Below are 56539 nucleotides of genomic sequence, written 5' to 3' on the forward strand. Positions count from 1 at the left end.
GGTTTCGGAAAGCACCGGCATATGTTGAACTCGCCTAAGTTATTGATAAACCTGCTGTATCGGGCTGTGGCGTAGTCCAGCGAATTTCGGTGCTGGAGTCATCGTGAAATAAAAAAGGGCCGCTGTTGCGGCCCTTCTTCATCACGCACAGCGTGCTCATTCAACCGCTGTCAGCACTTTCACGCTGCCATCGACAGCGCTTTTCTCGATGTAACCGATGGCTTTGGGATCGGCGGCAACGGCCTTCTTCACAGCCCCGGAATCGGCGACTTCCTTGGGTGGCTGGGCTTTGCCCGAGAACACCAAGCGAGACCACAGGGCCTTGATCTGCGCCTGGTCACGGCCGGTGGCCTTTTTGTAGAACTCGGCCCGGATCGGGGCCGATTCCAACTGGTCGACCGGCACCGAGCTTTGGCTCTTGCCCAGGAAGACGTCGGCGACCTGATCCTTGGTCAGGGGCGCGGCCGAAGGGTTGCCAATGACGACGATGTCCGCCGCTTGGGCAGCACCCGTCAGTGCCAGAAGCATCGACAGCGTGGAGACGATTTTGCGAAGGTTCATGCGGGTCTCCTTAGAACACGAAGTCGAGGGCAACGGTGATCAGGTCGACATTGCTGCCGGTCCTGAACGTGCTGACGGGTTGCGCGACCCGGAGTCGTCCATTGGACTGGTCACCCGTCCGGACTTTGTCGTACTGCGCTTTGAGCGCCACGTTCTTCATGAAGTCCCAGCGGACGCCCACCGATGCGGTGTTTTGGGTGGCGGAGGTTGAATACAAGGCTTGGTTGAAGCCGGCATTCAGAAGAGGGTTGATGGTGTTGACCTCTTTGATGCGGGACTTGGTACCACCAACCGTCACGTAGGGCGTGACGCTGCCAAAGCGGTAGCCACCGCTGACGTACCAGGTTGTGCTGTTCGACAGGATGCTGTCGCCCTTGAACTCGATCACTTCGCTCATGACGAACCAGTTACCAGGGTCATAGCTGGCCCCCACGGCCACGGCCGACAGGTCCCAGTCGTTGGCCTTGTACTTGGCCAATTCAGGGAAAAATGCCGATGCACCACTGGCGGTGGCGAACAGCGGTTGCAGCGATGGAATGTTGGTGTCCAGCTTGACGGAGGTGTAGCCGGCCCGCAGTGTGAGGGAGCCGATGTCCACCGATTCGTTCACGCCCCAGCCTGGGTGCGCTTGGAATTTGCCGCCGCCTGGGATTTTGGACGTGCTGGTGCCGTAGTAAACCTGGAACGTGTTGTTGGCATTGCCGATCGGGCTGCGGTAAGTGGCGTCGACGCCATCATTGCTGGTGATCGCCAGCACGCTGTAGGCTTCCAGAGGGGGGCGTACCCATGGACTCGCATAGCCCACGAAGCGCGATTCCGACAGCAAGTAGGAGGGGGTGGCAATGCGACCCAGGCGCAGACTGAGTTTGTCGGTGGCCTGGTACTTCACATTGGCCCATTCGACGAAGGGGTTGTAGCTGTTGTCGTACTGGTGCTGCGACACGACTTGGAGGACGGCGGACCACTGGGGATTGAAAACCGCGCTGACCTGGCCGCCCAACTTGCTGTCTGGCGCGAACGACCAGGAGTTGGTCATGCCGGCGCCATTGGGTTGAAAGATGGTGCCAACAAAGTCGGAGGTGTCGCTGTTGGAGTGGACGGCCGACAGTGTGCCAAAGCCGCTGAACTTGAATTCTGGACCGTCGGCCATGGCGGCACTGCAAACGGCGGCGGCGGCGGCCGCGATCAGGTAGTGCTTCATAGAAGGTCCGAAAGTTTGGGGAGAGGGTTTGGGATGGTTCGATGACGCTCGAAAAATGGGCATGGTTTCTCCATTTGGTTGTGTTAGCCGCAGTTCAAACATCCACTTACACGGCCAGAGACGACCGTATATCGGAAAGTCGGTCATCAATCTTTAAAAGTAGGCGTGTTTCACATGGCAGTCAATGCCGCCATGCGCAATATGCTCAAAAATGGTTCGTGAAATGCGTCACGGAACCCTGAGTGATGCATTTTGGTCACTGAAACGGGGCGTGAATTGAGGGCCTTGGTGGCTGCTTATCTCGCTCAAGATTTTGGCCGGGTCGCCAAGAATCGGAGCAAGCATCCAGGCGCACCCCACCCACCATGTCCGACAGCTCCCAAGACAAACAATTACCAGCCTCAGAGCGGAAGCTTAAAAAAGCCCGCGAAGAAGGCCAGGTGGTTCGTTCGCGCGATCTGGGGCACTTCTTCGTGATCCTGGCGGCGGCTGGCGTCCTGATGGCGTTGACCCCGGTCTGGATGGAAAAAATGCAACTGGAGCTCAGCGCTGGCATGCGTTTCGATGCCCGCACGGTGGCCAACCCCGCCATGATGGGCCAGCGCCTGTGGCAGTGGAGCACCCAGGCCCTCATGATGGTGGTGCCCTTTGGCGCTGGCGTGGCGCTGGCTTCCGTGGCGGCCAGCGTCCTGGCCGGCGGTTGGGTGATGTCCTTCCAGGTCATCTTCCCCAAGTTCGGCAAGCTCAACCCCATCACCGGCTTCGCCAACCTGCTGTCCAAGCAGCAGATGGTGGACGCCTTGAAAGCCAGTGCCCTGGGCCTGATCCTGGGCGCCACCGGTGCTTTCTTCCTGTCGCGCGTGTGGCCTGACATGGTCGATCTGCTGGCGCAGCCGCTGCCGGCCGCCATCCATGATTTCGGCATGACCCTGGGCAGCGTGATGACCTCGATGCTGCTGGTGCTGGCCTTGTTCGCCCTGGTCGACTGGCCGCTGCAGCGCTTCATGTTCATGAACCGCATGAAGATGAGCCACCAGGACCAGAAGGACGAAATGAAGCAGACCGAAGGCAACATGGAAGCCAAGGCCCGCATCAAGCAGCGCATGCGCGAAATGGGCCGCAAGCGCATGCTGGCCGCCATTCCCACGGCCGACCTGGTGGTGATGAACCCCACCCACTATGCCGTGGCGCTGAAGTACGACGAAGCCAAGATGGGCGCCCCCCGCGTGGTCGCCAAGGGCCTGGACCTGCTGGCCCTGCGCATCCGCGACCTGGCCACCGAGAACAAGGTGCCCGTGCTGGAAGCCCCGCCGCTGGCCCGCGCGCTGTACGCCAACACCGAAGTGGACGCCGAAGTGCCCATGGCCCTGTACGGCGCCGTGGCACAGGTGCTGGCCTATGTGTACCAACTCAAGGCCGCACTGGCCGGCAAGGCGCCGCTGCCTGGCAACCTGCCGGACCTGGACGTGCCCGTTTCCCTCGACCCCGCCCATAAGGCTGCACAAGCATGAACCCGTTCCTGCAACAACTCCAGGCTGTGATGGGCGGCAAGTCCGCCAAGGGCTTCCAGGTGCTGGCCGCGCCCATCGCCGTGCTGCTGGTGCTGGTCATGATGATCCTGCCCTTGCCGCCGTTGGCGCTGGACATTTTCTTCACCTTCAACATCGCGATGGCGGTGATGGTGATGATGGTGTCGGCCACCATGCTGCGTCCGCTGGATTTCGCGGCCTTCCCATCAGTGCTGCTGCTGACGACGCTGCTGCGCCTGTCGCTGAACGTGGCCTCGACCCGCGTGGTGCTGCTGCACGGCCACAATGGCCCGGGCGCAGCCGGCGCGGTGATCGAATCCTTCGGCCACTTCTTGATCGGCGGCAATTTCGCGGTCGGTATCATCGTGTTTGCCATCCTGGTGGTGATCAATTTCGTGGTGGTCACCAAGGGCTCGGAACGGATCGCCGAAGTGGGCGCGCGATTCACTTTGGACGCGATGCCCGGCAAGCAAATGGCCATCGACGCCGACCTGAACGCTGGCCTGATCGACGAGAAGGAAGCCAAGCGTCGCCGCATCGAAGTGGGCGAAGAAGCTGAATTCCACGGGGCCATGGACGGTGCCTCGAAGTTCGTGCGCGGCGACGCGATCGCCGGCATCCTCATTCTGTTCATCAACATCATCGGGGGCTTCATCATCGGCGTGGCGCAGCACGACCTGTCGGCCAGCGATGCCGCCAGTTCTTACGTGTTGCTGGCCGTCGGTGACGCGCTGGTGGCGCAGATCCCGGCTTTGCTGATCTCGGTGGCCTCCGCGATGGTGGTGTCCCGCGTCGGCAAGGGCGAGGACGTGGGCGCGCAGATCATCACGCAGATGTTCCAGAACCCGAAGGTCATGGGGGTGGCGGCAGGTGTGATTGGCCTGCTGGGCATCATTCCCGGCATGCCCACCCTGGTGTTTTTGCCGATGGCCGGTGGTTTTGGCTGGGCGGCGTACCGCATGCAGCAAAAGCAGGAGCTGGCCCGGAAGAATCCGCCCGCGGTGGACAAACCGGCCGAGGCGCCTGTCAACCCGAATGGCGAGGCCACCTGGGAAGACCTGCAGCCCGTGGACACCCTGGGTCTGGAAGTGGGCTATCGCCTAATCCAGCTGGTGGACAAGGACCGGGGCGGCGACCTGCTGACCCGGATCAAGGGTGTTCGCCGCAAGTTCGCGCAAGAAGTGGGCTTTTTGCCGCCGTCGGTGCACATCAAGGACAACCTGGAGCTGCGCCCCAGCTTCTACCGCATCACCCTGCGTGGCGCGATCGTGGGCGAGGGCGAGGTTTTCCCCAACATGCTCATGGCCATCAATCCCGGGCATGTGACAAACCCTTTGAAAGGCACCGCCGCCGTCGACCCGGCATTCGGTTTGCCCGCGGTTTGGGTGGAGGAGCGCCAGCGCGAAGCGGCGCAAATGGCGGGATACACGGTTGTTGATCCCTCGACCGTGGTGGCCACGCATCTTTCACACTTGATGCAAGTGCATGCAGCCAAGTTGCTGGGCCGGGTAGAGACCCAGCAGCTGGTGGAACATGTGACGAAGCTGGCTCCCAAACTGATCGAAGACGTGGTTCCCAAAATGGTTGGCATTTCGACATTGCAGAAAGTCCTGCAACTCCTGTTGGAGGAAGGTGTGCACATCCGTGACATGCGCTCGATCATTGAAACGCTGGCCGAGCAGACCTCGTCGGCCGCCCACCTGGCCAACGACCCGGCCGAGCTGGCCCGCCGCATCCGCGTCGGTCTGGCCCCGGCCATCGTCCAGCAGATCTACGGCCCCGTGAAGGAGCTGGACGTGATCGCCATCGAACCCGATCTGGAGCGCCTGCTGACGCAGGCCCTGACTTCGCCGAGCGGTCCCATGCTGGACCCCGGCGTGGCCGACCACCTCACGCGCCAGGCGGCCGACGCCACCCAGCGCCAGGAAAACCTGGGCCACCCCGCCTGCCTGCTGGTGCCCGACGCCATCCGGCCGACGGTGGCCCGCCTGTTGAAACGCGCAGCACCGCGCCTGAAGGTGCTGGGTCACAGCGAAATCCCTGAGACCCATTCGATCCGCATCGGTACCTTGATTGGAGGCCACGCATGAACGTCAAACGCTTTATTGGACGCACCTCACGCGAGGCCATGCAAAAGGTCAAGCTGGAATTCGGCAACGACGCGGTCGTGCTGTCGACCAAGCCGGCACCCGAAGGTGGGATCGAGGTGTTGGCCATGGCTGCCGACAGCGTGCCGTCGATGGACTCCTACCCGCCGGCCGAACGCGAAGAACAACGTGCGCCTGCCGCCCGTGCCCAGCCAGCGGCGCCCCAGCAGGCCGCCCCGGTCGCTCGCAAGGCGGCTGAACCCGCGCCCGTGGCCGCCGCCGCGTCGCGTTCGGCGATGTCCAACCTGGCCTCGACCGTGCAGGACGACGTCAAGCAACTGGCCATGAGCACCTTGTCCTTCCAGGACTATGTGCGTGAACGCATGCTCAAGCGCCGCCAGGTGGCCCTGAAGGCCGCCCGCACCGAACCCGCGTTGGCCGGCACGCCCGAAGACCAGCTCTCGCAACGCCTGGGCAATGCCAGGCCTCAGCCAGCTCAAGCCCCGGCCGCCAGCGCCAATGTCGACCTGTCGGCCGGCCTGGAGGCGTGGTTGTCGAATCCGCCCGCGCCGCAGGCGGCTGCTCAAGCGCCTGCGCGTCCTGTGCAAGCTGTTCGTGCCGCGCCTCAGGACACTGGCCACGTGGCGCAGGTGTTGCCATTGCGTGCCGAGTCGCGCGAAGAGCCGGTTCGCCAGGCGCCCGCCCGGGCTGCCCGTCCTGCCAGCGATCCCGCCGAATTGACCTTGAAGTCGGTGACCAGCCGCAGCGCTGCATCCTCTGACAACGCCCGTTCCGACGCCGCCACCATGGCCGCGCTGAAGGCTTCGCAAGAGGCCAATGCCTCGATGCTCAATGAGCTGCGCGCCATGCGGGCCATGATGAAGGAACGATTCGAGACCATCGCCTTCATCGAGAAATTGCGCCGCACGCCCGCACAGGCTGGCCTGGCCCAGAAGCTGTTGGACGGTGGCTTCTCGGCCGTGCTGATCCGCAAGATGCTGGACGCCATGCCCGCCGAAGTCAGCTCCGGTGCGCAAGACGAAAACGTGTGGGCTGCCCAGGTGCTGCAACGCAATCTGAACACGGCCGACAAGGAGCCCGCCATCGAAGACCAGGGCGGTATCTTCGCCCTGATCGGGTCGACCGGCGTGGGCAAGACCACGTCCACCGCCAAGCTGGCCGCCATGTTTGCCGCCAAGCACGGCGCGCAGAACCTGGGCCTGATCACGCTGGACGCCTACCGCGTCGGCGCCCATGACCAGCTCCGCGCCTACGGTCGCATCCTGGGTGTGCCCGTGCACATGGCCCACGACCGCGCCGCGCTGGAAGACCTGCTCGAACTGCTGTCCGGCAAGAAGATGGTGCTCATCGACACGGCCGGCATGGCCCAGCGCGATGGCCGCACCAAGGATCTGCTCGACATGCTGGCCCACCCCTCGATCCGCAAGGTGCTGGTGGTCAATGCCTCTTCGCAAGGCGATGCGATCGAGGACGTGATGGCGGCCTACCAAGTCAATGCCTGTGCCGGCGTGATCCTGTCCAAGCTCGACGAAGCCGTGAAGCTCGGTCCGGCCCTGGATGCGTTAATCCGTCACAAATCCAAGGTTCTGGGTGTGGCCAATGGGCAGCGCGTTCCGGAAGATTGGCACAGACTGTCATCGCAGGCTTTGGTGCACCGTGCCCTGCGCGCCAGCCTCAATCCTGCTTACCGCCTGGATCCCAATGAAGTCAGCCTGGTGTTCTCGACCCCTGCCATGACCGATGTCACGGCCAACCCGTCTGCACTCTGAACCCGCCGCTGCCCATGACCAGTTACCTGCATCAAACCACTGCCAGCCATCCGGCCGATCAGGCCGAGGGTTTGCGCCAGATGTTCGCCGCGCGTGTGCTGCGTTTCGTCCCGGTGGTGGCCAACCCTGGCGCCGTCTGTGGCGGTGTGGTGCTGGAGCGCTTGTGCGCCGCCTATGCGAGCTTCGGCCTGCACACCCTGGTGGTCGATGCCGGTGACCAGGCCCGCGCGCCGAGCGAGCTGGCCGAGTTTGACCTGAGCGAAGGCATCGAGCCTTTGTCCAAACAGGTGAGTTACCTCGCGGCCCGTGGCCTGCCTTTGCGGCACGCCGATGCGCGCGGTTCTTGCGTCAGCTTGTTGCACACCCTGGCCGATGCGGCGCCGCAATGCGATGTGGTGCTGGTGCACGCCTCGGCCAGTGAGTTGGTCCGGATTTTTGGTGAGCGCGCCCGCCACGGCAACCTGCGCCCGCTGGTGTTCACCAACGACGTGGCCGAAGGCCTCAAACAGGCGTATGCCGCCGTCAAGATCATGAGCCAGCGGGGCCCGTGGCTGGCCTACGACCTGCTGGTCTGTGCCCATCCCCACTCGGACCAGGCCGAAGCCGTGGCCGAGCGCCTCGGCCAGTGTGCCGACAACTTCCTCGGTGCTGCGCAACGCGACTGGCTGCGCATCAATCCTCACGAGCCCTCCAGTCACGACCCGAGCCCCCGGTTCCTTGAACTGGCCGCCGGACTTTTGCAGTGTGCCTTGCCGCTCACCTTGGGTGATGCCGCATTCGAACACTTGACCTCACCAGGGTCTGCCTTGCCTTCGCGCAGGTCACCCGTACTCAATTGATGTTCATGGAGCAGCGCATGTACACCGCCAAAGGCCGCCTCGATATGGACGCCCAGCTCAAGCAATACAGCTCGCTGGTGCGACGTCTGGCCCACCAGATGATCGCCAAATTGCCGGCCAACGTCGAAATCGATGACCTGATCCAGGTTGGCATGATTGGCCTGAGCGACGCCTTGACCCGCTTCGACGCCGGGCAGGGCGTGCAGTTCGAAACCTTTGCCACCCAGCGCATCCGCGGCGCCATGCTCGACGAGCTGCGCGGCGCCGACTGGATGAGCCGAGGCACCCGCAAACAGCAACGCGACATCGAAGGTGCGGTGCACCGACTGGAGCAGCGCCTGGGCCGCGCGCCGCAGGAAAGCGAGATCGCCAAGGAAATGGACATGTCGCTGGCCGACTACCAGGAGATGCTGGGCAAGGTGCGCGGCACCCAGCTCATCCACCTGGAAGACATGAGCGGCGAAGATGGCGACAACGATTACCTCGACCGCCATGTGACCGACGAGGGCAACGATCCGCTGGCTTTGCTGGCGGACCACCGCATGCGCTCGGCCCTGGTCGAGGCCATCAAGAACCTGCCCGAACGCGAGCAGTTCGTGATGAGCATGTATTACGAGCAGGACATGAACCTCAAGGAAATCGCCGCCGTGCTGGGCGTGACCGAGTCGCGTGTCTGCCAATTGCACAGCCAGTCCATCGCGAGGCTGCGGGTCAAGTTGAGAGAGTGGTGAGAACGTGCTGGGTTTCAAGCGCAAGGACACGGTGGCAGCGCCCGCCGCCGTTTCCGAACTGAACAAATCGGCGCAATCCAACCCGAACGCGGAAGTGCACGCGCTGGCGCAGAAACTCCAGCACGACACCGATGGCCTGGGCCATGAAGCCGCCGAACTGCGCGGCACGCTGGAAGATTCTTCCGCGGTGGCCTTGCAGCAGGAAGAAGGCTTCGGCGTGCTGGCCGGGCAGTTGCAGGACATTGGCCAGGCGCAGCACCGCATCCAGCATGCCAGCCACCAGAGTTTGTCGTCGGTGGCGCAGGCGCGTGAAAGCGTCGAACACGTCGGTCACGAAGTGGCCAAGGTGGTCGACACGCTCAAGCACGTGGCCTCCGCCGCGCGAGACATCACGCAGGTGGCCCTGCAGACCCGGCTCGTGGCCTTCAATGCCTCGGTCGAGGCCAAGCGTGCGGGCGAAGCCGGCCGTGGCTTTTCCGTGGTGGCCGATGCCGTCAAGGACCTGGCCACGCAGGTCGAAGCCACCTCCAAGACCATCATGAGCACGGTCAGCCAGCTGGACGACCGCATCCAGGCCTTGTCGCGCGACATCCTGTCGCGCGAAGACGCCGCGGCCCCGTCTTCGAATGGCCAGGCGCAGCGCGTGACTTTCCACCAGGCCTTGTCCAAGGTGGAGGCCGGTGTGCAGCACATCACCCAGGCCGCCGACGAGAGCCGTGCCCTGTCGGATGGCGTGAACCAGCAGGTGTCGCAAATGGGCGCGCAGATCCGGCGCACGCACATGGCTCTGGGCGTGGCCATGAAGCGCAGCGAAGCCGTGCTGGGCGTGTCCGAGCGCTTGATGGAGTTGATCGCCGGCAGCGGCGTTCGAACCGCCGACACGCCCTACATCGAGCTGGCGCAAAACGTGGCGGGGCAGATCGCCCAGTCGCTTGAAAACGCCCTGGCCGCTGGCAAGGTTACCCTGAGCGACCTGTTCGACGAGCATTACCGCCCGATCGCCGGCAGCCAGCCGCAGCAGCACCAGACCAAGTTCAACGCCATCACCGATGCCAGTTTCCCGGTCATCCAGGAAGCCGCGCTGACGGCACTGCCCGAGGTCGTGTTCTGCATTTCGGCCGACCGCAACGGCTACATCTCCACCCACAACAAGAAGTACTGCCAGCCGCAACGCGCCGGCGATGTGGTGTGGAACACGGCCAACTCCCGCTGGCGCCGTGTCTTCAACGACCGCACCGGCCTGGCCTCGGCCCGCAACCAGCGGCCCTTCCTGTTGCAGACCTACCGGCGCGACATGGGGGGTGGCAACTTCGTGCTGCTCAAGGAAGCGTCCGCGCCGATCATCGTGCAGGGTCGGCATTGGGGCGGCCTGCGTCTGGCCTACCGGTTCTGACCGCGGTCTTCAGCCGATGCGGCCGAGCAGCAGGTATTCCATGAGCACCTTCTGCACGTGCAGGCGGTTCTCGGCCTCGTCCCACACCACGGACTGAGGCCCGTCGATCACTTCGGCGGCCACCTCTTCGCCACGGTGAGCGGGCAGGCAGTGCATGAACAGGGCGTCGGGCTGGGCCACGCCCATCATCTCCTCATCGACGCACCAGTCGGCGAAGGCCATCTTGCGCGCCTCGTTCTCGGCCTCGAAGCCCATGCTGGTCCACACGTCGGTGGTGACCAGCGAGGCGCCACGGCAGGCGTCCATCGGGTCCTTGAAGACCTTGTAGCAGGCCGTGTTGTTGATGCCGGCCACGACAGGATCGATCTCGTAGCCGCTGGGCGTGCTCACGTGCACCGTGAAGCCCAGGATCTCGGCCGCTTGCAGCCAGGTGTTGGCCATGTTGTTGCCATCGCCCACCCAGGCCACCACCTTGCCTTTGATCGAACCGCGGTGCTCGATGTAGGTGAAGATGTCGGCCAGGATCTGGCAAGGGTGGTATTCGTTGGTCAGCCCGTTGATGACGGGCACGCGCGAGTTGGCCGCGAACTTCACCAGCTTGGATTGCTCGTAGGTGCGGATCATCACGATGTCGACCATGCGCGAGATCACGCGCGCGCTGTCCTCGATCGGCTCGCTGCGGCCCAGCTGGCTGCCATCGGTGGTCAGGTGCACCACCGAGCCACCCATCTGGTACATGCCCGCCTCGAAGCTCACGCGCGTGCGCGTCGACGCCTTCTCGAAGATCATGGCCAGGGTGCGGTCGGCCAGCGGCTGGTACTTCTCGTAGTTCTTGAAACGGCGCTTGATCAGGCCGGCCCGCTCGAAGAGGTAGGCGTATTCCTCGGCGCGGAGGTCCTTGAACTGGAGGTAGTGCTTGATCAGGCTGGTTCCGGGTTTCATGCTCAGGCCGGGTTGGTTTCGTTCAGGAACTGTTTGACCAGCGGCACCAGCAGCGCCACGATCTGGTCGGCTTCGTCCGTGGTCAGGATCAGGGCGGGCAGCAGGCGGATCACCTTGTCGGCGGTCACGCTCAGCAGCAGGCCCGCATCGACCGCACGGCCCAGCAGCACGCCGCAAGGGCGGTCCAGTTCGATGCCGATCATCAGGCCCTGGCCGCGGATGTCGCTCACGCCTTTCAGCTCGCCCAGCTCGCGCGTCAGCGCTGACTTGAGGTGCGCACCCACGCGATCGGCATTGGCCAGCAAGCCGTCTTCTTCCATGATCTTGAAGGTCTCGACCCCGGCGCGCATGGCCAGCGGGTTGCCGCCGAAGGTGGTGCCGTGGTTGCCGGACTGCAGCACATGGGCCGCCTTGGGGCCGCACACCACCGCACCGATCGGCACGCCCGAGCCCAGGCCCTTGGCCAGCGGCATCACGTCGGGCTGGATGCCCGCCCACTGGTGCGCGAACCACTTGCCGGTGCGGCCGATGCCGCATTGCACTTCGTCGAGCATGAGCAGCCAGCCGCGCTCATCGCACAGCTTGCGAACGGCCTGCAGGTAATCGTTGCGGGCCGGGTTCACGCCGCCTTCGCCCTGAATCACTTCCAGGAACACGGCGACCACATTGGGGTGGGTCTCGGCCACCTCGTTCAGGGCGGCGACATCGTTCAGCGGCACGCGCACGAAGCCTTCGACCAGGGGCTCGAAGCCGGCCCAGACCTTGGGGTTGCCCGTGGCCGACAGCGTGGCGATCGAGCGGCCATGGAAGGCCTTTTCGTAGACGATCACCTCGGGGCGGTCGATGCCCTTGTCGTGGCCGAACTTGCGCGCGATCTTGAGTGCTGCCTCGTTGGCCTCCAGGCCCGAGTTGCAGAAGAAGACGTTGCTCAGGCCCGAGCGCTCGACCAGCAGGCGCGCCAGTTCTTCCTGCAGTGGCACCTGGTAGTAGTTGCAGCTGTGGATCAGCTTGGTGAGCTGGTCTTGCAAGGCGGGGACCAGCTTGGCGTGGTTGTGGCCCAGCGTGTTCACGGCGATGCCGGCCAGTGCGTCCAGGTACTCGCGGCCATCGGTGTCCCAGACTCGGGTGCCTTGGCCGTGCGACAAGGCAATCGGCAGGCGACCGTAGGTGGGCATCACGTGGGGCATCGTCACTGGGGCGTTCATGGCAGGCTTTCTTGCAAAAAAGAAAAAGCGCAGTGGCAGTACTGCGCTGGGGACATTCTAAGGAAAAGGCGGGCAAGCCGGTGCACCATGGTGCGTTGCATTCGCGTCCCACCGATGCACGGGGTTATGGCATCAATGTTGCGACGCTGTCGGCTTGTGACCGACAATGCGGGCTGTTGCCGACAGAGACCACCCTCGATGTCGCGACACCCCATTGCAGCACGCCGGCAAAACCGGCAGCCGCGCCTGTCAATTTACCCATTGCACAGACGCACCGTTCGTCGAAAGCCACACCGTGTCCTTGACCCCCCCTCGAAGTTCCAAACCTCGCGAGGTTTTCATCCAGGGCCTGACCAAGTCAGGCAAGACTTTTCGGCCCAGCGATTGGGCCGAGCGCTTGGCGGGGGCGATGTCATCGTTCAGGCCGGGGGGCGCGCACATGGGCCGATCGGCCCACATCGGTTATTCGCCTTACTGCGTGCCCACGTCGATTGGCGACGTGAAGTGCGTGGTGGTCAACGAGGCCTTGCGCGACCTTGAACCGATGGCCTGGGATTTCGTGATGAACTTTGCCCGAGACAACGACCTGCAGGTGACCGACGCCTGCCTGCTGCCCTGACCCCGGAAAACAAAAAGGCCCGCTTTGAAGCGAGCCTTTTGGGCTTGAAGCAGTGGCTGCCCGGAGGCAGCTTGGTGCTCAGGCAGCCAGGGCCTTGACCTTGGCGGACAGGCGGCTCTTGTGGCGAGCAGCCTTGTTCTTGTGGAACAGGCCTTTGTCGGCGATGGAGTCGATCACGCCTTGGGCAGTGCGGAAAGCGTCAGAGGCCTTGGCCTTGTCGCCTTCTTTCACCGCCTTGAGCACGCCCTTGATGGCCGTGCGGAACTTCGAACGCAGGGCCGAATTGGCGGCGTTCAGGCGGATGTCTTGACGAACGCGCTTGCGGCCAGAGGCAATGCGGACGGTCTTTTTGGGCTTCGATGCTGATGGCATGGTTTTTTTGGGCCTTGCAGATGCCTGAGGCAGGCTGGATTGACCAGATCACCTCAATTCGCACCCCACAAAGCCAGTGTTGGTTGGAAAGCCGGCGATTATAGCGCCCCGCCAGCCATTTGCCTAGATGCCCCGCTGGGGCTTCCTATAATCCCGCGATGAGTTTGCTGAAATCCGCGTCCATTGTTTCCCTGCTGACCCTGGCGTCCCGCATCACCGGCCTGGTCCGTGAGCTGCTGATCGCCGCCGCTTTCGGGGCCAGCGCCACCACCGACGCCTTCAACGTCGCCTTCCGGATCCCCAATCTGCTGCGGCGGCTGTTCGCCGAAGGGGCGTTTTCCCAGGCCTTCGTGCCCATCTTGTCCGAAAGCCGCACCCGCCAGGGCGACGAGGGCACCCGCCTGTTGATCAACGCCGTGGCCACGGTGCTGTTCTGGACCCTGCTGGTGGTGAGCCTGCTGGGGGTGGTGGGCGCCCCAGTGCTGGTCTGGCTGATGGCGTCGGGCCTGCAGGAAAGCGGTGGTTTCGACGCCGCCGTGGTGATGACGCGCTGGATGTTTCCCTACATCGGCTTCATGTCGTTGGTGGCCTTGAGCGCCGGCATCCTCAACACCTGGGGGCGTTTCGCGGTGCCGGCGGCCACCCCGGTGCTGCTCAACCTTTCGGTGATCGCGGCGGCGTGGTTCGTGGCGCCGGTGTTCAGCGCGCAGGGCCTGGACCCGGTGCTGGCCCTGGCGGTGGGCGTGATGGTGGGGGGCGTGGCGCAGTTGGCCATCCAGATCCCGGCGTTGATCCGCGTCGATTCTCTGCCCAGCATCGGGGTGTCTTGGGCCAGCATCAAGGCCGCCTGGCACCACCCGGGGGTGCGGCGCGTGCTGCGCCAGATGGGGCCGGCGGTGCTGGGGGTGTCGGTGGCGCAGTTGTCCTTGCTGGTCAACACGCAGATTGCCTCGCATTTGCAGGCGGGTTCGGTGTCCTGGCTGACCTACGCCGACCGCCTGATGGAGTTCCCCACCGCGATGCTGGGCGTGGCCCTGGGCGTGGTCTTGCTGCCGCAGTTGTCCAAAGCACAAGCCAGTGGCGACCAGGCCTTGTTCTCCGACCTGCTGGACTGGGGCTTGCGCCTGGTGCTGCTGTTGGCCTTGCCTTGCGCCGTGGCCTTGCTGTTGTTCGCCGAGCCGCTGGTGTCGGTGCTGTACCACTATGGTCGGTTCAGCCCCACCGATGTCCAGCAGACGGTCCTGGCCCTGAGCGGTTATGGCGTGGGCTTGCTGGGCCTGGTGGGCATCAAGATCCTGGCGCCGGGCTTTTACGCCACGCAAGACATCCGCACGCCGGTGCGCATCGGCATCACGGTGCTGGTGATCACGCAGTTGCTCAACCTGGTGTTCGTGCCGTGGTTGGGGCATGCGGGGCTGGCCTTGTCGATCGGCCTGGCGTCCTTGGTCAATGCAGGGTGGTTGCTGATGGGGCTGCGCAAGGCCGGGCGTTATCGGCCTTCGGCGGGCTGGGGCTTGTTCGCCCTGCGCGTGATCCTGGCGTCGGCTTTGTTGGGGGTGCTGCTGTGGTTCGCGGCGCACCGAATCAATTGGCTGGCGCTGCATGACCAGCCTCTGGTCCGCGTGGGCCTGATGGCGGCTTGCCTGGTGGCGGCCGGGGTGCTCTACTTCGGCGCCTTGCTGCTGTCGGGCATGAATTTGCGGCAGGCGATCAAGCGGTAGGACAAAGCAGCGCGCCATCCACGGCGCGCCACCAACAAGGCGCAAGCCTACAGCGAGCGCGCCAGATCCACCGCCTGCTCCACCCGGTCCACCGCGTGGATGGTGAGCCCTTCGATCGGCTTCTTGGGCGCGTTGGCCTTCGGCACCACCGCGATGGAAAAGCCCAGCTTGGCGGCCTCCTTCAGGCGCTCTTGCCCCCGCGGCGCCGGCCGAATCTCACCCGCCAGCCCCACTTCGCCAAAGGCAAAGAAGCCCTTGGGCAAAGGCTTGCCACGCAAGCTGCTTTGAATCGCCAACAGCACGGCCAGGTCGGCCGCGGGTTCGCTGATGCGCACCCCACCCACCGCGTTGACGAACACATCCTGGTCGCCGCAGGCCATGCCCGCGTGCCGGTGAAGCACCGCCAGCAGCATCGCCAGCCGGTCTCGCTCCAGCCCCACGCTCAGCCGGCGCGGACTGGGGCCGCCTGAATCGACCAAAGCCTGGATCTCGACCAGCAGCGGGCGCGTGCCTTCCAGCGTCACCATCACCACCGAGCCGGGCACGGGCTCGTCATGCGTCGACAAGAAAATGGCGCTGGGGTTGCTGACCCCTTTCAAGCCTTTGTCGGTCATCGCGAAAACGCCGATTTCATTGACCGCGCCAAAGCGGTTCTTGATGGCGCGCACCAGGCGAAAGCTGCTGTGCGTTTCGCCTTCGAAGTACAGCACCGTGTCGACGATGTGCTCCAGCACACGGGGCCCAGCCAGCGCGCCTTCCTTGGTCACGTGGCCGACCAGCACCATGGTGCAGCCACTCGACTTGGCCACCCGGGTCAGGTGGGCAGCGCATTCACGCACCTGCGCCACCGAACCAGGCGCCGAGGTCAATTGGTCTGAATAGATGGTCTGGATCGAGTCGATCACGCAGAACGAAGGCTGTTCGGCTTCCAGCGTGGCGATGATGTTTTCCAGCTGGATCTCGGCCTGCACCCGCACCTTCGAGCCGTCCAGGCCCAGCCGCTGCGCCCGCAAGGCCACCTGGGCGCCGCTTTCCTCCCCGGTCACGTAGAGCACGGGCATCTGGCGCGACAAGGCGTCCAGGGCCTGCAGCAGCAAGGTCGATTTGCCGATGCCTGGGTCACCACCGATCAGGATCACGCCACCCGTGACGATGCCACCACCCAGAACGCGGTCGAGTTCTTCGAGGCCGGTGGGCGTGCGCGCGATGTCGGCGGCTTCGATCTGCGACAGGGTGGCCACTGGCTGGGCGGCGTTCAGCCCACGCGTCAGGGCCTGCATGCGGTTCTTCGCGGGGCCGGTGTCGGCGCGGGTTTCTTCCAGCGTGTTCCAAGCGTTGCAGTGCGGGCATTTGCCCAGCCATTTGGGGCTGGTGCCGCCGCACTCGGAGCAGGTGTAGATCGTCTTGTCTTTGGCCATGAAGGGTGTGGTGGTTCGGTCAGGCGATCTCGTCGCCATCCTTCTGGCTGTCCTGGATGGCCTTGTATTTGCGATCCAGTTCCTGGCGCAATTGGCGGCGCAGCAGGGCGGATTCAAAGCGGCGCTTTTCCTCGGCGGTGGTGGGCTCGAGCGGCGTGACGGATTTGGGGCGGTTGTTGTCGTCCACGGCCACCATGGTGAAGAAGCAACTGTTGGCGTGGCGCACCACCTGGGTGCGGATGTTCTCGGCGATCACCTTCACGCCGATCTCCATGGACGAGTTGCCCGTGAAGTTGACCGAGGCCAGGAAGGTCACCAATTCACCCACATGGATGGGTTGGCGGAACATCACGCGGTCGACCGACAGGGTCAGGACATAGCAGCCGGCATAGCGGCTGGCGCAGGCGTAGGCCACCTGGTCCAGCAACTTGAGGATGGTTCCGCCATGCACATTGCCGGAGAAGTTGGCCATGTCGGGCGTCATGAGCAAGGTCATGCGCAATTGGTGGCGGTGGTGGTCGATGTCCATGCTTGATTCTGGTGCAAAACTCATTGAAGGCCCGGGCAAAGGGACGGCTACATGCAATTTCTGGGCCGATTTGGTGCGTGGATCAGGGGTGATGCGGGTGCAAGGCTTCGACCGGCACGCGCTGCGACAGGGCGCACATCAGTTCGTAGCCCACGGTGCCACAGTGCTGGGCCACCTCGTCGATGGGCAGCACGGTGGCCTGGCCATCGCGCAGTGGGCCGTGTCCCCAAAGGGTGGCCTCGCTGCCCACGCGGGCTTCGGGCGCGGGCCCCAGGTCCACGGTGACCATGTCCATGGAGACCCGCCCGACCAGGGGCACTCGAACGCCGTCGATCAGCACGGGCGTGCCATCCGGCGCATGGCGGGGATAACCGTCGGCATAGCCGCAGGCGACGACGCCCAGGCGCAGATCACGGTCGGCGGTGAAGCGGCTGCCGTAGCCCACGGTGTCGCCGGCCTTCAAATGCTGCACGCCGATCAGCTTCGATCTCAGGGTCATCGTGGGCTGCAGGTCCCAATGCGCGGCGCTGTGCTCGGGGTGGTCGGGCGAACTGCCGTACAACATGATGCCGGGGCGCACCCAGTCGCCACGCACGGTGGCGTCTTGAGCATGACGCAAGGTGCCGGCGCTGTTGCACAGGCTGCGCTCGCCGCTCAGGTCGGCACAGGTGGTGGTGAACAGGTCCACCTGGTGCTGGATGCCACGCGGTCCGTCGGCGTCCGAGAAATGGGTCATCAGCGAGACTTCATCGACCTGGGGCAAGGCCGCCAGGCGGGCCCAGGCGCTGCGAAAGGCAGGGGGCGTGAAGCCCAGGCGGTTCATGCCCGTGTTCATCTTCAGGAACACGCGGTGCGGCCACTCGGTCTTGTGCTGGGCCAGCCAGTCGATCTGTTCGTCGCAGTGCACCACATGCCACAGGCCCAGGCGCGAGCACCATTCCAGGTCGCGGGCCTCGAAAACACCTTCCAGCAAGAGGATGGGGCCGCGCCAGTCGAGTTGCCTCAGGCGCTGTGCCTCGGCGATGTCGAGCAGGGCAAAACCATCGGCGCCACGCAAGCCCTCGAAGGCCCGTTCGATGCCATGGCCGTAAGCGTTGGCCTTGACCACCGCCCAGATGCGGGCATCGGGCGCGCAGTCGCGGGCGCGCTGCAGGTTGTGGAGGAGGGCGTCGATGTGGATCAGGGCTTCTAAGGGGCGCGGCATGGGAGGATTGTGCCAGCCGCCATGCTATAAACCGCGGCTTGGCCTTCCGCTTTACCGACGTCTGGTGAGCGGCGAAGGTTCAAACATCTCACGCATGAAGACAGTGACTGCCCGCTTATGAAAAAAGGCTTTTTCACCATCATGGCGGCGCAGTTCTTCAGCTCGCTCGCCGACAACGCCCTGTTCGTGGCCGCGGTGGAATTGCTGAAAAGTTCGGGTGCCCCAGATTGGCAGCCAGCCGCGCTGGTGCCGATGTTCGCACTGTTTTACGTGGTGTTGGCGCCTTTTGTCGGCGCGTTCGCCGACGCCGTGCCCAAGGGCAAGGTCATGTTCTTCTCCAACAGCATCAAGGTGGTCGGTTGCCTGATGATGCTGTTCGGCAGCCATCCCCTGATCGCGTACGCGGTGGTGGGTCTGGGCGCCGCCGCCTATTCCCCCGCCAAGTACGGCATCCTGACCGAATTGCTGCCGCCTTCTCAGCTGGTCAAGGCCAATGGCTGGATCGAGGGCTTGACCATCACCTCCATCATCCTGGGCGTGGTCTTGGGCGGTCAGTTGATGGGCGAGGTCGTCGCGCCGCACTTGCTCGCTTTCGACATGCCACTCGTCACCACGGGGGTGGACACGCCGGCCGAAGCGGCCATCGCCGCCATGATCCTGTTGTACGTGCTGGCGGCCTTGTTCAACCTGCGCATTCCCCGCACCGAAACACCGTTGCAGCCCTTGCCGGCCAACCTGTGGTCCCTGGTGGCCGATTTCTTCGACTGCAACCGCCGCCTGTGGCAGGACAAGCTCGGCCAGATTTCCTTGGGCACGACCACCCTGTTCTGGGGCGTGTCCGGCAACCTGCGCTACATCGTGCTGGCCTGGGCCGGCGTGGCCTTGAGCTATGACACCACCCAGGCCTCGGCCCTGGTGGGGGTGGTGGCGGTCGGCACGGCGGTGGGCGCGGTGCTGGCCTCGGCCAAGATGCGCCTGGACCAGGCGACGCGCGTGATCCCGCTGGGCGTGGCCATGGGGTTGCTGGTGCTGGGCATGAACATGATCCGCGACATCTATGTGGCGGTGCCTTTCATGATCATCCTGGGTGGCCTGGGCGGCTTCCTGGTGGTGCCGATGAACGCCCTGCTGCAGCACCGGGGCCACAACCTGATGGGTTCGGGCCGCTCGATCGCGGTGCAGAACTTCAACGAACAAGCCGCCATCCTGGTGATGGGGGCACTTTACAGTGGCCTGACCAAATCGGGTCTGTCGGCCTATGGGGCGATCACGTCCTTCGGGCTGGTGGTGGCGGCAGCCATGCTGGGCATCTGGTTCTGGCACCGCAGCAACACGGTCCACCACCGCGACGAAGTCGAGCGCTTGCTGGCGGTGGCGCGCAGCGATTGCCACTGAAGGTGGCTACAGCCGCTCACACATCCGCAACATAGCTTTACGAATCCATGTCATCGGGTTCTGGCTGGCGGCCGTTGTAGGACCATGACGGAAATCGCGCCGCTTGTTCACCCAGGGCCGGCCGTCGTGCAAAGGAGAACCAGCATGAATGCTCGCCACTTTTTCACCCGACCCCAGACCCTGGCCGCCTCGGCACTGCTGGCGCTCGCCGGCGCGGCCCACGCCGGGGGTGTGTCATGGTCCGTGGGCGTGAACGCGCCCGTGATGTACGGGCCGGGCCAAGTGAGTGCCGTCGTGTCCAACGGGCATGGCTACCACTACCCGCCGCAACCGGTCTATGTCCAACCCCGCGTGGTGGTTCCCCAGCCCTACTACGGCGTGCAGCCCGTGGTCTACCAGGTGCCGCCTCCCCGGTTTCGCGCTTACCCGGGTTGGGGTGGCCGCTGGCACCGCCATGGGCGCGCCGAGGCTTACGCCAATGGCTACCGCCAAGGCTATGAGCGTGGTTACGACCATGGCAACGACGACGACCGACGCGGCGATTGGGGCCGCCACCACGGCCGCTGATGCACCTTGGCAAGGCCATGACAGGCCTTGCCGACCTTCAGCGCCGTCGATTGCTGCTGCCGCCCAGGATCGAACCCAGCACACCGCGGATGATCTCGCGGCCCACCGATGAGCCGATGGTGCGCGCGGCCGACTTGGCCACGGTTTCCAGCACGGAATCCTTGCGGCCACTGCCTTTGAACAGGCCGCCGGCCAGGTCACCCAGCCAGGATCCGCCAGCGTCCGGCGTGGGTTGGCTTGTTGTGCTGCCCGCACTGCCTCCGCGGACGGCGATCTCCGCTTCTTCGCGCATGGAGCGCGGCGCCTTGGCCTGGGCTTCCTCGAGGGTGGGGGCGCTGGCGGCGCGGCCCTTGAGCTTCTCGTAGGCCGATTCGCGGTCCACCACTTTTTCGTACACGCCGGCCACCAGCGAGGTGCTCAGCAGCGTCTTGCGTTGTTCGGGCGTGATCGGCCCGATCTGGCTGCCCGGCGGCAGCACGAACACGCGCTGCGTGATGCCAGGACGGCCCTTGTCGTCCAGACAACTGATCAAGGCTTCGCCCACCGCCAGTTCGGTGATGGCCGTGGCGATGTCCAGGCCAGGGTTGGCGCGCATGGTTTCGGCGGCCGATTTGACGGCTTTCTGATCACGTGGGGTGAAGGCGCGCAAGGCGTGTTGCACGCGGTTGCCTAGCTGACCCAGCACAGTCTCGGGCACGTCCAGCGGGTTCTGCGTGACGAAATAAACGCCCACGCCCTTCGAGCGCACCAGGCGCACCACCAGTTCGATGCGTTCGATCAGGGCCTTGGGCGCGTCGTTGAACAGCAAATGCGCTTCGTCGAAAAAGAACACCAGCTTGGGTTTGTCCAGGTCACCGACCTCGGGCAGGGTCTCGAACAGTTCGGACAGCATCCACAGCAGGAAGGTGGCGTACAGACGCGGCGCGTTCATCAGCTTGTCCGCCGCCAGGATGTTGACCACGCCGTGGCCATCGACGGTCTGCATGAAATCGTGGATGTCGAGCATGGGTTCGCCGAAGAACTGGTCGCCCCCTTGCTCTTCCACCTGCATCAGGCCGCGCTGGATGGCGCCCACGCTGGCCGGGCTGATGTTGCCGTACTCGGTGGTGAAGGTGCTGGCGTTGTCGCCCACGTGCTGCAGCATGGCGCGCAGGTCTTTCAGGTCGAGCAGCAACAGGCCGTTGTCGTCGGCGATCTTGAACACCAGTTGCAGTACACCTTGCTGCGTGTCGTTCAAGTTCAGCATGCGCGACAGCAGCAGCGGGCCCATGTCGGACACGGTGGCGCGCACCGGGTGGCCTTGCGCGCCGAACACGTCCCACAGGGCGGTGGGGCAGGCCAGCGAGGGCGGCGCTTCGATGCCGCGTTCTTTCAAGATGCCGGCCAGCTTCGGACTGACCGTGCCGGCCTGCGAGATGCCAGTCAGGTCGCCCTTGATGTCGGCCATGAAGACCGGCACGCCCAGTTTCGAGAAATTCTCGGCCAGATTTTGCAGGGTGATGGTCTTGCCGGTGCCCGTGGCGCCGGTGATCAATCCGTGCCGATTGGCCAACTCCGGCAGCAGGTGGCATTCGATGTCACCGTGGCGGGCGATCAGAATTGGGTCGGCCATGAACGGGCTCCTGAGGGCAAAGGTAAAATTCGGGAAATCACGAGATCCCAGTATCTCTGCAAATCATGTTCGCGCCCCTGACCAATGTGGTGCGCGATGCGCCGTTTTGCGGCGAAAAACAGTTGGAGCACACACACCATGGCCGGACATTCCAAATGGGCCAACATCCAGCACCGCAAGGGCCGCCAGGATGAGAAACGAGGCAAAGTCTGGACCCGGGTCATCCGCGAAATCATCGTCGCGGCCCGCCTGGGTGGCGGCGACCTGGACGTCAACCCGCGCCTGCGCCTGGCGATCGAAAAAGCCAAGGCGGCCAACATGCCCGCCGACACCATCAAGCGCAACATCGACAAGGCCACCGGCAACCTCGAAGGCGTGCACTACGAAGAAGTGCGCTACGAAGGCTACGGGATTGGCGGCGCGGCCGTCATCATCGACTGCATGACCGACAACCGCGTGCGCACGGTGGCCGAGGTCCGGCACATTTTTAGCAAGTACGGTGGCAACCTGGGCACGGAAGGCTCGGTCGCGTTCCAGTTCAAGCACTGCGGCCAGATCATCTTCGCCCCGGGCACGAACGAGGACAAGGTCATGGAAGTGGCGCTCGAAGCCGGTGCCGACGACGTCATCACGCACGACGATGGTTCCATCGAAGTGCTGACGCCGCCGCTGGAATTCGAAGCCATCAAGGCGGCCTTGACGAACGTGGGATTGACCCCCGAGGTGGCCGAAGTGACCATGCGCGCTGAAAACACGGTTGAACTGAGCGGCGACGACGCCGCCCGCCAGCAGAAATTGCTGGACATGCTGGAAGACCTGGACGATGCCCAGGATGTGTTCCACAACGCTGAATTGAACTGAAGAATCGACGGACTGTATGAATATTCTTGTGATCGGCTCGGGTGGACGCGAACATGCCCTGGCCTGGAAACTCGCCCAATCGCCCAAAGCCCAAAAGGTCTACGTGGCACCGGGCAATGGCGGCACCGCCCGCAGTCCGCACCTGTTCAACATCGACATCACCGACGTCAAGGCCCTGGCCGATTTCGCTGAAACCGAAAAGATCAACCTCACCGTGGTGGGCCCCGAAGCCCCGCTGGCGGCGGGCGTGGTCGATGAATTCCGCTCGCGTGGCCTGCGCATTTTCGGCCCCACCAAGGCGGCCGCGCAGCTGGAGAGCTCCAAGGCCTTTGCCAAGGACTTCATGAAGCGCCATGGCATTCCCACGGCCTTCTACGAAACCTTCACCGATGCCACGGCGGCCCACGCCTATGTGGACAAGCACGGCGCCCCCATCGTCATCAAGGCCGATGGCCTGGCGGCGGGCAAGGGTGTGGTCGTCGCGATGACGCTGCAAGAGGCCCATGAAGCCATCGATTTCATGCTGCTGGACAACAAGCTTGGCGTGACGCACAACGCGGGCGGCGCCCGTGTGGTGATCGAAGAGTTCTTGCAGGGCGAAGAAGCCAGCTTCATCGTGCTGTCGGACGGCAAGAACGTGACCGTGCTGGCCACCAGCCAGGACCACAAGCGCCTGCTGGACGCCGACGAGGGCCCCAACACCGGCGGCATGGGCGCCTACTCGCCCGCGCCCGTGGTGACGCCCAATGTGCACGCCAAGGCCATGCAGGACATCATCAACCCGACGCTGGCGGGCATGGCGAAAGACGGCATCCCCTTCACCGGTTTCCTGTATGCCGGATTGATGATCGACGCGCAAGGCAACCCCAAGACGCTCGAGTTCAACTGCCGCATGGGCGACCCGGAAACGCAGCCCATCATGATGCGTTTGAAGAGCGACCTGGTGGACGTGTTCTTCCACGCCACAGACGGCACGCTGGACCAGGTCGAGCTGCAATGGGACCGCCGCTTCGCCTTGGGCGTGGTCGTGGCAGCGGGCGGCTACCCGCTCAATCCGAAGAAGGGCGACGTCATCACCGGCCTGCCCGCTGATGCGGACGACGCCATGGTCTTCCACGCTGGCACGCACATCGTCGATGGCAAGGTCGTGACCAACGGTGGTCGTGTGCTCTGCGTGACGGCCTTGGGCGATTCGGCCAAGCTGGCGCAGCAACGCGCTTACGAATACCTGCTGGGCATCCAGTTCGATGGCATGCAGTTCCGCCACGACATCGGCTGGCGCGCCATCAACAAGCCCCGCTGAACCTCAGGATGATGGACACCACCGCCGTTCGCGCCTACCTGCTGGGCCTGCAGGACCGCATCATCGCGGCCTTCGAAGTCGAGGACGGTACGCCCTTCAAACGCGACGCCTGGGTGCGCGAGCCTGGTGAACGCCTGCAAGGCGATGGCTGCTCGCGCGTCATCGAAGAAGGCCTGGTGCTGGAGCGCGGCGGCTGCAACTTCTCGCACGTCAAGGGCCCGCAGTTGCCGCCTTCCGCCACGCAGCACCGGCCTGAACTGGCGGGCTGCCCTTTCGAGGCGATGGGTGTGTCTTTGGTCTTCCACCCGCGCAATCCGCATGCGCCCACCGTGCACATGAATGTGCGCATGCTGGCCGCGCACAAGCCCGATGGCTCGGTGGTGGCCTGGTTCGGTGGTGGCATGGACCTCACGCCGTATTACGGCTTCGAAGAAGACGCCCGGCACTTCCACCAGGTCTGCAAGGACGCCTTGCAACCCTTTGGTGATGACAAGCACCCGCGTTTCAAAAAATGGTGCGATGAGTATTTCTTCCTCAAGCACCGCCAGGAAGCCCGCGGTGTCGGCGGCATCTTCTACGACGACTTCTCGGAGCTGGGTTTCGAGCAAGGCTTCGCCATGACGCGATCTGTCGGCGATGCCTTCGTGGACGCCTACCTGCCGATCCTGAAACGCCGCCGCGACACGCCCTATGGCGAAGCCGAACGCGACTTCCAGGCCTTCCGCCGTGGCCGCTACGTCGAGTTCAACCTGGTGTGGGACCGCGGCACCTTGTTCGGCCTGCAATCGGGCGGCCGCACTGAAAGCATCCTGATGTCGATGCCGCCCATCGTGAAGTGGCGCTACGACTGGCACCCCGAGCCTGGCACGCCCGAGGCTCGCCTGTACTCCGACTTCCTGCCGCCCCGTGACTGGGTCTGAGCCTTTGACGATGCCGCCGACGGCGGGCCGAAAGATCGGCTTGTTCGGCGGCAGCTTCGACCCGGTTCACCAGGCCCACCTGGCCTTGGCTCAGACCGCCTTGAGCCACCTGCACCTGGACGAGATCCGCTGGATTCCGGTGGGCCAGCCTTGGCAAAAGGCCCGCCAATTGGCCTCTGCCGAGCACCGCCTGGCCATGGTTCGCGCCGCCACCGAACACGAACCGCGCTTCGTCGTCGACCCCCTGGAAACCGCCCGCGGCGGTCCGTCGTACACTCTCGACACCGTTCGGGCCCTGCAAAGTGGCGAATCCCTGCTTGACGCCACCCTGGTGGAGCGCTGGTTTTTGATCATCGGGCAGGACCAATACGCCAACCTGCACACCTGGCACGGCTGGCAGGAACTGCTCCGGCGCGTGACCCTGGCCGTGGCCAGCCGCGCAGGGCAGGCCCCCCGGCCCGACCCCGAACTGGCATCTCATCCCCACCGCATGGTGGTGCTGCCGATGCCCGACATGCTCGTTTCATCGACCGACATCCGCGCCCGCCTGGCTCAAAACCTGGCCCAAAAGGATGCCGCCCAGACCCTCGCGCCCGCCATGGTGCCAAATGCCGTGGCGCGCTATATTGAACAACATCAACTCTACGCCGCTGGCACCCCCCGCTGAATGGACATCCGCAAACTGCAACGCGCCATCGTCGATGGCCTCGAAGACGTCAAGGGCCAAGACATCGTTGTCTTCAACACCGAGCACCTCTCGCCCTTGTTCGAACGGGTGATCGTCGCGTCGGGCACGTCCAACCGGCAGACCAAGGCCCTGGCCGCCAGCGTCCGCAAGTCGGTCCGCGAAGCCGGTTTCGACGTCATGCGCACCGAGGGCGAAGACAACGGCGAATGGATCATCGTGGACTGCGCCGCGGCCGTGGTGCACCTGATGCAACCCGCCATCCGCCAGTACTACCTGCTGGAAGAAATCTGGGGCGAGAAGCCCGTCAAGATCAAGCTCAATGACGTGGTGACCCGCCTGGTCAAGGCCTCCGAGCCCATGGACGACGACGAAGACACCGCGCCCAAGAAGAAGGCCTCTGGCAAGAAGTCCGTGGCCGGCACGCTGGCCGCGCCCGTCAGGAAAGTCGCTGCCAAGAAAGCGCCCGCTGCCAAGAAGGCCGTCGCCAAGACGCCGGCCGAGCGTTCCACCTCGAACCGAGTCCCGGTTGCCGTCAAGAAAGTCGCGGCCAAGAAGGCGGCTGCCAAGAAAGCCGCTGCCAAGAAGGTGGCAGCGATCCCCGTGGTGCCCAAGACCGTGGTGGTCAACAAGCCCGCCGTGAAGAAGGTCGCTGGCAAGAAGGTGGCCGCCAAGAAGGTCGCTGCCAAGAAGGCGCCGGTTCGCAAGGCGGTCGCGGGCAAGAAGGTGGCCCGCAAGGCATGAAGCTGACGGTGGTGGCCATTGGCCAACGCCAGCCCGCCTGGGCAGAAACGGCCTGCGAGGACTACCTCAAGCGCTTTCCGCCCGACTGGAAGGTGGAGGTCAAGGCCCTCAAGGCCGAACCGCGCGAAGGCGGCAAATCGGTGCCCGCCATCATGCAGGCCGAAGCCGCCCGCATCGACGCTGCCCTGGGCCCGGGCGTGCGCCGCGTCATCCTCGATGAACGCGGCACGCGGCTCACCAGTGTGGAGTTGGCCCAGCGTGCCGAAGCCTGGCTCAACGATGGGCGCGACGTGGCCTTCGTCATCGGCGGCGCCGATGGCATCGACCCGGCCTTGAAGAAAACCGCCGACGAGACCATGCGCCTGTCGGACCTGACCTTGCCGCACGCCATGGCGCGCGTGCTGCTGCTGGAGCAGCTCTACCGCGCTTGGTCATTGCGCAACAACCACCCTTATCACCGTGCGTGAACACCGTGCTTGAACAGGCCGCCCGCTTCGTCTACCTGGCCTCCCAAAGCCCGCGCCGGCGCCAGTTGCTGGACCAGTTGGGTGTGCGGCACGAACTCCTGCTGCCCGACCCGGATGAAGACGCCGAAGCCCTGGAGGCCGAGCGCGCTGGCGAACCGCCCGAAGATTATGTGCAGCGCGTGACCCTGGCCAAGTGGCAGGCCGCCCGCGAGCGCCTGGCCCGCCGCGCCTGGCCGCCCGCGCCCGTGCTGTGCGCCGACACCACCGTGGCCATCGGCGACGACATCCTGGCCAAGCCACAGGACCACGCCGACGCGGCCCGCATGCTGGCCCGCCTGTCCGGCCGGACGCACCGCGTTCTCACCGCCGTGGTGGTGGATGGCGCACTGGCGCTGAGCACTTCGCATGTGACCTGGCGCGTGGTCGAAGCCGATGAAATCGAGCGTTATGTGGCCAGTGGCGAGCCCATGGGCAAAGCTGGCGCCTACGCCATCCAGAGCCAGGCCGCCGCCTGGATGCAGAAGATCGAGGGCAGCTACAGTGGCATCATGGGCTTGCCCTTGTATGAAACGGCCGAATTGCTCAGACCCCTGGGCTGGCGTTTCTGACCACGCATGACCATCGACACGCCATCCAGCACCGAATTCAAGTCGCCAACGGCTTTGCTCGTGGGCGCCACGGGCTTGGTGGGGGCGCAATGCCTGCGTCTCCTGACACAGGATGCCGCCGTGGGCGCGGTGCGGGTGCTGGTGCGGCGCCCCCTCCAGGTCAACGCTGCCAAGGTCGAGGTCTGTGTGGCGGATTTCGAGCGGCTCGAAACCCACGCCGAATGGCTTCAAGCCGACTGGGTGTTCTGCGCGCTCGGCACCACGATCCGAAAGGCCGGCTCTCAAGCGGCCTTTCGCCAGGTCGATTTCGATTACCCGCTGCAGGTGGCGCAACTGGCCAAGGCGCAGGGCGCCAAGCGCTTCCTGCTGGTCAGTGCCTTGGGCGCCGATGCCCGCTCCCGCGTGTTCTACAGCCGTGTCAAAGGCGAGCTCGAAGAAGCCATCGCCGCCATCGGCTTCGAGTCGGTCACCTTTGCGCGCCCATCCTTGCTGGCGGGCGAGCGCGAAGAAATCCGCCTGGGCGAGCGCCTGGGCCTGAAGTTCGGCTGGTTGATGCCCGAGCGCTACCGACCCGTGCAGGCCGCGCAGGTCGCCCAAGGGTTGGTCGAGGCGGCCAAAAGGGGCCGGCCAGGCGTTCACGGGCTGAACAACATTGAACTGCGGCGCCTGAGTTGACTCTATCCATGACATTCCAGGAATCCTGATGGCCCACTCTCACGACATTCTGATCAACTGGACCCCGCAGGAGACCCGCGTCGCCGTGGTCGAAAACGGCGCTGTCCAGGAGCTGCATGTGGAGCGCACGCTGGAGCGCGGCCTGGTTGGCAACGTCTACGCTGGCAAGGTGGCGCGGGTGCTGCCGGGCATGCAATCGGCCTTCATCGACATCGGCCTGGAGCGCGCCGCCTTCCTGCACGTGGCCGACCTGCACCGCGAAGACCCCAGCCAGCGCGGCAGCGTCCGCTCGCCGGACAACGCCACGCCCATCGAGAAGCGCCTGCACGAAGGCCAGACCCTGATGGTGCAGGTCCTCAAGGACCCCATCGGCACCAAGGGCGCGCGCCTGTCCTCGCAGATCAGCGTCGCGGGGCGCTTGCTGGTGTTCCTGCCGCAGGACGACCACATCGGCATCTCGCAAAAGATCGGTTCGCCCGAGCTGCGCGAGCAATTGCGTGCCCGCATGCTGCACCTGCTTGGCGAGGCCGAGAGCAAGGAAGGGCGCACGCGTTCCGGCGGATTCATCCTGCGCACCAACGCGGAAGACGCCACCGACGACGAGCTGGCCGCCGACATCGCCTACCTGCGCAAGACCTGGTCCACCATCCGAGAGCAAGGCCTCAAGGCGGCGCCCGGATCGTTGCTGCACCAGGACCTGAACCTGGCCCAGCGCGTGCTGCGCGACCTGGTCACCGAAGAGACGGTCAACATCCGCATCGACTCACTGATCCAGTTCGAGGCCTTGCGCGCCTTTGGCGCCGAGTTCACACCCACCTCGGTCGAAAAGCTCCAGCACTACAAAGGCGAGCGGCCCATCTTCGACCTGTACAACATCGACCAGGAGATCGAGAAAGCCCTGGCGCGCCGGGTCGACCTCAAGTCGGGCGGCTACCTGATCATCGACCAGACCGAGGCGCTCACCACCATCGACGTCAACACCGGCGGCTATGTGGGCGCGCGCAATTTCGACGACACCATCTTCAAGACCAACCTGGAGGCGGCCCAGGCCATCGCGCGGCAACTGCGCCTGCGCAACCTGGGCGGCATCATCATCGTGGACTTCATCGACATGCTGCGCGAGGACCACCGCGACAACGTGCTGGCCGAATTCCGCAAGCAGATGAGCCGCGACCGCACCAAGCTCACCATCAGCAATTTTTCGCCATTGGGCCTGGTCGAGATGACGCGCAAGCGAACGCGCGAATCGCTGGCCCACATGCTGTGCCAGCCTTGCCCCACCTGCGAGGGCCGGGGCCAGGTCAAGACGCCGCGCACGGTCTGCTACAACATCCTGCGCGAGATTTTGCGCGAGGCGCGCCAGTTCAACCCGCGCGAGTTCCGGGTGGTGGCCAGCGCCACCGTGGTCGAAATGCTGCTCGACGAAGAAAGCCAGCACCTGGCCGGCCTGATCGATTTCATCGGCAAGCCCATTTCCCTGCAAACCGAACCCTGGGTGTCGCCCGAGCAGTACGACATCGTCCTGCTGTGAGCCTCCGCTTTACATGACTTTGCATCCGCCAACACCCTGCACAGCGGGGGTGCATGGCACACGCGGCACAATCACCACTTCACATTCAAGATCCACCTTGACAAACGATGACTGAACACCCGACGAACCCTGCCGACCTGACCACGTTGCCCGACACCGCGCGCCGTGGACACCTCAAAACCCTCGCCGGTGCCTTGGCCGTGGTCGGTTGGTGGTCGGCGGCGCCCGCTTGGGCCCAGTTCCGGGTCGAGATCTCGGGCGTGGGCGCCACGCAGATCCCGGTGGCCATCGGCCGCTTCAAGGGCGAAGAGGGCGTGCCCCAGCCCATTTCCAGCATCGTCACCGCCGACCTGCAGCGCGTCGGCCTGTTCAAAACTTTGGACGCCTCCAGCGACAAATTGGACGAAACCTCGCGCCCCGCGCTGCCTGATTGGCGCGGCAAGGGCGCCGATGCGCTGCTGGCGGGTTCGATCCTGGCCCTGGCCGATGGCCGTTTCGACATCCGCTACCGCCTCTGGGACACGGCCCGCAACAAGGACCTTGGCGTGCAAAGCCTGGTGGTGGCGGCCGCCGACCTGCGCCTGGCCGCCCACCGCATCGCCGACGACATCTACGAAAAGCTGACGGGCGACAAGGGCGCCTTCGCCACGCGCATCGCCTACGTGGCCAAGACGGGCCGCCGGTATGTGCTGTGGGTGGCCGACTCCGATGGCAAGGGCGAACGCGACGCGCTGACCAGCAATGAGCCCATCATCTCGCCGGCCTGGTCGCCCGATGGCGGCAAGCTGGCCTACGTGTCCTTCGAAGGTGGCAAGGCCAAGGTCATGACGCAAGAGCTGGCCACGGGCAAGCGCCGCGTGGTGGCGAGTTTCAAGGGCACCAACAGCGCGCCGGCCTGGTCGCCCGATGGCAAGCAGATGCTGGTCACGCTCAGCCGCGATGGCGGCTCGCAACTCTTCGTCATGGGCATCGACGGCGACAACGTGCGCAAGTTGACGCAAAGCGGGGGCATCGACACCGAAGCCGCCTGGTCGGCCGATGGCAACACGGTCTACTTCGTCAGCGACCGGGGCGGCAGCCCGCAGATCTACAAGGTGCCCGTGGCCGGTGGCAGCGTTCAGCGCGTGTCCTTCAACGGGCCCTACAACATCAGCCCTTCGCCCAGCCCCGATGGGCGCTGGCTGAGCTTCGTCGGCCAGGTCAATGGCGCCTACCGCGTTCACCTGATGGACCTGACGACGGGCAGCGTGCGCGTGCTCACCGACACCCGTGACGACGAAAGCCCGAGCTTCGCCCCCAACAGCAAGCAGATCATCTACGCCACCCGCAACCAGGGCCGCGATGTGCTCATGACCACCTCGCTCGATGGCCGCATCAAGGCCAGCCTGGCCACGCCTCAGGCCGATGTGCGCGAACCCGTCTGGGGCCCTGATATCGTGGGCGCCAAGCGCTGATCCCTTTTTTCTTTGAATCATTCGATCGACCTTTGCTTTGTAAGGAGCCTTTCATGAACCAGACTCAAACCACCTTGTCCTCGACTCCTGCACGCGCCATCCGACTGGCCGTGATCGGCCTGGTCGGCGCATCCGCCTTGTGGATGGCCGGTTGCAGCTCGGTCAAGCTGGACGAAAAAACGCCTCCGATCGAGTCCCGCAATGTGTCGGGCAGCACCGGCCAGACAGCTCCCGCCGCTGCGTCGACCGTGGCCCCCGTGGTGGCCGACGATGGCAGCGCCGCCAACGCCGCGCTGAGCGGTCTGCCCCGCGTCATCTACTTCGATTTCGACAGCTTCGTGGTCAAGGACGAGTTCCGCCCCGTGCTGGACGGCTACGGCAAGGTGCTGACCACCATCCGCAGCAAGAAGCTGTTCGTGGAAGGCCACACCGATGAACGCGGTGGCCGCGAGTACAACCTGGCCCTGGGTCAGAAGCGCGCCGAAGCCGTGGTCAAGTCCCTGACCCTGCTGGGCGTGTCGACCGACCAGCTCGAAGCCGTGAGCTACGGTGAAGAGCGTCCCGCCGCCACTGGCAGCGGTGAAGAGGCCTGGTCCAAGAACCGCCGCGTCGAGCTCAAAGACCGTTGATCATGGGGGCCGCGTTGATGTTGAACCGTGTGCGCCCCCTGGTGCTGGCTGTGCTCGCGGCGTGCGCGTCGCTCAGTGCCCATGCCGGCTTGCTGGACGATGACGAGGCACGCCGTGCCATTCTGGAACTGCGCCAGCAGCGCACCAAGGACACCGCGGCCAGCGACGCAAAGCTCCGTGATTTGAATGCCCAGCTGGACCAGGTCAAGCGCAGCCTCGTCGATCTGAATGCGCAGATCGAGCAGTTGCGCAGCGACCTGGCCAAGCAGAGCGGGCAGAACGAACTGCTGACGCGTGACCTGTCCGAGCTGCAGCGCCACCAGAAGGACCTGCAGCAAGGCGTGGATGAGCGTGTGCGCAAGCTGGAACCTCAAACGGTGAGCCTCGATGGCAAGACCTTCCAGGTCGAGCCTGAAGAGAAGACCCTGTTCGAAGACGCGCTGGCCAAGCTGCGCCAGGCCGATTTTGCCGGTGGCGCGGCCGGGCTGAATGGCCTGCTCAAGCGCTACCCGGCCAGCGGCTACCGCGAGTCCGCCCTGTACTGGCAGGGCAATGCGCAGTACGGCCTGCGCGAGTACAAGGATGCGCTCGTCAGCTTCAAGGCTTTGCTCACGCAGGCGCCGACGCATGCGCGTGCGCCCGAGGCCTTGTTGTCCATCGCCAACTGCCACACGGAACTCAAAGAGACCAAAGCCGCCCGCAAGGCGCTGGACGACCTCATCAAGAACTACCCGGACTCGGAAGCAGCGCAGGCTGCCCGCGAGCGTCTGGCCAGTGCCAACACGGCGGCGGCCAAGGCGCGCAAGAACTGAACGCTTCAACCGTGAGCACGATCGACGAGGCCGACCTGGCGCGGCGCTTTGGGGGCCTGCGTCGTTTGCATGGCCTGGCGGGTTACGAGCGTTTGCGCGCGACCCGTGTCGCCGTGGTGGGGGTGGGGGGCGTGGGCTCCTGGGCCGCAGAAGCCTTGGCCCGCAGTGGTGTCGCCGAGTTGACCCTGGTCGACCTGGACCACGTCGCCGAGTCCAACATCAACCGCCAGGTGCATGCGCTGGACAGCACCGTGGGCCAGGCCAAGGTGCTGGCCTTGAAGGACCGCATCGCACAGATCCACCCGGGCTGCGTGGTGCACGCCATCGAAGAGTTCATCGACGAGGCCAATGTGGCCGAGATCCTGTCGGCCCAGCCACTGGACGCCGTCATCGATTGCTGTGACCAGGTGAAAGCCAAGGCGGCGATCGCGGCCTGGGGCTGGGCACAGCAGGTGAAGGTGGTGGCCGTGGGCGCGGCGGGGGGCAAGTCGCAGCCGCAGCTGGTGGAGGTGGCCGACCTGTCTGAAGTGACGCACGACCCTCTGCTGGCCAGCGTGCGCCAGCGTTTGCGGCAACGTCACGAAGGCGCGCGCAAGGGGCGCATGAACCTGGTGTGTGTGTTCTCACGCGAGGCGGTGTTGCCGCCGCAAGATGCCGCCTGCGATGTGGGCGATGGCTCCTTGAACTGCCATGGCTATGGCTCCGGCGTGGTCGTCACCGCGACTTTTGGCATGGTCTCGGCGGCGCAAGTGATCAACGCCTTGCTGAAGGCTTGAAAACCACGCTATAATCTCAGGCTTTTCGGGGGTCGATAGCTCAGTCGGTAGAGCAGCGGACTTTTAATCCGTTGGTCGCGAGTTCGAGTCTCGCTCGACCCACCATGAAGATCCATGAGAACGGATCTTGGTAGAAAAAGCATTGATTTCCGTTGTATAATGGAAATCTTGGCAAAGTACTCAATCTTTGCGATCTTGCAGCAATGCAAGGTGCCGAATTAGTTTCGGGCTCCTAGCTCAGTTGGTAGAGCAGCGGACTCTTAATCCGTTGGTCGACAGTTCGAATCTGTCGGGGCCCACCAAATCAAAAGCCACCTCCAGGAAACTGCAGGTGGCTTTTTTCTTTGGGCTCTCCATCCAGTCCTCTGCGCCTGCTTCAGCGCCATTCCTCTTCCGACTTGGTGCTGCATTCAGCATCGGTGGGATTGACACTGCAACGCACCCGCTTGATCACCTTGAGCCCGCGCTTGTCGTAAATGCCTTGCTGCGCGATGTCGATGCGCGACTCGCGCAGCATCAGCGAATATTTGTAGGCGTTCTCGGGCGACAGTTCGATCCAGGTGGTGGGCGGGATCCCCGCGTCGGCTTGCCGGATGACCTGGAGGGCGCGGTCGAATTGGCTCAGCCAGAAGATCCGTGATTGCGGCCCGATGTTGTCGGGAAAGCGGCTGCGGTTCAGGATCAGCTGGTACGTCAGGATCATGATGGGAAAGCGCGTGATGCCCCCATCCTCGCCAATGCCCTTGTACAGCTCCAGCGGCTTGTAGGCGATGCTGGGGGCCGCGGCCATGTCGAGCTGGCCGCTGTTGAACTTGATGGCGAAGTTGGTGATGTCGGCCGACACGGGGATGGCCCGCATGCGTCGGATCATCGTGGCCTGGGCCTTGTCATGGTCGAAGGCCGCGATGCGCTTGCCCGCCAGTGCTTCGACGGTGTTCAGACGCCGGTCGTGGAGGATGGGGTAGGCCGCGCCCAGTGGCAGGATGCCCCCGACCTCGTGGTCGCCATTGACCATCACGGTCTTGGCCTCGGGCGAGGCGTAGGTCTGGATGAGGCGCCTGACCACCTCGTAGCTGCCGGGCATGTCGATGCGGCCATCGCGCACGACGGTGGTGGCGCCCAGAGTGTCGATGGCGCCCGAGGTGGCATTGAACTGCCGTGTGCGGAAGGCCGTGGCGATGACGGCATCGCAGGTGCCCGCGCGGAAATCCTCGACGGCCTGGCGTTCGTCCACATAGGCTTTCAAGCTCAGGGTCACGCCGATCCGCTGCATGGCGATGGCGTAGTCCTTGGCCATGCTGAACAGGTCGCCGTTGGCGCCCATCAGGTCATAGACGCAGACCTTCTGGGCCGCGCTCGCGCTCAGGCCGGCACCCACCAGCAGCGTGGCCAGCATGGCCTTGGTCAAAGACTTCACAGCGATTCCCGGTTTTGATTGGAGGAAGTCGATGTTCGGGCAATCACGCCATGCTGGCAATTGACGCTGCCGGCATAAGCCACGGATTCGTCGCGCGATCGACCCTTGTTGCGCTTGGTTTCAGCCTGCTCACCCGCCTCGCAACTGGGCGATCAAACGCGCCAAGGCCTGCTGGGCCACGGTGCCGCTCAAGCCCAGGTCGGCCAGGTCACCACGGGCGATGGCTTCACCGAGTTGGTCGATCTGCACGAGCAGGCTGCCCAGGGCTTCGGGTTCCAGGTGGCCTGCCACCAACGGCGCCAGCTCCTGCATCAATTGCCGACGCCCTTGGGTGCGCCGGGCGGCGATGTCGGGCACCTGCGGCAGGACGGCGCGCAGGTTCAGCCGGAAGGTCAGGAAAGGGCGCACGTTGTCCACGCAGGATTCCGCCAGTTCGGCCGCGGTCAGGTGCTGGTCTTCGATGACCGCCCGCCACATCGCGACCTCGGCCTCGTCCCACACCGCCAGCACCTCGGCCATCACCGCGGCCTTGTCCTTGAACCAGCGGTAGAAGGTCTGTGGGGCATAGCCCGCCCGCCGGGCGATGCGGTTGGTGTCCGTGCCGGCGTAGCCCGCCTCGATGAACTCCGACATGGCGGCTTCCAGCAAGCGGGTGCGCGTGTCGCTGTTTCGGGCCGAGGGCCTCGCGCTCATCGGATGCGGTCCAGCCAGGCGACGATCTGCTGGCCCAGGTCGTCGGCGCAGGGCTCGTGCAGCAGGTCGTGCGCCATGTCTTTGTAGTGGATGGTGCGCAGCAGATCGGCCGGCAAGCGTTCGGCGAAGCGCGCGCAGGCCTCGGCGGGCACGTGCCGGTCCAGGTCGGTGTAGATCAGCAGGGTAGGCACGGTCCAGTCGTCGCCGTTCTGGGCCAGCATCTGCCGCGCGGTCTGCATCATGAACTGGCAGGTGCGGGGCGTCAGGCGTGTGTGCATCAGGGGGTCGGCGCGCTTGGCGGCCAGCACGGCGGGGTCGCTGTTGCCCCAGCTCTGCATGTGGGCCAGGGACACGGGCAAGTCGGGCACCAGGCGGTAGAGCACGCTCAGCGTGGCGTTCTGAGGGCCGGGCAGGGTGGGCACCAGCGCAGGGGCGATCAGCACGACGCCATCGGTGGGGCGAGCCCAGGGCGCGGCGGGGGCATGGCGGCTCAAGGCTGCCGCGAGTTGCGCCGACAGCAGGCCGCCGAAGCTGACACCGAGGAAGACATGCGGCAGGCGGCGGTAATGCCGGCTCAACTGGTCGTGCAGGGTGGCTTGGTCGTTCAGCAGATCGACGGGATGGGGAATGACGCCACGCTCGCCACCCGAGCGCCCATGGGCCCGGTGGTCAATGCCGGCCACGGCCCAGCCCGCGGCATTGAGCGCGCGGGCGAGGCGGTCGAAGCGCCCTTGGTGTTCGCCCAGGCCATGCAGGGTCTGCACCACCCCCCGGGGGGATGGGACCGGCCAATGGGCAAGGTGGAGGCTGACCTCGTCCTTGGTGAGCAGGGCGGACGGCAAGGTTGAATCGACAACGGACATGGCGGAAGTGTAGAGGGGGCATTTCGCGGGCCATCCGTAGAAGCCCTGATGGAGCCCGGTCGCATCGTGAGTGATATTTCTATCACATCCTATTCATGAATCACTGCGAGGTGCGCGATGCAAGGCTTCACGGGCAAATGCGTTGGTTTATCTGTTCGCTGGGCGTGCCGCGTCTGGGGCGTCCTGGCATTGGGCGGGCTGCCGCTGGCGGGGCAGGTTCACGCCGCCGATTCAGGCTTGCCGGTTTGCGCCGGGGTGGGGGTGGCGTCCGTGATGGTGTCGGGGCAAGGGCCGCTGGAATCCATCGCCTTCGACCAGCAGGGGCGCATCCTGTTCACCAGGTTGTTCAAGGGCGAACTGGTTCGCCTGGACTCGCCCCAGGGTGCGCCGGTCACCGTGGCGGTCGGCGTTGACAGCCCTGGCGGCATCGCCGTGAGCGGGCCGCACGAAGCCTATGTCGGCGTGGGCAATGGCCTGGCCGGTGTCGCGCCGTCGCTGGGCAAGGCCGGCATCGTCAAGGTCGACCTGGACAAGGGCCGGGTCACGCCGCACGTGAGCGGCCTGTCGATGTCCAACGGCATGGTGCGCGCCACCGATGGCACCTTCTACGCCTCGGATGACCTGGCCGCGAGCCTCGACCGCGTCCTGCCCGATGGCACGGTGCAACGCACCTGGCTCAAGCAGAACAGCAACGGGCTGGCCCTCAGCCGGGACCAGAAGACGCTGTACGTGAACCAGATGGTGCCGGCGAGCATCCTCGCGGTGGACCGCGCCACGGGACAGACCTCGGTCGTGGCGAATGCCCCGCCGGCCCGCAAATGGAGCTGGCTTGACGGGCTGGACATCGACGACCAGGGGCGCCTGTACGTGGTCTCGTACTGGGCCGGCGAGGTGTGGCGGCTCGATCCCGCGAGCCGCCAGATCTGCCTGCTGGTCTCTGGCTTGTCGCTGCCGAGTGCCGTGGCCGTGGGCCGGCCAGGAGGCGCCTACCGCGCCAGCAGCATCTATGTGACCACGCATTCGGGCCGCCTCCATGAAGTACCCGGGGCGGTGCCTGCCGCACCTTGATCCCAGTCCGATTCTTTACACCTGCAAACGCTCAGGAAAACCACCATGTTCCATCCTTCACGTCAGACCATCGTGCACCACACCGCCATCGCCACCCTGGCGGCCAGCCTGGCCTCGGTTGCTTTTGCGCAGACCACCACGATGGGCACCCGCAGCACACCCAGCCAGCCCAACACCACCATCACGGGCAATGCCAACGCCAACTGGAAGACCTACAGCCGCGCCGAGCAGTATCCCAAGGTGGTGACCTTGCCCTTGCAGTTCATCACGCTCAAATCCGGCAAGAAGCTGACCGCGCTGGTGACGGTGCCGGCTGACTCGAAGGGCAAGCCGGTGGCGGGCGCCTTCCCGGCGGTCCTGACCCAGACGGCCTACCGCATCGACGTGGGCCACCTGCTGGGCTCGATCGGTCTGCCTGGCAACACGCTGATCGTGGGCGGTCAGGATCCCTTCTTCGTCAAGCGCGGTTACGTGGGCATCGCCGTGGACACCTATGGTTCGGGTGGCTCGGGCGGCGAGGCCAAGCTGCTGGGCGCCGAGGAACAAGAAGCCTATGCCGAGACCGTGGACTGGGTGAGCAAGCAGCCCTGGTTCAATGGCCAACTGGGCCTGGCCGGCACGTCTTACCTGGGCATCACCGCACTGCTGACCGCGCAGCAACAGCACCCGGCCGTGAAGGCGGTGTTCGCGCAGGTGCCCATGGGCGATGCCTTCCGCGGCACGGTGGGCACGGGCGGCATGCTCAATGCCAACTTCATCAAGACCTGGTTGGTGTTGACGCAGTCGCTCAGCGTGCAGAACGACATCGCCAAGCTGGTGAACCCGCAATACGCTGATGACCTGGATGGCGTCACGCAGGAGCACATCGCCGCGATCGACAGCTGGTACCTGCCCACGGTTGAAGCGGGCCTGAACGGCACGCCTGGCGTCGCAACCGACGATGGCGATTTCTGGGCAATCCGTTCGCCGATCGAGAAGATGCCCAAGGTCCAGGTGCCCACCTTCATCATCGGCGCGCATGCCGACATCTTCCAGCGCGACGAGCCGCTGTTGTACGAACAGATCAAGCACCGCGTCGACACCAAGCTGGTGATCCTCAAGGGGGCGCACGTGCAGAGCGTCGCTTTGGGCCTGGTCGGCAACGACAATGTGCTGGCGGCCGGCGCGCCCAGTTCCCCCTCGCTGATGCTGCAGTGGTTCGACCATTACCTCAAGGGCATGGACACCGGCGTGGCCAAGCTGCCCAATGTGACGCAGTACGTGGAAGGCTATGGCGTGCTGGGCAGCATGCGCTATTCCAAGGCCACCGATTGGCCCCACCCGGCGATGAAGCCGCAGCGCTTTTACCTGAGGGGCGACATGAGCATCTCGGCCCAGGCGCCCACCTCGTCCGAGGCCAAGCGCACGGTCTCCGAGCCGAAGGCCCCCGAAATCACTTATGGCAAAAGCGACACCGGTCGAACTGTGCAAGCGTCCATCCAGATCAACGATGGCAGTGATTGCTCCATCAGCCATGTGCAGTGGACGCTGGGCTTCGAAGGCCTGCTCCCCAAGGCCTGCTATTTGAACAACGCCACGGTCGAGCGCACGCAGAAGGCCTTGGTCTACGAGACCGGTTGGCTCAAGCAGGACCTGTACATCAACGGGCCCATCCAGGCGGACATCTGGGTGTCGACCACCAAGAGCGAGGCCGCCTTGTCCGTGCGCGTCGATGTGGTCGACTTCCTCGGCAAGGTCACGCCCATCACGGGTGGCTTGCAGTCGGTGGCGCACCGGGCCGTGGACACCACGCGCTCACGCTATGTGGACGGCGTGATGATGCAGCCCTTCCATCCCCTGACCGAAGCCGCCAGGTTGCCCGTCATCCCTGGCCAGCCAACGTTGGTGCCGGTGGAGGTCTTCCCTGCCGCGGCCCTCATCCGCAAGGGGCAGAAGCTGCGCATCGCCATCAGCGCCAGCAACCAGGCCCAAGGCATCTGGGCCAAGCCTCAGCAGGCGGCGGCCGATGGCAACGTCAGCACCATCCTGAGCGATCCGAGCCATCCTTCGAGCATCGTGCTGCCGGTGGTGCCGGCTAGCCAACTGAACTGAGCGCTCAAGCCACCCTTTGGGTGGCGGGCAATGGCGCGCCTTCGGGGGCCAGCCACGGGTCGTGCTGGTGACCACCAAAGGTGCTGACCAGGAAGTCCAGCAACGCACGGGTTCGGGCAGGCAAGTGCCGACGCGATGGGATGGCGGCGTAGAGGCCCAGCTCGAAGAGCTGCCATTGGGGCAGCACGCGCACCAATGTGCCTTGTGCCAAGGCCCTCGAGATGACATAGGAAGGAAAGCCGGCGATGCCCAGGCCGGCCATGGTCGCGGCAAGGCTGGTTTCCAGGTGACCGGTGCTCAGGATGGGTGATGTCAGGTGCAATGGGACGGACACCGTGGTCTGGGGGATGGGTTCACCGGGCGCTGGGTGGAAGGTCAGTTCGCAGGGCATCTTGGGACTGATCATGTCGTGCTGCAACAAATCCTGGGGGCTCGTCGGGTGGCCGTGTTGGCTCAGGTAGGCCGGTGAGGCGCACAGGACCACGGTCGATCGCGCCAGTTGTCGGGCCACGAAATTGCCATCCAGTGGTTTGCCCCGCACGCCGATGATGCTCACGTCGAAATTTTCGTCCAGGGTCTCCACCATGCCGGGGGCGGACAGGTCGATCGCGATGTGCGGAAACTGTGCCCGGAACACTGGCAGGACCCGGGCCAATTGGTGGGCCGCGAAGGCTGGCGGGGCAAGGACCTTCAGCATGCCACGGGGTTCGGCCGTGTCTGATCCCACTTCGGCTTCGACCTGGGCCACGTCGGCCAGGATGCGCCGCACGTGTTCCAGATAACGCTCGCCCGCTTCGGTCAGCACCAGCTTGCGCGTGGTGCGGTTGATCAGCCGAGAGCCCAAGTGCTCTTCCAGCTCGTTGATCAAACGGGTGATGACCGATGGCGACAAATCCAGGTCACGCGCCGCCGCGGCGAAGCCGTTGAGGTCGATCACGCGGCAGAAGATCTGCATGCTCTGAAGGCGGTCCATCCGGTGTCCTTTTCTTGGCGCGATTGGGTGCCACGTTACTTTACGCTGGCCACCCTGTTTGTTCTTGTTTCTGGAATAGTGCATTCGCGCAGCGCCACTTTTTCCGCGGTTCACGTGCTTCTACAGTGAGCACATCAGGGATTTTCCTGATGCTTTTGAAGAAGGAACCCATCATGAAAAACGCACGCACTGCTTTCCTGGCCATCCTGACCGCCGCTTTCGCCGTCCCGGCCCTGGCCGACACCAGCGTCACCCGCGAACAGGTCAAGGCTGAATACCTCCGCGCCCTCAAGGCTGGTGAACTGGACTTCGGCCGCGAGTTCGTCACCCCGCCCGCCGCCCGCCAAGGCGCCAACACCACCGCCGCCAGCGCCAAGATCGAAGACTTGGCGCCTACCAGCGCCGGCAACCGCGAAGTTGCCAAGTCGGCCGCCGTGGCCTCTGGCAAGACCGCCAACTGATGGCTGGCGTTCATGGTGGAGTCCGGCCCCTGGCGGGCTGGCGCTCCACCGGCGCTTGACGCGCGTTTGCCCTTTTCCCGGCATCCTCTGGGGCTATACGACAATGGCGCACCGGGCATCCCGGCCTACACTGTGTGAACCGATGACGGTGTTCAGTGTCCAGGGATCTCATTCATGCACGATGGCCCGCTCGTGAAAAAACACCTCGATGCCATGCTGGCGGGCGGCCCACTGGTCGCGCAGCAGGTCATCGACACCACCGTTCACCGCCTGCGTGATTCGGGTGCAACCCTCGCGCTGGCCACGGATCGCCAGCAATTGTTCGAGTTGCTGGAGGCCTTGCAGATCCGCCACTTGGCCCTGATCACCGCATTTGGCCAGGACATCAAGTCCGAAATCGAGGCCGCGGCGCAAAGCCCGCTTGAGCCCATGCGTGCGCCGGCCAGCCCTTTGCGGCTCGAAGACCTGACCCTGATGGACGAGGACCAGGCCGAGAAAGACATCGAGATCTCGCGCACCATCCAACTCATCGACTTGAAGGCCGAATGGGAGCTGCGCGAACTGCAGGCCTTGACCGCCACCCTGGTCGGGGAGACCGTGCTGCGCCTGGAGGCCAATCCCTGTCGTCCCATGGTCTACGCGCGCGCCTTGAGCCGGGCGGCCCACGGGCTGGACATCTCCAAGGCCAGCCGGGGCATGTTCTTGCGCACGGCGGGTTTCGCCATGGCCGATGTGCTGCGGGACGTCTATGGCGATGCCTGCCGGCGCCTGAAAAGCTGGGGCGTGCAAGCGCTGGAGTTCCGCAGCGCGCCCATCGTGCGGGCGGGCACGGCGCCCGAAGTGGACTTGACCCAGCCCGACGCCTTGCTGACCCTGCGGGATCGCCTGCCCAAGCCCGCGGACCCGTCCCGTGCCTCGCAGCCAGGCGACCCGGCGCAGCGGCAAACGGGCGAGTTGCTGTCCCGCCTGTTCGAGCAGATCCTGGCCGATCCCCGGTTGGAGGCCACGGTCAAGGACGTGATCGGGCGCCTGCAATCCTCGGTGCTGCGCGTGGCCCTGAACGACCCGACGCTGATGAGTTCGCACCAGCACCCTGCCTGGACCTTGATCAACCAGATCGCGGCCCACGCCTCCGACCATCCCCAGTTCAGCGACTCGCGGGGCTCCGCCTTCATGGAATTCGTGGAGCCGCTGATCGAGAAACTGGCGGTGGACGAGGCGCCCGATGCGGCCTTGTACGAAGGGGCCTTGTCCGATGTGCAAGCTTTCATCGACCGCGAAGACGAAGTGCAACTGCAGCATTCGCAGGCCGCCGTGAAAGCCCTGGCCGAAGCCGAGCAGCGCCAGACCCTGATGCCCTTGCTGCGGCAGCAGGTCATGCACCAGTTGCAAAGTGCCGAGCTGAGCGAGACCCTGAGGCGGTTTCTGACCGGCCCCTGGGTCGATGTGCTGGCCCGCACCATGGTGTCGCAAGGCACCGACAACCCGCAGACCCAGGCCCTGGTGGGCACGGTGGACGAACTGCTGTGGAGTCTGGAGCGGCCTGCCAGCGAACTCGACCGCGAGGAGGTCCGCCAGCGCCTGCCCGCCTTGATCGAACGTTTGAAGCTGGGCATGGAAACGATCGGTTTGCCGCAGGCCGAGCGAGACAAGGTGCTGGATGACTTGATGCACACGCACAGCCGGCGACTGCGCAGTGCCCCCGCCGGTGAAGTCCGGTCGGTCGAGGCGGAGACGCTGGTTCAGCAGATGCGTGATGAGGTGCTGGACGACCCGCGCGAGTCCCCGTCGGACAGCTGGGCCCAGGACACCAGCGTGGGGGCCTTGCCCACGGTGCCGATGGCCCTGGGAGGCGCCGACGAGGACAGCCGCGTGAAGGCGGCCGCCCAGCGCTGGTTGCAGACCCTGACCAAGGGCATGCGCTGCAAACTGTTCTTGCAGGGGCAGTGGGTCACGGCCCACCTGCTCTGGCGCAGCGACAACGGCGAGTTTTTCATGTTCACCAGTTCGCTGGCCGGTGGCATGCATTCGATGACGAGGCGCGCGCTGGAGCGTTTGCGCATCGAAGGCCTGGCCACGACCTTTGTCGAGCTCAGCCTGATGCAGCGCGCCGTGGACAGCGTTCTGCAAGACCTGGACGAGGCGTCCTAGCGGCAGCCGTCAAGCCTGAGGTGCGACGGGCAGCGAGAAATGGAAAGTGGCCCCCTGGCCGACCTGTGATTCGGCCCATACCCGTCCGCCATGCTTTTGCACGATGCGCTTGACCGACGACAGGCCGATGCCAATGCCTTCGAACTCATCCTGCCCATGCAGGCGGGAAAAGGCCGCGAACAGGCGAGGCGCCTGGCTTTCATCGAAACCCACGCCGTTGTCGGACACGCGGTAGACCAGTTCATCGCCTTGCAACTCGCCATGGATGCCGATGCGCACTGGCCGGCTGTTGCGCGAGTACTTCAAGGCGTTGGACAGCAGGTTCACCCACACCTGCCGCACCAGGCGGCTGTCGCATTGGGCGCAGGGCAGGGCGCTCACCGTCCACTCGGCCTCCTTGCCGCCCGTGCTTGCCGGCAGGTCGGCGATGATGGATTGGACCATCTGCCCCATGTCGACCGCCTCGGTGACCAGCGGCGTGCTGCCCAGCCGGGCGAAGTTGAGGAAGTCGGTCACCATGTCGTTCATCTGGACGCCGATGGAGCGGATCAGTGCCAGGCGCTGCTGTTCGGCCTGGCCGACCTTGCCAGCGACCGACAGCTCCAGCAGTTGTGAAAACCCGATGATCTGCGAGAGCGGCGACCGCAGGTCGTGCGCCACCGTGGCGCAGAAGGAGTCCAGCTCCAGGTTCGCAGCGGCGAGGTCGCCATTGCGCTGCTCCAGCATGGTGTTCAGGCGGGACAACTCTTCGGCGGCCTGTTCGCGTTCCTTCACTTGCTGTTGCAGCCTCAAGCGGCTTTGCGCCAGTTCGGCAAAGACCTCGACCTTGGAGCGCAGCACCGCGGGCACCACGGGTTTCATCAGGTAGTCGACAGCACCGGCCGAGTAGCCCTCGAACACCGCGTCCTGGCTCTTTTCCTCGCCGGTCAGGAAGATGATGGGCGTGGTGCGCGAGCGAGGCCGGCTGCGGATCAGCGCCGCGGCTTCGATGCCGCTCATGCCGGGCATGCGCACGTCCAGCAGGATCACGGCGAAGTCGGTGTCCAGCAGGTGGCGCAGGGCCTCCATGCCCGATTGAGCCCGAACCAGTTTTTGCCGCAGGGGTTCCAGGATCCCCTCCAGCGCCAGCAGATTGGCAGGCTCGTCGTCCACCATCAGGATGCTGATTTGATGTTCGGCTTGCATAGGCTCCTTCCTTGTCATCGGATCTTCCGGTACAGGGGCTCTCCGGGATGGAGTTGCCGGTAGTCCTCGCGGTGGGGTGAGTGCAACAGGGACTCGCTCAAACCCAGGCCCAGGTATCCAAAAGGCCGCAGGCTTTCGTGCAGCAAGGTGTGGACATGGCTTTGCCCCTGCGGGTCGAAGTACATGGTCACATTGCGGCAGGAGATGAACTGAAAGTCATTGAAGGAGGCATCGGTCAGCAGGTTGTGCACACCAAAGACCACGTTGTCGAGCAGGGCCGCGTTGAACTGCCAGTGCCCATCGACCCGGAAGCAGTAGTCGGTCAGGCGACCCTGGCCACCCGCCTGGCGGTAGTTGTGGTCGTACTCCGGCATCAGGTGCTCGTCGAAGCGTCCCGCTTGGGCCTGCTGCAAGGCGGTCTCGCTGAGGTCGGTGGCATAGACGCGGCAACGTTGGGCCAGGCCGGCCTCGTGCAGCAGGATGCGGTAGGACATGACCTCCGGGCCGGTCGAGCAGGCGGCCACCCACAGCTGAGAGCTGGGGTAGGTGGCCAGGAAGGGGATCTGCTTGCGCACCTCGCGGTAGTAGCAATCGTCGCGGAACAGCGAGGTCACGTGCAGCATCATGGCCGCGCGCAGACGCTGCAGGCACTCACGGTCAGCGCGCACCTTGCTCACCAGCCCCGCGATGGAGCCTGCGTCCTCTTTTTCAACGGTGGACAGCACGCGTCGCAGCAAGGCCGAACGCTGGTAGCGGCGGAAGTCCATGCCACTGAGCGAGGACACCGTGTCGACCAGCTGCCCCAGTTCGGCGCGCAGGTGCGCGGGCATCTTGTTCATCATTCGGTCAGCCACACGCGGAGCATCGCCCGCAAGCGGTCCATGTCGACGGGTTTGGCCAGGTAGTCGGACGCGCCGGCTTCCAGGCAGGTGGCGCGGTCGCCCGGCATGGCCTTGGCGGTGACCGCGATGATGGGCAGCATCGCGAACTGGGGCAGCTTGCGGATGCGGCGGATGGTTTCCAAGCCATCGATGGTGGGCATCATGACGTCCATCAGCACCACGTGGGTGTCGGGGTGCTGGTGCAGCATCTCGATGCCTTCCAGGCCGCTTTCGGCGTGGATCACATGCGCGCCATAGGTTTCCAGCGCGGCCGAGATCGCGAAGATGTTGCGCACGTCGTCGTCCACCACCAGGATGTTCTGGCCGGCCAGCACAGGATCTTCGCTGCGGCTGCGGTCGATCAACTGGCGGGCGCTGGGGGAGATGCGCGAAGGCTGGCGGCTCATCAGCAAGGACAGCTCATCGATCAGGCGCTCGGGCGATCCCACCCCCTTGATGATCAGGGCCTGGGACTTTTTCATCAGCGCGAGCTCTTCGCTGCGCGGCATGGAGCGGCCTGTGTAGACGATCACCGGCGGACTGGCACGGCCCAGGCGCTGGTTCAGGGCATCGATCAGGGCACCGCCATCCATGTCGGGCAGGCCCAGGTCGATGACCACGCAATCGACCGGCACGGCGGCGATGGCTTCCAGCGCCTCTGCGGCTGTGGACACGCCCTTGGCGTGGATGTCTCCGTTGCCGATCAGGTCCAGCACGGCGGTCAGTTGAACCGGGTCGTCTTCCACGACCAGCACATTGCGCTGCCACTGCGACAGGCGTGCCAGGCGCGATCTGAGCGTGACGGCGAGCGTGTCGATGGATTCGGTGGGCAGCAGGGTATAGGACGTGGCGCCCAGCCGCAAGGCACGCTCGCGTTGTTCCTCGTCGCAGATGACGTGGATGGACACGTGGCGGGTCTTGAGGTCTTGCTTGAGGTGGCCCATGGCCATCCACAGGTCGTTGTGGTGGTCGGTGCCATCGAGCACGATCAGCAAGGGCGGGTGGGCCTGGCAGGTGGCCATCACCTGGCTGAATTCGTGCACGCGCACCAACTCGATCGGGTAGTCGTCCAGCATCTCGGCCAGGCCGGTGACGAGCGCTTCGTTGCGGCTGACCACCATGAGCGTGCTGTGGTTGGCCGGTAGCACGCGGCTTGGCAAGGATTCCGGGGGCGGGGGCGCCGCGGCCTTGTCTTCGTGGACCTCGGGTTGTTCGCCGTTGGGTTCCGACACCTTGGACAAATCGACATCGGCCGGCAGGTAGAGCGTGAAGGTGCTGCCCTGGCCCGCTTCGCTGCTGACCTCCAGCGAGCCACCCAGCAGGTGGGCCAGCTTCTGGCTGATCGACAGCCCCAGGCCGGTGCCGCCATATTGCCGCGCGATGCCCGAGTCGCCTTGCTTGAAGGCTTCGAAGATACGGGCCTGCTTGTCGGGCGGGATGCCGATGCCGGTGTCCTGAACGCTCATGCTCAAGCGGGCGGGTTGGCCGTTGGCCGGGGCCCGGCCAAACCGCAGCAGCACGCGCCCCTGCGCCGTGAATTTGAAAGCGTTGGACAGCAGGTTCTTGAGGATCTGCCAGACCCGGCCCTGGTCGGTGTACAGGGTGTCGGCCAACTGGGGGTCGACCTCGATGGCGAAGCCCACCTTCTTGGTTTGCGCCACGTGCGTGAAGGTGTCGCTGGCCAGTTGCACCAGCTTGGCGTAAGGCACCTTGGCGATGTCGATGTGGGTGTTGCCCGATTCGATCTTGGCCAGGTCCAGGATCTCGTTGATCAGGGCCAGCAGGTCGTTGCCCGCGCCGTGGATGGTCTTGGCGTACTGCAGTTGCTTGGCCGACAAAGGCTGGTCCACGTCCTCGGCCAGCAATTTGGACAGGATGAGCAGGCTGTTGAGCGGCGTGCGCAGTTCGTGCGACATGTTGGCCAGGAACTCGGATTTGAAGGCCGAGGTTTCGGTGAGCTGTTGTGCTTTCTGGTCGAGTGACAAAGTCAGCTGGCGCAACTCGGCATTGGCCTGGTGCTGCTCCTCGTTGGCCATCATCAGCTCTTCCTGCTGCTCGCGGGCCAGCCGTTCCGAGGCGCGCAGTTGTTCGCTTTGCAGGGCCAACTCTTCATTGCTCAGCTTCAGGGCTTCCTGTTGCTTTTGCAGTGTGGTCGTCAGGGCGGTCTGGGCCTGCAGGGCGTTCTCGGTGGCCTGCTTGGCTTCCAGTGCATTGAGCATCAACCCCAGCCCTTCGCACAGCCGGTCAAGGAACTCGCGCTGGATGGCGGTCAAGGGTTGCATCAGGGCGATTTCAACCACGGCCTGGACCTGGGACTCAAAAGCGACGGGTCCGACGTACACATGGCGGGGTGCCGTCGATCCCAGGGCCGAGTCCACTTTGATGTAGTCGTCCGGCAGGTCGGACAGCATCAGGGGGCGGCCCTCCAGAAAACATTGTCCGGCCAAGCCCTCGCCTGGCGCCAGGTGTTCCGGGGCGTTTGACGCGGCAAAGTGGGCGCACCGCACCAGCCCCGGCCGTCCCTCGCCCTTTCTGCTCATGTAAAGCACCATGCAGGGTGCCGACAGCAAGACGGCCAATTGGGACAAGGTGGCTTGGCAGACACTGCCCAGGTCTTGTCCGCCCTGGAAGATCGGCGTGAAGCTGGCCAGGCTGGACTTGATCCAGTTCTCGCTGGCGGCGGTGTCTTCCCGGTGTTCGATGCGCTCGACCATCTGGTTGAAGACGCCCGCCACCCGGCCGATTTCGTCATGGGCATGGCTTTGAATGCGGTGGGTGTAATCGCCATCGCCGACGCGGCGGGCGCCCCGCTCCAGGTTCAACAGCGGTTGCGTGATGCTGCGCGCCGTGAGTATCCCGAAACCGATCACGAGGACAGCGGCGCCCACGGTGGCGATCAGCACGGTGCGCAAGCTGTCTTTCAAGGTCTGGGATTGAGCGGCCTGGCGTTCATTGAGCAGCACACGCTCCACTTCTTCCATCGCGCTGATCATGTCGCGGGCAGCCTGGCTTTGCAGGCTGCCGCTGGCAATGACGGCTTCGATGCGCGAGGCGGGGATGTCGCCATGCGCCTGGCGCAACAGGGTGTCAAGGCGGGTGGCCAGCGCGGCGTCCAGTTGGCTGGCCAGCGCCTGCTGCTTGGGGTTGTCGAGGGTCAGGCGGCGCACGGCATCGACCGCGTTGCGCGCTTCCACGGCGGACTGTTGGGTGGACCGCTGGTACACCTCCTTCTGGCTGAGCATGTAGGCCCGCGCGCTGCTTTCCGCTTCGGCCAGCCGTGCTCGCGTGTTTTCCAGCTGTTGCTGCACGTTCAAGGTGTGGGTCACCCAACGGGCGCTGTCGTCGATTTCAGTGATGCGGTCACGAAAAATCGAACCCACGGTGAGCAATGCCAGCAAGGCCGGGACGAAACCCAGGCCCAGTTTGGCCGCGATCGAGAGTTGCATCCCCAGTTCTCCTTTTGGGGCATCGTCTCTTACGTTGGGCGCTATTTCAAGCGCCGGGTGTCGCTCAGTTGTTTTTGTGTTGCCCGTGCCCGTGCCTGATGCGGATTTCAGCTTTTATTCAGGGTTTTTCAGCGCCTGGCAAGCCAACGCTGGGCCAGGTTGACCCACAGGTTGGCCCCCAGCGGTATCAGCTGGTCGTTGAAATCGTAACTGGGGTTGTGCAGCATGCAGGGCCCCAGGCCATGGCCGCCTTCGCGGTGCGCGCCGTCGCCGTTGCCAATCAGGAAATACGCACCCGGGATGGCTTGCAAATAGAAGCTGAAGTCTTCGGCGCCCATGGTGGGCTCGAACTCCAGCACGTTGTCGGCTCCCACCAGATCGACCATCACTTGCCGGACGAAATCGGTCTCTTGCGGGTGGTTGATGGTGGGGGGGTAATTGCGGTGAAATTCGAAATCGCAGGTGGCGCCAAAGGCGGCGCAGGTGTGCTGCGCCACGGCGCGCATGCGCTCCTCGATGAGGTCCAGCACTTCGGTGGTGAAGCTGCGCACGGTGCCTTGCACAGTCACGACATCAGGCACCACGTTGGTGGCTTCGCCAGCCTGGATCATCGTGACCGAGATCACGCCGGTGTCGATGGGCCGCACGTTGCGCGTGATGATGGTCTGGAAGCCCTGCACCATCTGGCAGGCGACGGGCACCGGGTCGATGCCCAGGTGCGGCATGGCCGCGTGCGAGCCCTTGCCGCGCACGGTGATGTGGAACTCGTTGCTGGAGGCAAAGCACGGCCCGTGCTTGATGGCGAACTGGCCGGCGGCCATGCCCGGCCAGTTGTGCACGCCAAAAATGGCCTGCATGGGGAAGCGGGTGAACAGGCCGTCGCGCATCATGGCCGCCGCGCCGCCACCGCCTTCCTCGGCGGGCTGGAACACCAGGTAGACGGTGCCTTCGAAGTCGCGGTGCCGGGCCAGGTGCTGAGCCGCGGCCAGCAGCATGGCGGTGTGGCCATCGTGCCCGCAGGCGTGCATGCGCCCAGCGTGCTGGCTGGCATGCGCGAACTGGTTGCGCTCGGTGATGGGCAAAGCGTCGATGTCGGCGCGCAGGCCCACGGTGTTGGGCCCCGGCCGCCCTTGGATCACGCCCACCACCCCGGTCTTGCCCAGCCCGCGGTGCACTTCGATGCCCCAGTCTTCCAGTGTTCTGGCGATCAGGTCCGAGGTCCGCACCTCCTCGAAGCAAAGCTCGGGGTGTGCGTGGATGTCGCGGCGCAGAACCTGGATCGATTCAGCCTGATCCAGCAGGGAGGGCAGCACCAATGACGACAGGTCGGAGATGTCGGCGGACATGGCGAAAGGCCTGATGATGAGAAGGGAAGCCTGATCTTACCCGGCGGCCCGGCGCAAGGCCAGCGTGGGCCTTTGGCGGCGCTAAACTGACGCCCCATCCCAAATTCAGAGGAGCCGCCATGGCCGACATCAAGATTCAGCGATCCCACGCCCTGGGCATGGACAAGGCCCGGGCGCTGGCCCTCGACTGGATGAACGGCGATGCCAAGCAATTGGGCCTGACCTGCACGCTGCAGCAAGGCGAAAACGAAGACATCATCCAGTTCGAGCGCATGGGCGTGACCGGACAGATGACGGTGCGGCCCGATGCCTTCGAGCTGGACACCAAGCTGAACATGATGATGGCACCGCTCAAGCCCCTGATCGAATCCGAGATCGACAAGAACCTGGCCCGCATCCTGGCCAAGGCCGAAGGCGGCACGCCAAAGGCATGAACCTGGGGTTCGACGCGCTGCCCGAAGCCTGCGATGTGCTCGTCGTGGGCGCCGGGCCGGCTGGCAGCGCGGCCGCCTTGACCCTGGCCCGGGCTGGCCTGGACGTGGTCCTGATCGACCAGCACGTCTTTCCGCGCGACAAGGTCTGTGGCGATGGGCTCATCCCCGATGCACACCAGGCCTTGCGCGAACTGGGTGTGTACGAAGAGGTGATGCAGCGTGCCCACCCCGTGGCGCACGTGGCCTGCGTCGCCCCGCGTGGCGGGCGCGTTAACGTGTCGGGCGAGCTCGCCGTCTTGCCCCGCAAGGTGCTCGATGACATCGTGTGCCGCGCGGCCGTGGCGGCGGGGGCCCGCATGCACGCGCCGGCTCGGTTCGTGTCGCCGATCGAAGCCGATGGCACCGTGCAAGGTGCGCGCGTGCAGCAAGGCGAGCGGCAGCGCGAGGTTCGCGCGACCTGGGTGCTGTTGGCCACGGGGGCCGTGCCCCAGGCTTTGATGGCGGCCGGCATGGCCGAACGCCAGGCGCCCAGTGGCGTGGCTTTGCGGGGCTATATCCGGAACGAGGCCATGGTCGGGCGCCTGGATGGCCTGGAGATCGTCTGGCACCGCGCGTTGCGGCCAGGCTATGGCTGGGTCTTTCCCTGTGGCGGTGGCGTGTTCAACATCGGTGTGGGCATTTCGGAAATGAGCGCCACGGGCGCGGGCGGTCGGCAAGGCAGGGGCGAGCCCAATCTGCGTCAGATCTACGAGCGCTTCACCCAGGTGCATGCCCCAGCGCGCGAGCTGCTGCAGGGCGGGGTGGCCGTGGGTGAGATCAAGGGCGCGCCCTTGCGTTTCGGCCTGGAGGGGGCGCGGTTCTCAAGGCCTGGCCTGCTGGTCTGTGGCGAGGCGGCCGGCAGCACCTACGCTTTCACGGGCGAGGGCATCGGCAAAGCCCTGCAAACGGGCATCCTGGCCGCGCGGGCGGTGATCGAAGGGCAGTGCGGGCGGTCGGGCGAAGCCCAGCTGCGGGCGGCGTATGAGGCGCAACTCCAGGCGCTCAGGCCGCGGTTTCAGATGTACCAGCGGGCCAATCTGGTGAACCGCCAACCCTGGCTGGCCGACCTGGTGGTCTGGCGTGCGGGGCGCAGCGAGCGCATCCGCCGAAGGCTCAGCGGTCTGCTCGATGAAACCAGCCACCCCGGCCACCTGTGGACGGCGCGGGGCGTGTTCAAGCTGTTCACGGAATGACCTGGGTTGCGCCCGGCCGGCCGTGAAAGTTGCCTTTACTTCTTGAGGGAAGCGATCAAGTCGATGTAGGTTTGCTTGGCCTGGTCGGGGGTCTTGCCCTTGAGGCCGGCCCAGGCGTCGTATTTGGCGCGGGCCACGAAATCCATCATGCCGGGGCGGTCGCCCTGCACATCGCCCACGGTGGCCTGCTTGAAGAGGGAGTAGATCTTCAGCAGGGTGTCGTTGTCGGGTTTGGCGGGCAGCAGCTTGGAGTTGGCCACTGCGGCTTCGAATTGAGCGGTCAGGTCGGACATGTCGGTCTCCAGTCAATGGTTGGGGTGGATGGTTCCACGTTTTTGTGCCCGGATCTTACTGCCGACGACTTCGGCCATCAGCCCCTTGATCGCGGTGGCCGCTTCCAATCCCTACAATGCTCCACCTCATGAGTGCCGTTTCTTTTCAGCAAGTCACCAAAACCTACCACTCGGGCGGGCGCACCGTCGCGGCCTTGCAGGGCGTCAGCTTTGACATCAAAGAGGGCGAGTTTTTCGGCCTGCTGGGCCCCAATGGCGCGGGCAAGACCACCTTGATCAGCATCCTGGCCGGCCTCAGCCACGCCACCACGGGGCAGGTGATGGTGCAGGGGCACGACGTGGTGAAGGACTACGCCTTCGCGCGCCGCCGCCTGGGCGTGGTGCCGCAGGAACTGGTTTTCGACCCCTTCTTCTCGGTGCGCGAAGCCTTGATGATCCAGAGCGCCTACTTCGGCCTGAACAAGAACGGCGCCTGGGTTGACGAGTTGTTGCACCACCTGGGTCTGGCCGACAAGGCCGATGCCAACATGCGCCAGTTGTCCGGCGGCATGAAGCGGCGGGTGCTGGTAGCGCAAGCCCTGGTGCACAAGCCGCCCGTCATCGTGCTCGACGAGCCCACGGCCGGGGTCGATGTGGAACTGCGCCAGACGCTGTGGCAGTTCATCGCGCGCCTCAACAAGGACGGCCACACGGTGCTGCTGACCACCCACTACCTGGAAGAGGCCGAGGCCCTGTGCCACCGCATTGGCATGCTCAAGCAGGGCAAGCTGGTGGCGTTGGACCGCACCTCGGCCTTGCTGGCCGGCACCGCCCATACCATGCTGCGATTCAAGACCGACGACGCGCTGCCGAACGCGCTGGCCGGACAAGCCCGCATCACCGGCCGCATCGTGCAATTGCCCGCGCACGACGCGGCCGAGGTCGAACAAATCCTGGCCACCTTGCGGCAAGCGGCTTGCCGTGTCGAAGACCTGGAAATCGGCCGGGCCGACCTGGAGGACGTCTTCCTCAGCATCATGCAGGGGGTGCACGCATGAACGGTCTGATTGAAACGCTGGGCCTGTCGGGTGCCAAGCCGCTGTTCGTCAAGGAAGTGCTGCGCTTCTGGAAGGTGGCCTTCCAGACCGTGGCGGCGCCAGTGCTGACGGCGGTGCTGTATTTGCTGATCTTCGGCCACGTGCTGCAAGGCCGGGTCGAAGTGTTCAATGGCGTGGGCTACACCCGCTTCCTCATCCCCGGCCTGGTGATGATGAGCCTGCTGCAGAACGCCTTCGCCAACAGTTCCTCGTCGCTGGTGCAGAGCAAGATCACCGGCAATTTGGTGTTTTTGCTGCTGACACCGCTGTCGCACCGCGCCTGGTTTTTTGCCTACGTGGGCGCCTCGTTGGTGCGCGGGCTGGCGGTGGGCCTGGGCGTGTTCCTGGTCACCGGCTGGTTCGCGCCGCCGGGCCTGGCAGAGCCCTGGTGGGCCGTGATCTTCGCGGTGTTGGGCGGCACCTTGCTGGGTGCCCTGGGTCTGATCGCTGGGCTGTGGGCCGAAAAATTCGACCACATGGCCGTGTTCCAGAACTTCATCATCATGCCCATGACATTTTTGTCGGGCGTGTTCTATTCGGTGCATTCGCTGCCGCCGTTCTGGCTGGGCCTGTCGCACCTGAACCCGTTTTTCTACCTGATCGACGGTTTCCGGCGCGGATTTTTCGGCGCCAGCGACGTGGATCCTTGGCTGAGCCTCGGCGTGGTCGGCGCGGCCACCCTGTTGGTTTCGCTGGTGGCGCTGCATCTTTTGAAGACCGGGTACAAAATCCGGCACTGACCTTTCGTTTTCGCCCTCCTTCCTGAGACTCCCGAAAGACCCCCATGGCCGACCCCACTGCCGCCGACGTCCAGCACTTCATCGCCGAAGGCTTGCCCTGCACCCACCTCGAAGTGGAGGGCGACGGCCAGCATTTCTTCGCCACCATCGTCTCCGCCGAGTTCGAGGGCAAGACCCGCATTGCGAGGCACCAGCGCGTCTACCAGGCCCTGGGCGATAGAATGCGGGCTCAGATCCACGCCCTGTCGATGAAGACATTGACCCCGGCGGAATGGGCCGAAAAAGCCTGATCTGGTTTCATTTTTTTCAAATTCACCGATTCACCCAGGCGCGAACCGCGGATTCCAACGTCCGCCGACCTCGCGCCCTTTGTGCTTTTCATGGACAAACTCCTGATCCGTGGCGGTCGCCGTCTTCAAGGCGAAGTGACCATTGCCGGCGCCAAGAATGCCGCGCTGCCCGAACTGTGCGCCGCGCTGCTCAGCGCCGAGCCCGTGACCCTGGCCAACGTGCCGCAGCTGAAAGACGTGCAGACCACGTTCAAGCTGCTGAGCAACATGGGCGTGGTCTGCGAGCGCCATGCCGACCAGGACGACCGCGTCACGCTCGACGCGGGCCAGGTGAACAACCCGGAAGCGCCATACGAGCTGGTCAAGACCATGCGCGCCTCCATCCTGGTGCTGGGCCCGCTGCTGGCCCGCTTCGGCCGCGCGCGCGTCTCGTTGCCTGGCGGTTGCGCGATTGGTTCACGCCCGGTCGACCAGCACATCAAGGGTTTGCAGGCCATGGGCGCGCAGATCACGGTCGAGCACGGCTACATCGAAGCGCGCACGCCCCTGGGCACCGACGGCCAACCCACGCGGCTGAAAGGCGCGCGCATCGCCACCGACATGGTCACCGTCACCGGCACCGAGAACCTGCTGATGGCCGCCAGCCTGGCCGAGGGTGAAACCATCCTCGAAAACGCCGCGCAAGAGCCCGAAATCACCGACCTGGTCGACCTGCTGCTGGCCATGGGCGCCAAGATCGAAGGCCGCGGCACGCACCGCCTGCGCATCCAGGGCGTCGACAAGCTGGGTGGCCTGAGCAGCGCCAAGCCGCACCAGATCATCCCCGACCGCATCGAGACCGGCACCTTCCTGTGCGCCGTGGCCGCCACCGGGGGCGACGTCACCCTGCGCCGCGCCAATGCCGACCATTTGGAATCGGTGATCGAGAAGTTGCGCGAAGCCGGCGTGTCCATCGAATCCGGCGACGACTGGATCCGCGTCCAGGCCGAGGCGCCCGCCAAGGCCGTGGGTTTCCGCACCCGCGAGTACCCCGCTTTCCCGACCGACATGCAGGCGCAGTTCATGGCGCTCAACTGCGTGGCGCAGGGCACCGCCGTGATCCACGAAACCATTTTTGAAAACCGCTTCATGCACGTCAACGAACTGGTGCGCCTGGGCGCCCGGATCAATGTCGATGGCCACACGGCCGTGGTCACCGGTGTGCCCAAGCTGTCGGGTGCCACCGTGATGGCCACCGACCTGCGCGCGTCCGCTGGCCTGGTCATCGCCGGCCTGGTGGCCAAGGGCGAAACCCTGATCGACCGCATCTACCACCTCGACCGGGGCTATGACCGCATGGAAGCCAAGCTGCGCGGCATCGGGGCCGACATCGAACGCGTGAAGGCGGCCGCATGAGCAACGCCGGCATCATCACCCTGGCCCTGTCCAAAGGCCGCATCTTCGAAGAGACCTTGCCTTTGCTGGCCGCGGCCGGCATCGAGGTCACCGAAGACCCGGAAAAATCCCGCAAGCTCATCCTGTCCACCACCCGCGCTGACGTGCGCGTGGTGCTGGTGCGCGCCACCGACGTGCCTACCTATGTGCAGCATGGCGGTGCCGACATCGGCGTGGCCGGCAAGGACACGCTCATCGAGCACGGCGGCGATGGCCTCTACCAGCCGCTGGACCTGAACATCGCCAAGTGCCGCATGAGCGTGGCCGTGCGCGCCGACTTCGACTACGCGGCCGCCGTCAAGCAAGGCTCGCGCATCCGCGTGGCCACCAAGTACACGACCATCGCCAGCGAGCACTTCGCCAACAAGGGCGTGCACGTCGACCTGATCAAGCTCTATGGCTCGATGGAACTGGCCCCGCTGATCGGCGTGGCCGATGCCATCGTCGACCTGGTCTCGACCGGCAACACGCTCAAGGCCAACCACCTGGTCGAGGTCGAAGAGATCATGCAGATCTCGTCGCGGCTGGTGGTCAACCAGGCGTCGCTCAAGCTCAAGCGCGAAGCCATCCGCCAGGTCATCCAGGCCTTTGAATCCGCCATCCCCGCCTGACCCATTGCTCAGCTTCCAGCCATGACCGTCAACATCCGCCACCTCTCGACTGCCCAGCCCGACTTCGATGCCGCCTTTCACCAGGTGCTGCATTGGTCGGCGGACACGGACGTCGAGATCGAGCAGCGCGTGGCCACCATCCTGGCCGACGTGCGCTTGCGCGGTGACGACGCGGTGCTGGAATACACCGAACGCTTCGACCACCTGAAGGCCGCCAGCCTGGCCGGTCTGGAGCTGGGCGCGGCCGAGTTGAAAGCCGCGTTCGACGGCCTGCCTGCCGAACAGCGCGCCGCGCTGGAATCAGCGGCCCGCCGCGTGCGCAGCTACCACGAGCGCCAGAAGGAAGCCTCTGGCCTCAGCTGGCAATACCGCGACGAAGACGGCACCTTGCTGGGCCAGAAGGTCACGCCCATCGACCGCGTCGGCATCTACGTGCCCGGTGGCAAGGCGGCCTACCCCTCGTCCGTGTTGATGAACGCCATCCCCGCCCACGTGGCCGGCGTCGGCGAGATCATCATGGTCGTGCCCACGCCCCGTGGCGAGAAAAACCAGCTGGTGCTGGCCGCCGCCCACGTGGCGGGCGTCACCCGCGCCTTCACCATCGGTGGCGCGCAGGCCGTGGCCGCCTTGGCCTATGGCACGGCCACTGTCCCCAAGGTCGACAAGATCACCGG

The 56539-nt window shown here is 64.9% G+C and carries 53 protein-coding genes and 2 tRNA genes (1 of these 55 cut by a window edge); 37 read left to right on the plus strand and 18 right to left on the minus strand.

Features of this window, described 5'->3' with window-relative positions:
* Positions 1–156: 156 nt before the first annotated feature.
* Positions 157–561: a hypothetical protein gene (locus tag ACREB4_RS03660; RefSeq protein WP_431586839.1), complete on the minus strand. Its 405-nt coding sequence runs from the start codon at positions 559–561 to the stop codon at positions 157–159.
* 10 nt (positions 562–571) lie between these two features.
* Positions 572–1762 (minus strand): porin, encoded by a 1191-nt coding sequence (locus ACREB4_RS03665; RefSeq protein ID WP_431586840.1) that lies wholly within the window; start codon positions 1760–1762, stop codon positions 572–574.
* Positions 1763–2127: 365 nt separating this feature from the next.
* Between ACREB4_RS03665 and ACREB4_RS03670 the strand changes: the two genes are divergently transcribed.
* The 6 genes from ACREB4_RS03670 to ACREB4_RS03695 are packed head-to-tail and all read left to right on the plus strand — an operon-like array spanning position 2128 to position 10131.
* Positions 2128–3273, plus strand: coding sequence for an EscU/YscU/HrcU family type III secretion system export apparatus switch protein (locus tag ACREB4_RS03670; protein ID WP_431586841.1), 1146 nt, complete (start codon positions 2128–2130; stop codon positions 3271–3273).
* Positions 3270–5381 carry a flagellar biosynthesis protein FlhA gene (flhA, locus tag ACREB4_RS03675; RefSeq protein ID WP_431586842.1) on the plus strand — a complete coding sequence of 704 codons (2112 nt, stop codon included), beginning with the start codon at positions 3270–3272 and terminating at the stop codon, positions 5379–5381. The genes ACREB4_RS03670 and flhA overlap by 4 nt, the downstream gene beginning before the upstream one ends.
* Complete coding sequence (gene flhF, locus ACREB4_RS03680; RefSeq protein WP_431586843.1) at positions 5378–7168, plus strand: flagellar biosynthesis protein FlhF; 1791 nt, start codon at positions 5378–5380, stop codon at positions 7166–7168. Before flhA ends, flhF begins: the two co-directional genes overlap by 4 nt.
* 14 nt (positions 7169–7182) lie before the next feature.
* The gene (locus tag ACREB4_RS03685) at positions 7183–8007 is read left to right on the plus strand and encodes a flagellar biosynthesis protein (protein ID WP_431586844.1); all 825 of its coding nucleotides are present in this window, start codon (positions 7183–7185) and stop codon (positions 8005–8007) included.
* Between the two features lie 17 nt (positions 8008–8024).
* Positions 8025–8738: an RNA polymerase sigma factor FliA gene (locus ACREB4_RS03690; protein ID WP_230179109.1), complete on the plus strand. Its 714-nt coding sequence runs from the start codon at positions 8025–8027 to the stop codon at positions 8736–8738.
* Between the two features lie 4 nt (positions 8739–8742).
* A complete protein-coding gene (locus ACREB4_RS03695) occupies positions 8743–10131 on the plus strand; it encodes a methyl-accepting chemotaxis protein (protein ID WP_431586845.1) in 1389 nt (462 codons plus the stop codon).
* A gap of 9 nt (positions 10132–10140) precedes the next feature.
* Here the strand turns inward: ACREB4_RS03695 and argF are convergent, their stop codons facing one another.
* Both argF and ACREB4_RS03705 read right to left on the minus strand, forming a co-directional pair.
* A complete protein-coding gene (argF, locus tag ACREB4_RS03700; RefSeq protein ID WP_431586846.1) occupies positions 10141–11073 on the minus strand; it encodes an ornithine carbamoyltransferase in 933 nt (310 codons plus the stop codon).
* Positions 11074–11075: 2 nt separating this feature from the next.
* Complete coding sequence (locus ACREB4_RS03705; protein WP_431586847.1) at positions 11076–12278, minus strand: aspartate aminotransferase family protein; 1203 nt, start codon at positions 12276–12278, stop codon at positions 11076–11078.
* Positions 12279–12573: 295 nt separating this feature from the next.
* Here ACREB4_RS03705 and ACREB4_RS03710 point away from each other — a divergent pair, with 295 nt between their 5' ends.
* Complete coding sequence (locus tag ACREB4_RS03710; RefSeq protein WP_431586848.1) at positions 12574–12897, plus strand: DUF3579 domain-containing protein; 324 nt, start codon at positions 12574–12576, stop codon at positions 12895–12897.
* Positions 12898–12975: 78 nt separating this feature from the next.
* Here ACREB4_RS03710 and rpsT read toward each other — a convergent pair whose 3' ends face one another.
* Positions 12976–13269 (minus strand): 30S ribosomal protein S20, encoded by a 294-nt coding sequence (gene rpsT / locus ACREB4_RS03715; RefSeq protein ID WP_431586849.1) that lies wholly within the window; start codon positions 13267–13269, stop codon positions 12976–12978.
* A 158-nt stretch (positions 13270–13427) separates the two neighbouring features.
* Here rpsT and murJ point away from each other — a divergent pair, with 158 nt between their 5' ends.
* A complete protein-coding gene (gene murJ, locus ACREB4_RS03720; RefSeq protein WP_431586850.1) occupies positions 13428–14990 on the plus strand; it encodes a murein biosynthesis integral membrane protein MurJ in 1563 nt (520 codons plus the stop codon).
* Positions 14991–15037: 47 nt separating this feature from the next.
* Here the strand turns inward: murJ and radA are convergent, their stop codons facing one another.
* From radA to alr, 3 genes are all read right to left on the minus strand, one after another.
* Positions 15038–16408, minus strand: coding sequence for a DNA repair protein RadA (gene radA, locus ACREB4_RS03725; protein ID WP_431586851.1), 1371 nt, complete (start codon positions 16406–16408; stop codon positions 15038–15040).
* Between the two features lie 19 nt (positions 16409–16427).
* Entirely contained in the window at positions 16428–16931 is a 504-nt protein-coding gene (locus ACREB4_RS03730) for an acyl-CoA thioesterase (protein ID WP_431587040.1), read from the minus strand.
* A gap of 88 nt (positions 16932–17019) precedes the next feature.
* Entirely contained in the window at positions 17020–18141 is a 1122-nt protein-coding gene (gene alr / locus ACREB4_RS03735) for an alanine racemase (protein WP_431586852.1), read from the minus strand.
* A gap of 117 nt (positions 18142–18258) precedes the next feature.
* On the opposite strand from alr, the gene lplT reads away from it, so the two are divergent.
* Both lplT and ACREB4_RS03745 read left to right on the plus strand, forming a co-directional pair.
* The gene (lplT, locus tag ACREB4_RS03740; RefSeq protein WP_431586853.1) at positions 18259–19536 is read left to right on the plus strand and encodes a lysophospholipid transporter LplT; all 1278 of its coding nucleotides are present in this window, start codon (positions 18259–18261) and stop codon (positions 19534–19536) included.
* A gap of 144 nt (positions 19537–19680) precedes the next feature.
* The gene (locus ACREB4_RS03745) at positions 19681–20103 is read left to right on the plus strand and encodes a hypothetical protein (RefSeq protein WP_431586854.1); all 423 of its coding nucleotides are present in this window, start codon (positions 19681–19683) and stop codon (positions 20101–20103) included.
* 37 nt (positions 20104–20140) lie between these two features.
* Here ACREB4_RS03745 and ACREB4_RS03750 read toward each other — a convergent pair whose 3' ends face one another.
* Complete coding sequence (locus ACREB4_RS03750; RefSeq protein WP_431586855.1) at positions 20141–21715, minus strand: helicase HerA-like domain-containing protein; 1575 nt, start codon at positions 21713–21715, stop codon at positions 20141–20143.
* A gap of 138 nt (positions 21716–21853) precedes the next feature.
* Between ACREB4_RS03750 and ACREB4_RS03755 the strand changes: the two genes are divergently transcribed.
* From ACREB4_RS03755 to ACREB4_RS03825, 15 genes are all read left to right on the plus strand, one after another.
* Complete coding sequence (locus ACREB4_RS03755) at positions 21854–22576, plus strand: YebC/PmpR family DNA-binding transcriptional regulator (RefSeq protein WP_431586856.1); 723 nt, start codon at positions 21854–21856, stop codon at positions 22574–22576.
* Positions 22577–22592: 16 nt separating this feature from the next.
* Positions 22593–23879, plus strand: coding sequence for a phosphoribosylamine--glycine ligase (gene purD, locus ACREB4_RS03760; RefSeq protein ID WP_431586857.1), 1287 nt, complete (start codon positions 22593–22595; stop codon positions 23877–23879).
* 11 nt (positions 23880–23890) lie between these two features.
* Positions 23891–24799: an oxygen-dependent coproporphyrinogen oxidase gene (hemF, locus tag ACREB4_RS03765; RefSeq protein ID WP_431587041.1), complete on the plus strand. Its 909-nt coding sequence runs from the start codon at positions 23891–23893 to the stop codon at positions 24797–24799.
* A 10-nt stretch (positions 24800–24809) separates the two neighbouring features.
* The gene (nadD, locus tag ACREB4_RS03770) at positions 24810–25466 is read left to right on the plus strand and encodes a nicotinate (nicotinamide) nucleotide adenylyltransferase (RefSeq protein WP_431586858.1); all 657 of its coding nucleotides are present in this window, start codon (positions 24810–24812) and stop codon (positions 25464–25466) included.
* Positions 25467–26228 (plus strand): ribosome silencing factor, encoded by a 762-nt coding sequence (rsfS, locus tag ACREB4_RS03775; RefSeq protein WP_431586859.1) that lies wholly within the window; start codon positions 25467–25469, stop codon positions 26226–26228.
* Positions 26225–26695, plus strand: coding sequence for a 23S rRNA (pseudouridine(1915)-N(3))-methyltransferase RlmH (gene rlmH / locus ACREB4_RS03780; RefSeq protein ID WP_431586860.1), 471 nt, complete (start codon positions 26225–26227; stop codon positions 26693–26695). Before rsfS ends, rlmH begins: the two co-directional genes overlap by 4 nt.
* Positions 26692–27303, plus strand: coding sequence for a Maf family protein (locus ACREB4_RS03785; RefSeq protein ID WP_431586861.1), 612 nt, complete (start codon positions 26692–26694; stop codon positions 27301–27303). Before rlmH ends, ACREB4_RS03785 begins: the two co-directional genes overlap by 4 nt.
* A gap of 6 nt (positions 27304–27309) precedes the next feature.
* Entirely contained in the window at positions 27310–27978 is a 669-nt protein-coding gene (locus ACREB4_RS03790) for an NAD(P)H-binding protein (RefSeq protein ID WP_431586862.1), read from the plus strand.
* A gap of 28 nt (positions 27979–28006) precedes the next feature.
* Positions 28007–29509 (plus strand): ribonuclease G, encoded by a 1503-nt coding sequence (rng, locus tag ACREB4_RS03795; protein ID WP_431586863.1) that lies wholly within the window; start codon positions 28007–28009, stop codon positions 29507–29509.
* A gap of 107 nt (positions 29510–29616) precedes the next feature.
* Positions 29617–30963: a Tol-Pal system beta propeller repeat protein TolB gene (gene tolB / locus ACREB4_RS03800; protein ID WP_431586864.1), complete on the plus strand. Its 1347-nt coding sequence runs from the start codon at positions 29617–29619 to the stop codon at positions 30961–30963.
* Positions 30964–31016: 53 nt separating this feature from the next.
* Entirely contained in the window at positions 31017–31592 is a 576-nt protein-coding gene (gene pal / locus ACREB4_RS03805; protein WP_431586865.1) for a peptidoglycan-associated lipoprotein Pal, read from the plus strand.
* Positions 31593–31594: 2 nt separating this feature from the next.
* Positions 31595–32404, plus strand: coding sequence for a tol-pal system protein YbgF (ybgF, locus tag ACREB4_RS03810; protein ID WP_431586866.1), 810 nt, complete (start codon positions 31595–31597; stop codon positions 32402–32404).
* Positions 32405–32415: 11 nt separating this feature from the next.
* Positions 32416–33180: a tRNA threonylcarbamoyladenosine dehydratase gene (locus ACREB4_RS03815; protein ID WP_431586867.1), complete on the plus strand. Its 765-nt coding sequence runs from the start codon at positions 32416–32418 to the stop codon at positions 33178–33180.
* Positions 33181–33209: 29 nt separating this feature from the next.
* Positions 33210–33285: transfer RNA gene (locus tag ACREB4_RS03820), tRNA-Lys, on the plus strand.
* Positions 33286–33406: 121 nt separating this feature from the next.
* Positions 33407–33482 (plus strand) — tRNA-Lys (locus tag ACREB4_RS03825).
* Positions 33483–33556: 74 nt separating this feature from the next.
* Here the strand turns inward: ACREB4_RS03825 and ACREB4_RS03830 are convergent.
* From ACREB4_RS03830 to ACREB4_RS03840, 3 genes are all read right to left on the minus strand, one after another.
* Positions 33557–34597 (minus strand): putative solute-binding protein, encoded by a 1041-nt coding sequence (locus ACREB4_RS03830; RefSeq protein WP_431586868.1) that lies wholly within the window; start codon positions 34595–34597, stop codon positions 33557–33559.
* Between the two features lie 129 nt (positions 34598–34726).
* On the minus strand, positions 34727–35290 hold the full coding sequence (locus tag ACREB4_RS03835) for a TetR/AcrR family transcriptional regulator (RefSeq protein ID WP_431586869.1): 564 nt from the start codon (positions 35288–35290) through the stop codon (positions 34727–34729).
* Positions 35287–36153, minus strand: coding sequence for an alpha/beta fold hydrolase (locus ACREB4_RS03840; protein WP_431586870.1), 867 nt, complete (start codon positions 36151–36153; stop codon positions 35287–35289). The genes ACREB4_RS03835 and ACREB4_RS03840 overlap by 4 nt, the downstream gene beginning before the upstream one ends.
* A gap of 117 nt (positions 36154–36270) precedes the next feature.
* On the opposite strand from ACREB4_RS03840, the gene ACREB4_RS03845 reads away from it, so the two are divergent.
* Both ACREB4_RS03845 and ACREB4_RS03850 read left to right on the plus strand, forming a co-directional pair.
* Positions 36271–37221 carry an SMP-30/gluconolactonase/LRE family protein gene (locus tag ACREB4_RS03845; RefSeq protein WP_431586871.1) on the plus strand — a complete coding sequence of 317 codons (951 nt, stop codon included), beginning with the start codon at positions 36271–36273 and terminating at the stop codon, positions 37219–37221.
* Between the two features lie 45 nt (positions 37222–37266).
* Positions 37267–39312, plus strand: a complete 2046-nt coding sequence (locus ACREB4_RS03850) for a CocE/NonD family hydrolase (protein WP_431586872.1) — start codon at positions 37267–37269, stop codon at positions 39310–39312.
* A 4-nt stretch (positions 39313–39316) separates the two neighbouring features.
* Here the strand turns inward: ACREB4_RS03850 and ACREB4_RS03855 are convergent, their stop codons facing one another.
* Complete coding sequence (locus ACREB4_RS03855; RefSeq protein ID WP_431586873.1) at positions 39317–40285, minus strand: LysR family transcriptional regulator; 969 nt, start codon at positions 40283–40285, stop codon at positions 39317–39319.
* A 173-nt stretch (positions 40286–40458) separates the two neighbouring features.
* Here ACREB4_RS03855 and ACREB4_RS03860 point away from each other — a divergent pair, with 173 nt between their 5' ends.
* Together ACREB4_RS03860 and ACREB4_RS03865 are read left to right on the plus strand one after the other, a co-directional pair.
* The gene (locus tag ACREB4_RS03860; RefSeq protein WP_431586874.1) at positions 40459–40746 is read left to right on the plus strand and encodes a hypothetical protein; all 288 of its coding nucleotides are present in this window, start codon (positions 40459–40461) and stop codon (positions 40744–40746) included.
* A gap of 192 nt (positions 40747–40938) precedes the next feature.
* Positions 40939–42897, plus strand: coding sequence for a DUF1631 family protein (locus ACREB4_RS03865; protein WP_431586875.1), 1959 nt, complete (start codon positions 40939–40941; stop codon positions 42895–42897).
* Between the two features lie 9 nt (positions 42898–42906).
* Here the strand turns inward: ACREB4_RS03865 and ACREB4_RS03870 are convergent, their stop codons facing one another.
* The 4 genes from ACREB4_RS03870 to ACREB4_RS03885 form a co-directional block, all read right to left on the minus strand.
* Positions 42907–44082: a sensor histidine kinase gene (locus tag ACREB4_RS03870; protein ID WP_431586876.1), complete on the minus strand. Its 1176-nt coding sequence runs from the start codon at positions 44080–44082 to the stop codon at positions 42907–42909.
* 14 nt (positions 44083–44096) lie between these two features.
* Complete coding sequence (locus ACREB4_RS03875; RefSeq protein WP_431586877.1) at positions 44097–44912, minus strand: CheR family methyltransferase; 816 nt, start codon at positions 44910–44912, stop codon at positions 44097–44099.
* An 8-nt stretch (positions 44913–44920) separates the two neighbouring features.
* Positions 44921–48409, minus strand: a complete 3489-nt coding sequence (locus ACREB4_RS03880) for a response regulator (protein ID WP_431586878.1) — start codon at positions 48407–48409, stop codon at positions 44921–44923.
* Between the two features lie 128 nt (positions 48410–48537).
* The gene (locus tag ACREB4_RS03885) at positions 48538–49755 is read right to left on the minus strand and encodes a M20 aminoacylase family protein (RefSeq protein WP_431586879.1); all 1218 of its coding nucleotides are present in this window, start codon (positions 49753–49755) and stop codon (positions 48538–48540) included.
* 119 nt (positions 49756–49874) lie between these two features.
* On the opposite strand from ACREB4_RS03885, the gene ACREB4_RS03890 reads away from it, so the two are divergent.
* Entirely contained in the window at positions 49875–50189 is a 315-nt protein-coding gene (locus ACREB4_RS03890) for a polyhydroxyalkanoic acid system family protein (protein WP_431586880.1), read from the plus strand.
* On the plus strand, positions 50186–51421 hold the full coding sequence (locus ACREB4_RS03895; protein ID WP_431586881.1) for an NAD(P)/FAD-dependent oxidoreductase: 1236 nt from the start codon (positions 50186–50188) through the stop codon (positions 51419–51421). The genes ACREB4_RS03890 and ACREB4_RS03895 overlap by 4 nt, the downstream gene beginning before the upstream one ends.
* Positions 51422–51456: 35 nt before the next feature.
* On the opposite strand, the gene ACREB4_RS03900 is transcribed toward ACREB4_RS03895, so the two are convergent.
* Positions 51457–51714 carry an acyl-CoA-binding protein gene (locus ACREB4_RS03900; RefSeq protein WP_431586882.1) on the minus strand — a complete coding sequence of 86 codons (258 nt, stop codon included), beginning with the start codon at positions 51712–51714 and terminating at the stop codon, positions 51457–51459.
* Between the two features lie 128 nt (positions 51715–51842).
* Between ACREB4_RS03900 and ACREB4_RS03905 the strand changes: the two genes are divergently transcribed.
* The 6 genes from ACREB4_RS03905 to hisD all read left to right on the plus strand — a co-directional run.
* Positions 51843–52751, plus strand: coding sequence for an ABC transporter ATP-binding protein (locus ACREB4_RS03905; protein WP_431586883.1), 909 nt, complete (start codon positions 51843–51845; stop codon positions 52749–52751).
* On the plus strand, positions 52748–53530 hold the full coding sequence (locus ACREB4_RS03910; protein WP_431586884.1) for an ABC transporter permease: 783 nt from the start codon (positions 52748–52750) through the stop codon (positions 53528–53530). The genes ACREB4_RS03905 and ACREB4_RS03910 overlap by 4 nt, the downstream gene beginning before the upstream one ends.
* Positions 53531–53574: 44 nt before the next feature.
* The gene (locus tag ACREB4_RS03915; protein ID WP_431586885.1) at positions 53575–53820 is read left to right on the plus strand and encodes a BolA family protein; all 246 of its coding nucleotides are present in this window, start codon (positions 53575–53577) and stop codon (positions 53818–53820) included.
* A gap of 90 nt (positions 53821–53910) precedes the next feature.
* Complete coding sequence (gene murA, locus ACREB4_RS03920) at positions 53911–55215, plus strand: UDP-N-acetylglucosamine 1-carboxyvinyltransferase (RefSeq protein ID WP_431586886.1); 1305 nt, start codon at positions 53911–53913, stop codon at positions 55213–55215.
* A gap of 11 nt (positions 55216–55226) precedes the next feature.
* Positions 55227–55865, plus strand: a complete 639-nt coding sequence (gene hisG, locus ACREB4_RS03925) for an ATP phosphoribosyltransferase (RefSeq protein WP_431587042.1) — start codon at positions 55227–55229, stop codon at positions 55863–55865.
* 21 nt (positions 55866–55886) lie between these two features.
* Positions 55887–56539 carry the start of a histidinol dehydrogenase gene (gene hisD, locus ACREB4_RS03930; RefSeq protein WP_431586887.1) on the plus strand. 673 nt of this gene lie beyond the right edge of the window, so the window shows 653 of its 1326 coding nt (coding positions 1–653); the start codon lies at positions 55887–55889; the stop codon falls past the right edge of the window.

It is taken from the genome of Aquabacterium sp., assembly GCF_050725395.1.
In the GTDB taxonomy this organism is placed as follows: Bacteria; Pseudomonadota; Gammaproteobacteria; order Burkholderiales; family Burkholderiaceae_C; genus Aquabacterium.

Coding starts and splice junctions, on each gene's coding strand:
- ACREB4_RS03660 (WP_431586839.1), bottom strand. CDS start 561: ATGAACCTTCGCAAAATCGTCTCCACGCTGTCGATGCTTCTGGCACTG.
- ACREB4_RS03665 (WP_431586840.1), bottom strand. CDS start 1,762: ATGAAGCACTACCTGATCGCGGCCGCCGCCGCCGCCGTTTGCAGTGCC.
- ACREB4_RS03670 (WP_431586841.1), top strand. CDS start 2,128: ATGTCCGACAGCTCCCAAGACAAACAATTACCAGCCTCAGAGCGGAAG.
- flhA (WP_431586842.1), top strand. CDS start 3,270: ATGAACCCGTTCCTGCAACAACTCCAGGCTGTGATGGGCGGCAAGTCC.
- flhF (WP_431586843.1), top strand. CDS start 5,378: ATGAACGTCAAACGCTTTATTGGACGCACCTCACGCGAGGCCATGCAA.
- ACREB4_RS03685 (WP_431586844.1), top strand. CDS start 7,183: ATGACCAGTTACCTGCATCAAACCACTGCCAGCCATCCGGCCGATCAG.
- ACREB4_RS03690 (WP_230179109.1), top strand. CDS start 8,025: ATGTACACCGCCAAAGGCCGCCTCGATATGGACGCCCAGCTCAAGCAA.
- argF (WP_431586846.1), bottom strand. CDS start 11,073: ATGAAACCCGGAACCAGCCTGATCAAGCACTACCTCCAGTTCAAGGAC.
- ACREB4_RS03705 (WP_431586847.1), bottom strand. CDS start 12,278: ATGAACGCCCCAGTGACGATGCCCCACGTGATGCCCACCTACGGTCGC.
- rpsT (WP_431586849.1), bottom strand. CDS start 13,269: ATGCCATCAGCATCGAAGCCCAAAAAGACCGTCCGCATTGCCTCTGGC.
- murJ (WP_431586850.1), top strand. CDS start 13,428: ATGAGTTTGCTGAAATCCGCGTCCATTGTTTCCCTGCTGACCCTGGCG.
- radA (WP_431586851.1), bottom strand. CDS start 16,408: ATGGCCAAAGACAAGACGATCTACACCTGCTCCGAGTGCGGCGGCACC.
- alr (WP_431586852.1), bottom strand. CDS start 18,141: ATGCCGCGCCCCTTAGAAGCCCTGATCCACATCGACGCCCTCCTCCAC.
- lplT (WP_431586853.1), top strand. CDS start 18,259: ATGAAAAAAGGCTTTTTCACCATCATGGCGGCGCAGTTCTTCAGCTCG.
- ACREB4_RS03745 (WP_431586854.1), top strand. CDS start 19,681: ATGAATGCTCGCCACTTTTTCACCCGACCCCAGACCCTGGCCGCCTCG.
- ACREB4_RS03750 (WP_431586855.1), bottom strand. CDS start 21,715: ATGGCCGACCCAATTCTGATCGCCCGCCACGGTGACATCGAATGCCAC.
- ACREB4_RS03755 (WP_431586856.1), top strand. CDS start 21,854: ATGGCCGGACATTCCAAATGGGCCAACATCCAGCACCGCAAGGGCCGC.
- purD (WP_431586857.1), top strand. CDS start 22,593: ATGAATATTCTTGTGATCGGCTCGGGTGGACGCGAACATGCCCTGGCC.
- hemF (WP_431587041.1), top strand. CDS start 23,891: ATGGACACCACCGCCGTTCGCGCCTACCTGCTGGGCCTGCAGGACCGC.
- nadD (WP_431586858.1), top strand. CDS start 24,810: ATGCCGCCGACGGCGGGCCGAAAGATCGGCTTGTTCGGCGGCAGCTTC.
- rsfS (WP_431586859.1), top strand. CDS start 25,467: ATGGACATCCGCAAACTGCAACGCGCCATCGTCGATGGCCTCGAAGAC.
- rlmH (WP_431586860.1), top strand. CDS start 26,225: ATGAAGCTGACGGTGGTGGCCATTGGCCAACGCCAGCCCGCCTGGGCA.
- ACREB4_RS03790 (WP_431586862.1), top strand. CDS start 27,310: ATGACCATCGACACGCCATCCAGCACCGAATTCAAGTCGCCAACGGCT.
- rng (WP_431586863.1), top strand. CDS start 28,007: ATGGCCCACTCTCACGACATTCTGATCAACTGGACCCCGCAGGAGACC.
- tolB (WP_431586864.1), top strand. CDS start 29,617: ATGACTGAACACCCGACGAACCCTGCCGACCTGACCACGTTGCCCGAC.
- pal (WP_431586865.1), top strand. CDS start 31,017: ATGAACCAGACTCAAACCACCTTGTCCTCGACTCCTGCACGCGCCATC.
- ybgF (WP_431586866.1), top strand. CDS start 31,595: ATGGGGGCCGCGTTGATGTTGAACCGTGTGCGCCCCCTGGTGCTGGCT.
- ACREB4_RS03835 (WP_431586869.1), bottom strand. CDS start 35,290: ATGAGCGCGAGGCCCTCGGCCCGAAACAGCGACACGCGCACCCGCTTG.
- ACREB4_RS03840 (WP_431586870.1), bottom strand. CDS start 36,153: ATGTCCGTTGTCGATTCAACCTTGCCGTCCGCCCTGCTCACCAAGGAC.
- ACREB4_RS03845 (WP_431586871.1), top strand. CDS start 36,271: ATGCAAGGCTTCACGGGCAAATGCGTTGGTTTATCTGTTCGCTGGGCG.
- ACREB4_RS03850 (WP_431586872.1), top strand. CDS start 37,267: ATGTTCCATCCTTCACGTCAGACCATCGTGCACCACACCGCCATCGCC.
- ACREB4_RS03855 (WP_431586873.1), bottom strand. CDS start 40,285: ATGGACCGCCTTCAGAGCATGCAGATCTTCTGCCGCGTGATCGACCTC.
- ACREB4_RS03860 (WP_431586874.1), top strand. CDS start 40,459: ATGAAAAACGCACGCACTGCTTTCCTGGCCATCCTGACCGCCGCTTTC.
- ACREB4_RS03870 (WP_431586876.1), bottom strand. CDS start 44,082: ATGCAAGCCGAACATCAAATCAGCATCCTGATGGTGGACGACGAGCCT.
- ACREB4_RS03875 (WP_431586877.1), bottom strand. CDS start 44,912: ATGCCCGCGCACCTGCGCGCCGAACTGGGGCAGCTGGTCGACACGGTG.
- ACREB4_RS03880 (WP_431586878.1), bottom strand. CDS start 48,409: ATGCAACTCTCGATCGCGGCCAAACTGGGCCTGGGTTTCGTCCCGGCC.
- ACREB4_RS03885 (WP_431586879.1), bottom strand. CDS start 49,755: ATGTCCGCCGACATCTCCGACCTGTCGTCATTGGTGCTGCCCTCCCTG.
- ACREB4_RS03890 (WP_431586880.1), top strand. CDS start 49,875: ATGGCCGACATCAAGATTCAGCGATCCCACGCCCTGGGCATGGACAAG.
- ACREB4_RS03895 (WP_431586881.1), top strand. CDS start 50,186: ATGAACCTGGGGTTCGACGCGCTGCCCGAAGCCTGCGATGTGCTCGTC.
- ACREB4_RS03900 (WP_431586882.1), bottom strand. CDS start 51,714: ATGTCCGACCTGACCGCTCAATTCGAAGCCGCAGTGGCCAACTCCAAG.
- ACREB4_RS03905 (WP_431586883.1), top strand. CDS start 51,843: ATGAGTGCCGTTTCTTTTCAGCAAGTCACCAAAACCTACCACTCGGGC.
- ACREB4_RS03910 (WP_431586884.1), top strand. CDS start 52,748: ATGAACGGTCTGATTGAAACGCTGGGCCTGTCGGGTGCCAAGCCGCTG.
- ACREB4_RS03915 (WP_431586885.1), top strand. CDS start 53,575: ATGGCCGACCCCACTGCCGCCGACGTCCAGCACTTCATCGCCGAAGGC.
- murA (WP_431586886.1), top strand. CDS start 53,911: ATGGACAAACTCCTGATCCGTGGCGGTCGCCGTCTTCAAGGCGAAGTG.